39 protein-coding genes and 53 pseudogenes (1 of these 92 cut by a window edge) are annotated in these 56,085 nt (G+C 73.0%); 31 read left to right on the top strand and 61 right to left on the bottom strand.

The window, feature by feature from the left end; all coding sequences use genetic code 11:
• From UK94_RS56980 to UK94_RS74265, 14 genes and pseudogenes are all read right to left on the bottom strand, one after another.
• Positions 1-272: pseudogene (locus UK94_RS56980) on the bottom strand (transketolase) (its annotated part extends 880 nt beyond the left edge of the window); the annotation flags it as partial.
• A 1-nt stretch (position 273) separates the two neighbouring features.
• Positions 274-338 (bottom strand): annotated as a pseudogene (locus tag UK94_RS56975) (hypothetical protein); the annotation flags it as partial.
• Position 339: 1 nt separating this feature from the next.
• Positions 340-400 (bottom strand): annotated as a pseudogene (locus UK94_RS56970) (hypothetical protein); the annotation flags it as partial.
• A 1-nt stretch (position 401) separates the two neighbouring features.
• Positions 402-510, bottom strand: a 109-nt coding sequence (locus UK94_RS56965; protein WP_235488573.1) for a hypothetical protein, incomplete at its 3' end; no start/stop codon positions are given.
• A gap of 371 nt (positions 511-881) precedes the next feature.
• Positions 882-1,409: pseudogene (locus UK94_RS18325) on the bottom strand (YdcF family protein); the annotation flags it as partial.
• 1 nt (position 1,410) lies between these two features.
• Positions 1,411-1,568: pseudogene (locus tag UK94_RS56960) on the bottom strand (YdcF family protein); the annotation flags it as partial.
• A 160-nt stretch (positions 1,569-1,728) separates the two neighbouring features.
• Positions 1,729-3,077, bottom strand: a pseudogene (locus UK94_RS56955) (glycine--tRNA ligase subunit beta); the annotation flags it as partial.
• A gap of 1 nt (position 3,078) precedes the next feature.
• Positions 3,079-4,938 (bottom strand): glycine--tRNA ligase subunit alpha (locus UK94_RS56950; RefSeq protein WP_235488527.1); only part of this gene is annotated, 1,860 nt, incomplete at its 3' end.
• Between the two features lie 336 nt (positions 4,939-5,274).
• Positions 5,275-5,898, bottom strand: coding sequence for an antibiotic biosynthesis monooxygenase (locus tag UK94_RS18315; RefSeq protein WP_055750800.1), 624 nt, complete (start codon positions 5,896-5,898; stop codon positions 5,275-5,277).
• A pseudogene (gene uppS, locus UK94_RS18310) lies at positions 5,891-6,433 on the bottom strand (polyprenyl diphosphate synthase); the annotation flags it as partial. The pseudogene uppS and the gene UK94_RS18315, both read right to left, overlap by 8 nt.
• 1 nt (position 6,434) lies before the next feature.
• Positions 6,435-6,538, bottom strand: a pseudogene (locus UK94_RS56945) (undecaprenyl diphosphate synthase family protein); the annotation flags it as partial.
• Position 6,539: 1 nt separating this feature from the next.
• Positions 6,540-6,688 (bottom strand): annotated as a pseudogene (locus tag UK94_RS56940) (isoprenyl transferase); the annotation flags it as partial.
• 352 nt (positions 6,689-7,040) lie between these two features.
• Positions 7,041-7,694 (bottom strand): annotated as a pseudogene (gene recO, locus UK94_RS18305) (DNA repair protein RecO); the annotation flags it as partial.
• Position 7,695: 1 nt separating this feature from the next.
• Positions 7,696-7,820, bottom strand: a pseudogene (locus UK94_RS74265) (recombination protein O N-terminal domain-containing protein); the annotation flags it as partial.
• A gap of 98 nt (positions 7,821-7,918) precedes the next feature.
• Here UK94_RS74265 and UK94_RS56935 point away from each other — a divergent pair.
• A pseudogene (locus UK94_RS56935) lies at positions 7,919-8,219 on the top strand (NUDIX hydrolase); the annotation flags it as partial.
• Positions 8,220-9,379: 1,160 nt separating this feature from the next.
• Here the strand turns inward: UK94_RS56935 and era are convergent.
• The 17 genes and pseudogenes from era to UK94_RS56875 form a co-directional block, all read right to left on the bottom strand.
• Positions 9,380-10,324 (bottom strand): GTPase Era, encoded by a 945-nt coding sequence (gene era / locus UK94_RS18295; protein WP_011603185.1) that lies wholly within the window; start codon positions 10,322-10,324, stop codon positions 9,380-9,382.
• A gap of 1 nt (position 10,325) precedes the next feature.
• Entirely contained in the window at positions 10,326-10,730 is a 405-nt protein-coding gene (locus UK94_RS18290; protein WP_011603184.1) for a cytidine deaminase, read from the bottom strand.
• Positions 10,731-10,793: 63 nt separating this feature from the next.
• Positions 10,794-11,302, bottom strand: a pseudogene (locus UK94_RS56930) (transporter associated domain-containing protein); the annotation flags it as partial.
• Position 11,303: 1 nt separating this feature from the next.
• A partial coding sequence (locus UK94_RS56925; RefSeq protein ID WP_235488525.1) for a CNNM domain-containing protein occupies positions 11,304-12,088 on the bottom strand: 785 nt, incomplete at its 3' end.
• Between the two features lie 19 nt (positions 12,089-12,107).
• The gene (ybeY, locus tag UK94_RS18280) at positions 12,108-12,653 is read right to left on the bottom strand and encodes an rRNA maturation RNase YbeY (protein ID WP_011603182.1); all 546 of its coding nucleotides are present in this window, start codon (positions 12,651-12,653) and stop codon (positions 12,108-12,110) included.
• Between the two features lie 28 nt (positions 12,654-12,681).
• Positions 12,682-13,731 (bottom strand): PhoH family protein, encoded by a 1,050-nt coding sequence (locus UK94_RS18275; RefSeq protein ID WP_011603181.1) that lies wholly within the window; start codon positions 13,729-13,731, stop codon positions 12,682-12,684.
• Between the two features lie 148 nt (positions 13,732-13,879).
• On the bottom strand, positions 13,880-14,647 hold the full coding sequence (locus UK94_RS18270; RefSeq protein ID WP_011603180.1) for a 16S rRNA (uracil(1498)-N(3))-methyltransferase: 768 nt from the start codon (positions 14,645-14,647) through the stop codon (positions 13,880-13,882).
• A 101-nt stretch (positions 14,648-14,748) separates the two neighbouring features.
• A pseudogene (locus tag UK94_RS56920) lies at positions 14,749-14,949 on the bottom strand (molecular chaperone DnaJ); the annotation flags it as partial.
• Between the two features lie 39 nt (positions 14,950-14,988).
• Positions 14,989-15,388: pseudogene (locus UK94_RS56910) on the bottom strand (DnaJ C-terminal domain-containing protein); the annotation flags it as partial.
• Between the two features lies 1 nt (position 15,389).
• A pseudogene (locus UK94_RS56905) lies at positions 15,390-15,444 on the bottom strand (hypothetical protein); the annotation flags it as partial.
• A 1-nt stretch (position 15,445) separates the two neighbouring features.
• On the bottom strand, positions 15,446-15,894 hold a 449-nt coding region (locus UK94_RS56900), incomplete at its 3' end, for a DnaJ domain-containing protein (RefSeq protein WP_235488523.1).
• Positions 15,894-16,030 (bottom strand): annotated as a pseudogene (locus UK94_RS56895) (heat-inducible transcriptional repressor HrcA); the annotation flags it as partial. The pseudogene UK94_RS56895 and the gene UK94_RS56900, both read right to left, overlap by 1 nt.
• Position 16,031: 1 nt before the next feature.
• Positions 16,032-16,408 (bottom strand): annotated as a pseudogene (locus tag UK94_RS56890) (HrcA family transcriptional regulator); the annotation flags it as partial.
• Position 16,409: 1 nt separating this feature from the next.
• A pseudogene (locus tag UK94_RS56885) lies at positions 16,410-16,818 on the bottom strand (DeoR family transcriptional regulator); the annotation flags it as partial.
• A 1-nt stretch (position 16,819) separates the two neighbouring features.
• On the bottom strand, positions 16,820-16,913 hold a 94-nt coding region (locus UK94_RS56880), incomplete at its 3' end, for a hypothetical protein (protein WP_235488572.1).
• A 309-nt stretch (positions 16,914-17,222) separates the two neighbouring features.
• Positions 17,223-18,101: pseudogene (locus UK94_RS18255) on the bottom strand (coproporphyrinogen-III oxidase family protein); the annotation flags it as partial.
• A 1-nt stretch (position 18,102) separates the two neighbouring features.
• Positions 18,103-18,449 (bottom strand): annotated as a pseudogene (locus UK94_RS56875) (coproporphyrinogen III oxidase); the annotation flags it as partial.
• 229 nt (positions 18,450-18,678) lie between these two features.
• Here UK94_RS56875 and UK94_RS34725 point away from each other — a divergent pair.
• Positions 18,679-18,843, top strand: coding sequence for a hypothetical protein (locus UK94_RS34725; protein ID WP_173402681.1), 165 nt, complete (start codon positions 18,679-18,681; stop codon positions 18,841-18,843).
• Positions 18,844-18,927: 84 nt separating this feature from the next.
• Here UK94_RS34725 and UK94_RS56870 read toward each other — a convergent pair.
• The 5 genes and pseudogenes from UK94_RS56870 to UK94_RS56850 all read right to left on the bottom strand — a co-directional run.
• A pseudogene (locus UK94_RS56870) lies at positions 18,928-19,357 on the bottom strand (elongation factor 4); the annotation flags it as partial.
• A gap of 1 nt (position 19,358) precedes the next feature.
• Positions 19,359-19,744 (bottom strand): annotated as a pseudogene (locus UK94_RS56865) (elongation factor 4); the annotation flags it as partial.
• Position 19,745: 1 nt separating this feature from the next.
• A pseudogene (locus UK94_RS56860) lies at positions 19,746-20,426 on the bottom strand (GTP-binding protein); the annotation flags it as partial.
• 1 nt (position 20,427) lies between these two features.
• Positions 20,428-20,545, bottom strand: a pseudogene (locus tag UK94_RS56855) (GTP-binding protein); the annotation flags it as partial.
• Position 20,546: 1 nt separating this feature from the next.
• The coding region (locus UK94_RS56850) for a GTP-binding protein (RefSeq protein WP_313949542.1) at positions 20,547-20,775 on the bottom strand (229 nt) is incomplete at its 3' end.
• A gap of 292 nt (positions 20,776-21,067) precedes the next feature.
• Between UK94_RS56850 and UK94_RS56845 the strand changes: the two are divergent.
• Together UK94_RS56845 and rpsT are read left to right on the top strand one after the other, a co-directional pair.
• Positions 21,068-21,151 (top strand): annotated as a pseudogene (locus UK94_RS56845) (30S ribosomal protein S20); the annotation flags it as partial.
• Between the two features lies 1 nt (position 21,152).
• Positions 21,153-21,340 (top strand): annotated as a pseudogene (gene rpsT / locus UK94_RS18240) (30S ribosomal protein S20); the annotation flags it as partial.
• A 214-nt stretch (positions 21,341-21,554) separates the two neighbouring features.
• On the opposite strand, the gene UK94_RS18235 reads toward rpsT, so the two are convergent.
• The 6 genes and pseudogenes from UK94_RS18235 to UK94_RS56830 form a co-directional block, all read right to left on the bottom strand.
• A complete protein-coding gene (locus UK94_RS18235; protein ID WP_041939038.1) occupies positions 21,555-21,932 on the bottom strand; it encodes a hypothetical protein in 378 nt (125 codons plus the stop codon).
• Positions 21,929-22,078, bottom strand: a pseudogene (locus UK94_RS56840) (DNA polymerase III subunit delta); the annotation flags it as partial. The pseudogene UK94_RS56840 and the gene UK94_RS18235, both read right to left, overlap by 4 nt.
• Position 22,079: 1 nt before the next feature.
• Positions 22,080-22,262: pseudogene (locus UK94_RS56835) on the bottom strand (DNA polymerase III subunit delta); the annotation flags it as partial.
• A gap of 1 nt (position 22,263) precedes the next feature.
• Positions 22,264-22,939, bottom strand: a 676-nt coding sequence (locus UK94_RS18230; protein WP_235488521.1) for a DNA polymerase III subunit delta, incomplete at its 3' end; no start/stop codon positions are given.
• A 447-nt stretch (positions 22,940-23,386) separates the two neighbouring features.
• A partial coding sequence (locus UK94_RS18225) for a ComEC/Rec2 family competence protein (protein ID WP_235488569.1) occupies positions 23,387-25,328 on the bottom strand: 1,942 nt, incomplete at its 3' end.
• A gap of 268 nt (positions 25,329-25,596) precedes the next feature.
• Positions 25,597-26,046 (bottom strand): ComEA family DNA-binding protein, encoded by a 450-nt coding sequence (locus UK94_RS56830; protein ID WP_268761438.1) that lies wholly within the window; start codon positions 26,044-26,046, stop codon positions 25,597-25,599.
• A gap of 1,045 nt (positions 26,047-27,091) precedes the next feature.
• Between UK94_RS56830 and UK94_RS18215 the strand changes: the two genes are divergently transcribed.
• From UK94_RS18215 to UK94_RS18205, 4 genes and pseudogenes are all read left to right on the top strand, one after another.
• Positions 27,092-27,644, top strand: a 553-nt coding sequence (locus tag UK94_RS18215) for a YceI family protein (protein WP_235488519.1), incomplete at its 5' end; no start/stop codon positions are given.
• A 125-nt stretch (positions 27,645-27,769) separates the two neighbouring features.
• A complete protein-coding gene (locus tag UK94_RS18210; RefSeq protein ID WP_041939036.1) occupies positions 27,770-27,964 on the top strand; it encodes a ferredoxin in 195 nt (64 codons plus the stop codon).
• Between the two features lie 197 nt (positions 27,965-28,161).
• A pseudogene (locus tag UK94_RS74260) lies at positions 28,162-28,210 on the top strand (hypothetical protein); the annotation flags it as partial.
• Between the two features lies 1 nt (position 28,211).
• Positions 28,212-28,650: DUF308 domain-containing protein (locus tag UK94_RS18205; RefSeq protein ID WP_235488516.1), on the top strand; the 439-nt coding region annotated here is incomplete at its 5' end.
• A 128-nt stretch (positions 28,651-28,778) separates the two neighbouring features.
• On the opposite strand, the pseudogene UK94_RS18200 reads toward UK94_RS18205, so the two are convergent.
• The 6 genes and pseudogenes from UK94_RS18200 to UK94_RS56810 all read right to left on the bottom strand — a co-directional run.
• Positions 28,779-29,357: pseudogene (locus UK94_RS18200) on the bottom strand (tyrosine-protein phosphatase); the annotation flags it as partial.
• 1 nt (position 29,358) lies between these two features.
• Positions 29,359-29,573 (bottom strand): tyrosine-protein phosphatase (locus UK94_RS74255; RefSeq protein WP_268761425.1); only part of this gene is annotated, 215 nt, incomplete at its 3' end.
• A gap of 228 nt (positions 29,574-29,801) precedes the next feature.
• Positions 29,802-30,743 carry an SOS response-associated peptidase gene (locus UK94_RS18195; RefSeq protein WP_055750791.1) on the bottom strand — a complete coding sequence of 314 codons (942 nt, stop codon included), beginning with the start codon at positions 30,741-30,743 and terminating at the stop codon, positions 29,802-29,804.
• Positions 30,744-30,839: 96 nt separating this feature from the next.
• Positions 30,840-31,197: pseudogene (locus UK94_RS56820) on the bottom strand (M50 family metallopeptidase); the annotation flags it as partial.
• Position 31,198: 1 nt separating this feature from the next.
• Positions 31,199-31,382: pseudogene (locus UK94_RS56815) on the bottom strand (M50 family metallopeptidase); the annotation flags it as partial.
• A gap of 1 nt (position 31,383) precedes the next feature.
• Positions 31,384-31,532 (bottom strand): annotated as a pseudogene (locus UK94_RS56810) (M50 family peptidase); the annotation flags it as partial.
• Between the two features lie 276 nt (positions 31,533-31,808).
• Here UK94_RS56810 and UK94_RS18185 point away from each other — a divergent pair.
• From UK94_RS18185 to UK94_RS18175, 4 genes and pseudogenes are all read left to right on the top strand, one after another.
• Positions 31,809-32,307, top strand: a pseudogene (locus tag UK94_RS18185) (lysophospholipid acyltransferase family protein); the annotation flags it as partial.
• A 123-nt stretch (positions 32,308-32,430) separates the two neighbouring features.
• A pseudogene (locus tag UK94_RS56800) lies at positions 32,431-32,540 on the top strand (1-acyl-sn-glycerol-3-phosphate acyltransferase); the annotation flags it as partial.
• Between the two features lie 692 nt (positions 32,541-33,232).
• Entirely contained in the window at positions 33,233-33,919 is a 687-nt protein-coding gene (locus UK94_RS18180) for a hypothetical protein (protein ID WP_055750788.1), read from the top strand.
• A gap of 126 nt (positions 33,920-34,045) precedes the next feature.
• A complete protein-coding gene (locus tag UK94_RS18175) occupies positions 34,046-34,594 on the top strand; it encodes a hypothetical protein (RefSeq protein WP_011603160.1) in 549 nt (182 codons plus the stop codon).
• Here the strand turns inward: UK94_RS18175 and UK94_RS18170 are convergent.
• Complete coding sequence (locus UK94_RS18170) at positions 34,591-35,754, bottom strand: alkane 1-monooxygenase (protein ID WP_041940318.1); 1,164 nt, start codon at positions 35,752-35,754, stop codon at positions 34,591-34,593. The two genes, UK94_RS18175 and UK94_RS18170, sit on opposite strands and share 4 nt — an antisense overlap.
• 218 nt (positions 35,755-35,972) lie before the next feature.
• Between UK94_RS18170 and UK94_RS18165 the strand changes: the two genes are divergently transcribed.
• From UK94_RS18165 to UK94_RS56785, 5 genes and pseudogenes are all read left to right on the top strand, one after another.
• Complete coding sequence (locus UK94_RS18165; protein WP_011603158.1) at positions 35,973-36,197, top strand: hypothetical protein; 225 nt, start codon at positions 35,973-35,975, stop codon at positions 36,195-36,197.
• A gap of 548 nt (positions 36,198-36,745) precedes the next feature.
• Positions 36,746-37,204 (top strand): AEC family transporter (locus tag UK94_RS56790; protein WP_235488514.1); only part of this gene is annotated, 459 nt, incomplete at its 5' end.
• A 316-nt stretch (positions 37,205-37,520) separates the two neighbouring features.
• Positions 37,521-38,423, top strand: coding sequence for a 3-hydroxybutyryl-CoA dehydrogenase (locus UK94_RS18155; protein ID WP_055750829.1), 903 nt, complete (start codon positions 37,521-37,523; stop codon positions 38,421-38,423).
• A 40-nt stretch (positions 38,424-38,463) separates the two neighbouring features.
• Positions 38,464-39,336: pseudogene (locus UK94_RS18150) on the top strand (acyl-CoA dehydrogenase family protein); the annotation flags it as partial.
• A 1-nt stretch (position 39,337) separates the two neighbouring features.
• Positions 39,338-39,627, top strand: a 290-nt coding sequence (locus UK94_RS56785) for an acyl-CoA dehydrogenase family protein (RefSeq protein ID WP_268761424.1), incomplete at its 5' end; no start/stop codon positions are given.
• A gap of 144 nt (positions 39,628-39,771) precedes the next feature.
• Here UK94_RS56785 and UK94_RS18145 read toward each other — a convergent pair.
• The gene (locus UK94_RS18145; protein ID WP_055750786.1) at positions 39,772-41,385 is read right to left on the bottom strand and encodes an LCP family protein; all 1,614 of its coding nucleotides are present in this window, start codon (positions 41,383-41,385) and stop codon (positions 39,772-39,774) included.
• 542 nt (positions 41,386-41,927) lie between these two features.
• On the opposite strand from UK94_RS18145, the gene UK94_RS18140 reads away from it, so the two are divergent.
• On the top strand, positions 41,928-42,839 hold the full coding sequence (locus UK94_RS18140) for a 2-hydroxyacid dehydrogenase (RefSeq protein WP_055750785.1): 912 nt from the start codon (positions 41,928-41,930) through the stop codon (positions 42,837-42,839).
• Positions 42,840-43,126: 287 nt separating this feature from the next.
• Here UK94_RS18140 and UK94_RS18135 read toward each other — a convergent pair.
• Positions 43,127-43,914 (bottom strand): NAD(P)H-binding protein (locus UK94_RS18135; protein ID WP_268761423.1); only part of this gene is annotated, 788 nt, incomplete at its 3' end.
• 1,582 nt (positions 43,915-45,496) lie between these two features.
• Between UK94_RS18135 and UK94_RS56780 the strand changes: the two are divergent.
• The 3 pseudogenes from UK94_RS56780 to UK94_RS56770 all read left to right on the top strand — a co-directional run.
• Positions 45,497-45,838 (top strand): annotated as a pseudogene (locus tag UK94_RS56780) (PAC2 family protein); the annotation flags it as partial.
• Position 45,839: 1 nt separating this feature from the next.
• Positions 45,840-46,165: pseudogene (locus UK94_RS56775) on the top strand (PAC2 family protein); the annotation flags it as partial.
• Between the two features lies 1 nt (position 46,166).
• Positions 46,167-46,435: pseudogene (locus UK94_RS56770) on the top strand (PAC2 family protein); the annotation flags it as partial.
• Positions 46,436-46,725: 290 nt separating this feature from the next.
• Here the strand turns inward: UK94_RS56770 and UK94_RS18120 are convergent.
• Complete coding sequence (locus tag UK94_RS18120) at positions 46,726-47,139, bottom strand: hypothetical protein (protein WP_041939031.1); 414 nt, start codon at positions 47,137-47,139, stop codon at positions 46,726-46,728.
• A 324-nt stretch (positions 47,140-47,463) separates the two neighbouring features.
• On the opposite strand from UK94_RS18120, the pseudogene UK94_RS74250 reads away from it, so the two are divergent.
• The 3 pseudogenes from UK94_RS74250 to UK94_RS56760 all read left to right on the top strand — a co-directional run.
• Positions 47,464-47,513, top strand: a pseudogene (locus UK94_RS74250) (hypothetical protein); the annotation flags it as partial.
• 1 nt (position 47,514) lies between these two features.
• A pseudogene (locus tag UK94_RS56765) lies at positions 47,515-47,997 on the top strand (sensor domain-containing protein); the annotation flags it as partial.
• Position 47,998: 1 nt separating this feature from the next.
• Positions 47,999-48,291, top strand: a pseudogene (locus UK94_RS56760) (histidine kinase dimerization/phosphoacceptor domain-containing protein); the annotation flags it as partial.
• 323 nt (positions 48,292-48,614) lie between these two features.
• Here UK94_RS56760 and UK94_RS56745 read toward each other — a convergent pair.
• The 3 genes and pseudogenes from UK94_RS56745 to UK94_RS56735 all read right to left on the bottom strand — a co-directional run.
• Positions 48,615-49,603: pseudogene (locus UK94_RS56745) on the bottom strand (MFS transporter); the annotation flags it as partial.
• A 1-nt stretch (position 49,604) separates the two neighbouring features.
• On the bottom strand, positions 49,605-49,793 hold a 189-nt coding region (locus UK94_RS56740; RefSeq protein ID WP_235488512.1), incomplete at its 3' end, for an MFS transporter.
• 1 nt (position 49,794) lies between these two features.
• On the bottom strand, positions 49,795-50,195 hold a 401-nt coding region (locus UK94_RS56735; RefSeq protein WP_235488510.1), incomplete at its 3' end, for an MFS transporter.
• A gap of 455 nt (positions 50,196-50,650) precedes the next feature.
• Here UK94_RS56735 and UK94_RS76210 point away from each other — a divergent pair.
• The 3 pseudogenes from UK94_RS76210 to UK94_RS74245 all read left to right on the top strand — a co-directional run.
• A pseudogene (locus UK94_RS76210) lies at positions 50,651-50,734 on the top strand (TetR/AcrR family transcriptional regulator); the annotation flags it as partial.
• A gap of 1 nt (position 50,735) precedes the next feature.
• A pseudogene (locus UK94_RS18105) lies at positions 50,736-51,249 on the top strand (TetR/AcrR family transcriptional regulator C-terminal domain-containing protein); the annotation flags it as partial.
• A gap of 1 nt (position 51,250) precedes the next feature.
• Positions 51,251-51,337, top strand: a pseudogene (locus UK94_RS74245) (TetR/AcrR family transcriptional regulator); the annotation flags it as partial.
• A 101-nt stretch (positions 51,338-51,438) separates the two neighbouring features.
• Here the strand turns inward: UK94_RS74245 and UK94_RS18100 are convergent.
• On the bottom strand, positions 51,439-51,858 hold the full coding sequence (locus UK94_RS18100) for a pyridoxamine 5'-phosphate oxidase family protein (RefSeq protein WP_011603144.1): 420 nt from the start codon (positions 51,856-51,858) through the stop codon (positions 51,439-51,441).
• Between the two features lie 226 nt (positions 51,859-52,084).
• Here UK94_RS18100 and UK94_RS56730 point away from each other — a divergent pair.
• From UK94_RS56730 to UK94_RS56720, 3 pseudogenes are all read left to right on the top strand, one after another.
• A pseudogene (locus UK94_RS56730) lies at positions 52,085-52,751 on the top strand (ammonium transporter); the annotation flags it as partial.
• A gap of 1 nt (position 52,752) precedes the next feature.
• A pseudogene (locus tag UK94_RS56725) lies at positions 52,753-52,958 on the top strand (ammonium transporter); the annotation flags it as partial.
• 1 nt (position 52,959) lies between these two features.
• A pseudogene (locus UK94_RS56720) lies at positions 52,960-53,332 on the top strand (ammonium transporter); the annotation flags it as partial.
• Here the strand turns inward: UK94_RS56720 and UK94_RS18090 are convergent.
• The 5 genes and pseudogenes from UK94_RS18090 to UK94_RS56700 form a co-directional block, all read right to left on the bottom strand.
• Positions 53,317-53,914 (bottom strand): annotated as a pseudogene (locus UK94_RS18090) (nitrilase-related carbon-nitrogen hydrolase); the annotation flags it as partial. The pseudogenes UK94_RS56720 and UK94_RS18090 sit on opposite strands and share 16 nt — an antisense overlap.
• Before the next feature lies 1 nt (position 53,915).
• A partial coding sequence (locus UK94_RS56715; protein WP_313949541.1) for a nitrilase-related carbon-nitrogen hydrolase occupies positions 53,916-54,180 on the bottom strand: 265 nt, incomplete at its 3' end.
• A 25-nt stretch (positions 54,181-54,205) separates the two neighbouring features.
• A pseudogene (locus UK94_RS56710) lies at positions 54,206-54,383 on the bottom strand (MBL fold metallo-hydrolase); the annotation flags it as partial.
• Between the two features lies 1 nt (position 54,384).
• Positions 54,385-54,487 (bottom strand): annotated as a pseudogene (locus tag UK94_RS56705) (MBL fold metallo-hydrolase); the annotation flags it as partial.
• 1 nt (position 54,488) lies between these two features.
• A partial coding sequence (locus UK94_RS56700) for an MBL fold metallo-hydrolase (RefSeq protein WP_235488495.1) occupies positions 54,489-54,919 on the bottom strand: 431 nt, incomplete at its 3' end.
• A 67-nt stretch (positions 54,920-54,986) separates the two neighbouring features.
• Here UK94_RS56700 and UK94_RS18080 point away from each other — a divergent pair.
• Positions 54,987-55,553, top strand: a 567-nt coding sequence (locus UK94_RS18080; RefSeq protein ID WP_157734320.1) for a hypothetical protein, incomplete at its 5' end; no start/stop codon positions are given.
• Positions 55,554-56,085 lie beyond the last annotated feature (532 nt).

Here is a 56,085-nt window from a genome sequence, read left to right as displayed (position 1 = left end):
CGCCTCCCAGACCGACCCCTCCGCCATCTCGCTGTCACCGCAGATCACCCAGACGCGGTAGGGCACCTTGTCCAGGTACTTCCCGGCGAGCGCCACCCCCACACCGTCGGGCAGGCCCTGCCCGAGCGACCCGGTGGCGACGTCGACCCAGGGCAGGATCGGGGTGGGGTGGCCCTGCAACCGCTCGCCGAAGCGGCGGTAGCCGTTGATGAGCTCGGTGTCGCTGACGACCCCGACCGCCTTGAAGATCGAGTAGATCAGCGGCGAGGCGTNCCCCTTGGAGAAGATCAGGTGGTCGTTCGCCGGGTCCTCGGGGTTGTCCCAGTCGTAGCGCAGGTNCCGGGCCACGAGGGTGGCCAGCACGTCCGCGGCGGACATGGAAGAGGTGGGGTGCCCGGAGNCGGCCGAGGTGCTGCTGCGCACCGAGTCGACCCGCAACTGCTGCGCGAGTTCCCGGACTGTCTCCAGATCGGCCGTCCCGACCGCACTCTCGGATACGGGAGTTGCCACACCAGTCTCCTTAGGAAGTCGTTACACTCGCGGAAGNTGATTTCCGGGGTGTTGTCGCACGCGTCGGGTGGCCGCTTCCGCCGCCTTGCGTCACTNCCGCTTGTCGCACTACCCTCTCACCCGGCGATCCGAACCGTACCAGCGCGGGTGACCACCGAAGAGGGTCGAACAAGCTGCGGGTAGGTCACATCGTCCGAAACACTTGATGTCGCCCGGCCGGCCGTCGCGTGACCTCCGCCGCCCCGCCGCTGCCCACCGCCGCCCGCCCGCGCGTGGCCGGCCCGGCGGGCGGCCACCCACAGGCCGGAAGGTGCCGAGCCGGTCGGTGCCGGCGGCGGGCCTGTCCGGTACCCGGTGTCTGTGGCCCGAGCTCAGACCGCCCGCGTGGTCGCCGAGGGCGGCGAGGCCCGGTGGAAGAGCTGGTACCAGCGGTAGCCGATGCCCTCGCGAATGATGTAGCGGACCTTGGTGTCGAAGCCGTGGACGGCCGGGCCGCGGGTCACCGGCGACGTGGTCGCGTCCAGCCCGAGGTCGCGTGCCATCGTCCGGGACCGCAGGCTGTGCGGGGGATCGGTGACCAGGACGGTCGACCGCCAGTGCCGGGTGTTCATGACCCCCGCGACGGCGGTCAGCGAACCGAGGGTGTCCGAACCCTCCGGGACGACGATCACCCGATCGGCCGGAACGCCCCGGCGGCGCAGGTAGGCGGCGCCTGCCTCGGCCTCGGTGTAGCGGTCGCCGGGCTGCTTGCCGCCGATCGTGATCACGTTGGGTGCGACGCCCTGCCGGTAGAGCTCCAGGGCGTGGTCGAGCCGGGCCGCGAAGACCGCCGAGGGACGCCCGTCGTACTGCGAGGCCCCGAGGACGACCAGGGTGTCGGAGGTGGGCCGGTGATCCTCNCGGCCCACCCACCACACCTGAACGAACGTCACCACAGTGAGGATCACGATGGCGGCGACGACCGCGGCCACAGCCCGGATCGCCCACCGCCACCAGGGCACCTGGTACCAGGTCGCGCGAAACGGATGGACAGCGAGGCTAGGACGGGACAGACCCACGCGATGGAACAGTAGCCCCCCGTCGCGGGCTATCCGACACAGCGCGGCCTATGCGCCCGTTTGTCCTGGTTCTTTCGCGGGTGACCGTACGGCGGGGCGGCCTGCGCCCACCGCATCGGTGCCCGCCGGATCTGTGCCCGCCGTTTCACTCCCTGCCGTATCAGTGCCCCGAGGCGGGCAGCGAGCCGAGTGCCTCCCAGTCCAGGGTTCCCGCCGTGAGGTCCCGGATCCTGGCGAGCAGTCCGAGCCGGGCGGCCCGGAGCGCCGGATCGGGATCCATCACCATCAGCGCGTCGAAAAAGCCGTCGATCGCGGCCGGCAGCTCCCCCGCCGCGGCGACGAGCTCACCGAGCGGGACGAACGCCGGGTTCGCCGACGCCCCCGAGCCGGCCGCGACGTCCCCCACCACCGGAGCGTCCCCGACGACCGGACTGTCCGCCACGACCGGAGCGGGTGAACCTGCTCGTGCACCCAGGCGCTCCGCCAACGCGGTGACGACGGCCAGGAGCCGGGCGGCGGCCGGCTCGGTGAGCCGCTCGCCGTCGAGGATCGCGGGGGCATCCGCCGGAACGATGCGGCGCACCCGCTGCAGCGCCGCCGCCAGGGCGGCGAACGCGACCTGATCACCCGTCGTCGAGGGCGTCGAGGGCGTCGAGGGCGTCGAGGGCGTCGAGGGCGTCGAGGGCGTCGCCGAGGATGCCTCACCCGCGGATGTCGCCGCGGCGGGCACCGCGATCAGCCCGCGCAGCGTCGCCAGGGTGGCTGCCGCGCGCGCCGGAGTGCCCGTGAGCGGACCGACCGCGCCGACCAGGCGGTGGTCGACCCCGCTGTCGAGGAGTTGCTGGGTGTAGCGACCGCGGAGGAACGCCTCGGCCGCGGCGAGCGCCTGCTCGGACACCGGCACCGGGGTGAGCCGGGCGGCCCGGGCGAGGACGTCGGCGACGGCGAGGCCGGCGAGCTCGGGCCGGCTGCCGAGGATCGCGGCGGCGCCGAGCGCCGCCCGGCGCAGCCCGAACGGGTCGGAGCTGCCGGTCGGCGCGGCGTCCAGGGCGAACAGCCCGACGAGCAGGTCGAGCCGGTCGGCGAGGGCGAGCAGCGACCCGGCGACGGTGGCGGGCAGGTCGTCGCCGGCCCGGCGCGGCAGTTCCATCTCGTAGAGCGCTGTGGCGACGGCCTCGGGCTCGCCGGCCCGGCGGGCGTACTCCCGGGCCATCGTGCCGGCGAGGCTGGACAGCTCGACCACCATCTGGGTGGCCAGGTCGAACTTCGCGAGCGTGGCCGCCCGGTCGAGGGTCGCCCGGTCGTCGGCACCGAGGCCGATCTCGTCGCCGAGCGCGCGGGCCAGCGCCCCGATCCGGTCCGCCCGGTCGGCGACCGAACCGAGCCGCTGTTCGAAGGTGAGCTTCGCGAGCTCGGCGCGGAAGGTCTCCGGCGCCACCTTGACGTCGGCGTCGTAGAAGAAGGCGGCATCGGTGAACCGGGCCCGGATAACGTCCTCGTTGCCGGCGCNCACGAGGGCGTCGTCGACCTGCCCGTCGGCGACGGCGACGAAGGCCGGCAGCAGCCGCCCCGCGGCGTCGCGCACGGGCAGGTACCGCTGGTGCTTGCGCATGACGGTGGTGAGGATCTCCGCGGGCAGTTCCAGGAACCGCGCCTCGAAGGCACCCAGCAGCGGCCGCGGGAACTCGACGAGGTTCGTCACCTCGGCGAGGGTGTCGGCGTCGGCGTCCGGATCGATGTGGCCGCCGGTGTCCGCGGTGAGCTTGGCGGCCTGTTCCAGGACGAGGTCGCGACGCACCGCCGGGTCGAGCAGGATCGAGCGCGTGGCGAGCAGCTCCGGGTAGCCGTCGGCGCTGGCCACCTCGATCGGCGGTGATCCCGCCCGGCGGTGGCCCACGGTGGTCCGGCCGGCGGCGAGGGAGGACACCGCGACCGGCACCACCGTCTCCCCGAGCAGGGCGACCAGCCAGCGCACCGGGCGGCTGAAGGACAGCTCCGGGTCGTTCCAGCGCATGTTGCGCTCCGCGCGCAGCCCGGCGACAAGCTCGCCGAGGACCTCGGCCAGCACGTCGGTGGCGTCCCGGCCGGCTTCGGTGCGGACCAGGGCGACGTGCTCGACGTCGCGGTGGGTGACGACCTGGAGATCCGCCGGATCCGCACCCTGCCCGCGGGCGAAGCCCACCGCGGCCTTCGTCGGCGCACCGGCGGCGTCGTAGGCGGCCGCGACCCGTGGGCCGCGCACCACCCGCTCGACGTCCGGCTCGCGCGGGGCCACGTCGTCGACGATTGCCACGATGCGGCGGGGGGTGCCCTGCACGCGCACGTCGCCGTGGGTGAGGCGGGTGGCGGCCAGCCGGTCGAGCAGGCCGGCGCGCACCGCCGCCGCCGTGCGGGTCACCTCGGCCGCAGGCAGCTCCTCCGTGCCGATCTCGAACAGCAGGGTCGCCGGCGCGCGCACCGCGGTGGTCATGGCGACCGGCACGGCCGCCGGGGGCGGGCTCGCCACGCCGAGCGGGTGGCCGAGCTCCTCCCGACGATCCCGCCACAGGGCGGCGACCTCGCGGGACAGCCCGCGCATCTGGGCGAAGGAGGTCGCCCGCTCGGTGGTCGACACGGCTCCGCGCGAGTCGAGGATGTTGAACGCGTGCGAGCACTTCAGCACGTAGGAGTGCGCCGGGACCGGCAGGCGGGCATCGACGAGCCGGCGGGCCTCGGCGGCGTAGTCGGCGTAGAGGCGGCGCACGGTGTCGATGTCGGCGTCGTCGAGGTAGTACCGCGACATCTCGTACTCGGCCTGGCCGAACACCTCGCCGTAGGAGATGCCCGGGGCGTAGGCGAGCTCGCTGAAGTGGCGGACCCCCTGCAGCGCCATGAGGATGCGTTCCATGCCGTAGGTGATCTCGACACTGATGGTGTCGAGAGTCTGGCCGCCGGCCTGCTGGAAGTAGGTGAACTGGGTGATCTCCAGGCCGTCGAGCCACACCTCCCAGCCGAGCCCCCAGGCGCCGAGCGCGGGCGAGGCCCAGTTGTCCTCGACGAAGCGCACGTCGTGGGCGGCGGTGTCGACCCCGATCGCCGCCAGGCTGCCGAGATAGAGCTCCTGGGCGTTGCCCGGATCGGGCTTGAGGATCACCTGGAACTGGGTGTGCGTCTGCAGGCGGTTGGGGTTCTGCCCGTAGCGGGAGTCGTCGGGGCGGACCGACGGCTCCACGTAGGCCACCCGCCACGGCTCCGGACCGAGCACCCGCAGCACCGTCGCCGGGTTGAGCGTACCGGCGCCGACCTCGGTGTTGAACGGCTGCATGATCATGCAACCGCGGTCGGTCCAGTAGCGGGTCAGCGCCAGCAACGCGTCCTGCATGGTCAACATCGGGTGAGCCTCGGCTTTTCGCTGTCACGGTCACGAGCGGGGCGGGGCGCCCCACCCACGGTCCGGCACCGGGCCGCGCGCGGCGACCTCCCGAGGACAGGCCCTCCAACGATCATGGATGGGAGTCCCGAAGATCTGGCCCGCCCGGTCGCCCTGGGTCCGGTCCCCGAGATCCGACATCGCGAGGCGTCGGAGCCCGGATATCCATGGGTCCTTGATGCTGAGTCGAGGCTACCGGTCGGCACCGACAATCCGGCGCCAGGCCGGACGCGGCCGGATTCGCNCCGACGGGCGTCGGCCGGCGGGCATCACGGGACGCCGAACGGTCGAGGCCGGTCAGGACGAGCCGGGCGCGGCGGTGTCCGCGTCCGCAGCGCGGTCCGAACGGTAGGTCCGAGCGAGGCGACCGACGTCCCCGCCGGCCGTCTCGACAGGATCGACGGGATCGACGCCGAGCCGGTCGCCGCCGGCATCCCGAGCCCCGGGCGGATCGAGGGCGGCGAGCACCTCGAAGGCGCCGGGCACGTCGACGGCGTGGACGAGCAGCGGCGTGAGGGCGTACCGCACCTCGAACGCGGACAGGGCCCGACGCCACGGGCCGGGGCCGTCCCACTCGCTGGTCAGCAGCCAGGACGCCGGCTCGTCGAGCGCCCGGGCGAGCCGGCCGGACCGGAAACCGGCGGCCCGGGCAAGTGCGTCGAGCGCGGCCCGCGCCGCCGCGGGGAAGCCGGCTGCGGCCGTCGCCGGCACCGTGAAGCGGATCTCGGCGACCACCGGCGCGCCGGAACCCGCCTTCGCCCAGCCGGCGCCGGCGCCGGGCCACCCGGACCCGGGCTCGCCAGCCACCGCCGGGCCGGACGGCGCCGCGTCCGACGACGCGCGCGCGTCGGCGTCGGCGTCGGCGTCGGCGTCGGCGTCGGCGTCGGCGTCGGCGTCGGCGTCGGCGGGATGGTCAGGCACGATGGGCGACGATCCCGCCGTAGCGGCGGTCCCGGCGGGCGTACTCCTCGCAGGCCTGCCACAGGTTGCGGCGGTCGAAGTCGGGCCAGAGCGTCTCGACGAACGAGAACTCGGCGTACGCCGCCTGCCAGAGCAAGAAGTTGCTCAGCCGCTGTTCGCCGGACGTCCGGATGACCAGGTCGAGGTCGGGCATGTCGGGCTCGTCGAGGTAGCGACTCACCGTGGCCTCGTCGATCCGGTCGGCCCGCAGCCGCCCCTCACGCACGTCCCGGGCGATCGCCGCCGCGGCGTCCGCGATCTCGGCCCGGCCGCCGTAGTTCACGCACATCACCAGCGTGAGCCGGTCGTTGTCGCGGGTGCGCTCCTCCGAGGACTCCAGGCGCCGGATCACGTTCCCCCAGAGTCGGGGACGACGCCCCGCCCACCGCACCCGCACCCCGAGCGCGTCCATGTCCGCGATCCGTCGGCCGAACACTCCGTCGGTGAAGCGCATCAGGAACGCCACCTCGTCCGGCGAGCGCTTCCAGTTCTCCGTNGAGAAGGCGTACACCGACAGCCAGCGCACGCCGAGTTCGATCGCCCCCTCGACGCAGTCGAACAGCGCATCCTCCCCGGCCTCGTGCCCCTTCGTCCGGGCGAGNCCGCGCCGCTTGGCCCAGCGGCCGTTGCCGTCCATGACGATGCCCACGTGCCGCGGAACCAGGCTGCGCGGCAGCGCCGGGGGCCGCGCCCCCGAGGGATGGGGGTGCGGATCACGGAACCGCGTCCCCACGTCATTGCGCAAAGTCACTGCCTACCTCCCCAGAACCGGCCGGGGCAGCGCCGAGCCGTCATCCGTCGTACCGATATCTGCCATCGCCGCACCGTCCCCCTGCCGACGCCGGATCGCGCCGGGAGCCCCCACCGCCGCTATCCACCTCACCATGTCCGTCCTCATCCCCTCCCAGCGCATCCCACCGACCAGCGCATCCCACCGACCAGCGCATCCCACCGACCAGCGCATCCCACCCGACCAGCGCGTCGTCCCCCGACCAGTGCGCCCCCCGACCAACGCGTCCAGCGACCCGCGGATCGATCGACGCGACGCCGCCGCGGCGTGGTCATCGAACGGCGCGGTCCGGTGCCCGCCAGGCCCCGGCCACTCATGCCCGTTCCAGATGCGGCAGCGCGCGCAGCCCCCGTTCGAGATGCCACTGGAGATAGGCGGCCACGATGCCGCCGGCCTCCCGCCGGGCGCGCGCCTCGCTGGCCAGCGCGCCGTCCCAGTCGCCGCGCAACAGGTCGGTGAGGAGTCGCACCGCACCCGCCGAGACCGACGCCGCGCCGTGCGGACGACATTGCGGGCACACTACGCCGCCGCCGGCAACGGACAGCGACAGGTGCTGGCCCGGCTCCCCGCACCGGGCACAGTCGTCCAGGGCCATGCCGTAGCCGGACACCGCCAGCGATCGGAGCAGGTACGCGTCGAGCACGAGCGGAGCCGGTCGCTGCCCCGCGGCGAGCGTGCGCAGACCACCGACGAGCAGCAGGAACAACCGCAGCGCGGGCTGACGCTCCTCGCTGGTCAGCCGCTCGGCGGTCTCGAGCATCACGGCCGCGGCGGTGTGCCGGGCGTAGTCGAGCGCGATCGTCGTGCCGTAGGGAGAGATGATGTCGGCCTGGGTGACGGTGTCCAGTGACCGGCCGGAGTGCAGCATCAGGTCGACGTAGGTGCCCGGCTCCAGCCGGGAGCCGAACCGCGAGGATGTCTTGCGCACACCCTTGGCAACAGCCCGGACCCGGCCGCCACGCCGGGTNAGCACGGTGATGATGCGGTCAGCCTCGGCGAGAGGGGTCGTTCGCAGGACGACCCCTTCGTCGCGATACACCGGCACCCGCCCATGGTTGCACGACCCGGGGTCGGCGCGGTAAGGCGAGGTCATCCGGCAGATGGCCACGACGAACCGGCCCCGTTTCGCAACCTCTCGTATACGAGAGAACACAAGTGGCTACGAGAGAACACAAATGGTCACCTTTGCCGATGGAAGCCGGACTCCCTCCGCGGGGGAACCCGCAGGTTGCGGATGATGGCTTGGTGCGGGTGGTACGGCGGGCGGCGCGAGCGATCCTCATCGACGGCAACGGCCGGCTGGTGGTCTTCCGGCGAACACTGCCGAAGCGCAAGCCCTACTGGTCCACCCCCGGCGGCGGGGTGGACCGCGAGGACGGCTCGGTGGAGGCGGCCCTGCACCGCGAACTCGCCGAGGAGCTCGGCGCGACCGTCGACCGCGTCCAGCAGGTGTTCCTCACCAGCCCGCCACGCGGCGACGGGATCGCGGTGTNGCACTTCTTCGTCTGCCGCCTGGTCTCCATGGACCTGAGCAAGCGCACCGGCGAGGAGTTCACGAACCCCGCCAAGGGCCGCTACGACGTCGAACGGATAGACCTGCNCGGCAAGAAGCTCAGCCGCTACGCCCTGCAGCCCCCGGAGNCCAAGGCCTTCATCCTCGCCAACCGCCAGGCGCTGCTGAACGCCGCGCTCACCGACGACGCACCACCGCTGACCCTCGCTGACGACCCGGCCGCCGCCATCCCCGTCCCACCCGCGCGAGCCGCGGCGGCACCCGGCTCCGCCGTGACACCGGCCGCCGACGAGAGCTCCGCAGCCGACGGGAGCTCCGCAGCCGACGAGACCTCTGCAGCCGGCCCACCCTCGGCAGCCGGCCGGCCCGCGGCACCTGACGATGCCGGCGCAGCCGAGCCGGCCCCGTCATCCGACCGATCCTCGGCCTCCCTCGGGACGTCCGGCGAGCCCCCGGAGTCCGCCGAAGACACCCACCCCGACCAGGTCACGCCCACCGACAAGGCCACCCCCACCGACCCGACCACCACGCCCGACCAGACCTCCACGCCCGACGAGGTCCTCACGGCCGACCAGACCCTCGCGGCCGACCCGAGCACCAGGGCCGACGAGACCGTGATCACCGACCCGGTCAGGAAGCGCATGCAGGCCGAGTCCGAGCAGGTCACCGCCAGGGAACCGGACGAGGCGGCCGGTGACGCCCCGGTGTCCCGGCGCACCGGTTCCGGTGATGCCGGGACACCGAACGACGGATCCCCCGCCCCCACCCCCGGCCCCTCCCCCGCGACCGCGGACGCCGCCGCGGCGGCGCAGCGGCGACCGCGGCGGGCCATGCCACCTATCCTGGAGATCGTCGACGGCGCGGTCGTCAACGACGGGTCCGACCCTCCGACCCGGGCGCTTCCCCGCCGACATCGGTGGCCACGGTGGCCGTTCGGCCGCTGATCGGCACCGGCACCCTGCGGCTGCGGTGCGTTCCGTACGCTTCAGCCCCCGAAACCGTGCCCGTCGCACCGCGACTTGCCGCACGCACCGCAACTCGCCGCACGCACCGCAACTTGCCGTGCGCACCGCACCGCGCGTGACCGCACCCCCGCGGACCGTGCGCGCGGGTCGGCGGCGGGCGGCCCCGGCCGCGGGCTAGAAGCCCAGGCGGCGTAGCTGGCGGGGGTCGCGCTGCCAGTCCTTCGCGACCTTGACGTGCAGGTCCAGAAAGACCGGCGTGCCGAGCAGCGCCTCGATCTGCCCGCGGGCCCGGGTGCCGACCGTCTTGAGTCGGGAGCCGCCGGAGCCGATGACGATCGCCTTCTGGCTGGGTCGCTCGACGAAGACGTTCACCCGCACGTCCAGCAGCGGGTTCTGGGGCGATCGACCCTCCCGAGGGATCATCTCCTCGACGACCACCGCCAGCGAATGCGGCAGCTCGTCGCGGACTCCCTCCAGCGCCGCCTCCCGGACCAGCTCGGCGACCATGACCTGCTCGGGCTCGTCGGTCAGCTCGCCGCCGGGGTAGAGTGCCGGGCCCGTCGGCAGCCGGGCGGCCAGCACGTCGGCGAGCACGTCCACCTGGTAGGAGCGGATGGCGCTGACCGGGACGATGTCACTGAAGTCGCCGAGGCCGGCCACGTCGAGCAGCCGCGCGCCGATCCTGTCGGCGTCGCCGACCTTGTCGGTCTTGGTCAGGATGGCCACCACCGGAGTCCGTTTCGGCAGTCGGGACAGCTCCTCGGCGATGAAGCGGTCACCCCGGCCCACGGGTTCGTCGGCGGGCATGCAGAAGCCGACGACGTCGACCTCGGACAGGGTGGCGCGCACGACGTCGTTGAGACGCTGGCCGAGCAGCGTGCGCGGCCGGTGCAGCCCGGGCGTGTCGACGAGGACGAGCTGGGCGTCGGTGCGGTGCACGATGCCCCGGATGGCGTGCCGGGTCGTCTGCGGCCGGCCGCTGGTGATGGCGACCTTGGTGCCGACCAGCGCGTTCGTCAGCGTCGACTTGCCGGCGTTGGGCCGGCCGACGAGGCAGGCGAACCCGGACCTGAACTCCGCCGGGGTCGTGCCGCCGGGGGCGTGACTCGGAGTCGGCACGCTAGCTGTTCGTCCTGCTGCGAGCCACGCCGTCGGTGCCGCCGAGGAAGACGGGGACGCCGGCGCCGAACTCGGCGAGGGTGGCAACATCGTCGCCCGCGACCTCATCACTTTCCGTGACGACGGCCGCGGCCTCGAAGCGGCGCGCCCCGCTGGAGACCGCCGCGGCCACGGCCGCCCGCAACGCCGAGATCGCCAACTCCGGCCGGCTCAGCCCGACGGTGGCGGCGGCGTAGGTGCGGCCGTCGGTGTCACGCAGGGCCGCACCTTCGGCGGGCCTGCCGTCGGGCACGTAGGCGCGCAGCCGCGCCGAGCGGGCCAGGACGAGCAGTTTCGCGTCCTCCGCGGCCAGGTCGAGGGCCGCCCCGGCGGGCGCCGTCGCCTGCGGGGTCGGGTCAGCGGTCACGAGATTACCTTTCCGTCCTGGGGTGAGCGCCCGGCCGGCTCACCGCCGTCTGCTCCGCCCGGNGCCGGGTCGTCGGCGTCGCCCGGCGGGCGCGGCGGGCGGCTGACGACGATCGTGCCGATCTGGTTGCGCCGGCCGGCCGCCCGTTCCGCGGACAGCCGCAGGCCGCCGACCGTCACGGTGGCGCCCGGGATGGGAACCCGACCCAGGGCCGTGGCGAGCAGGCCGCCGACGGTCACCGAGTCGTCCGCGCCGGGCAGTTCGTCGACGTCGAAGTCGAAGAGTTTGACGAGATCGTCCACGTCGAGCCGGGCGGTGACCCGAGCCGTGTCGGGATCGAGCCACTCCACCGGTGCCACCTCGCTGTCGTACTCGTCGGTGATCTCGCCGACGATCTCCTCGAGAATGTCCTCGATGGTCACGAGCCCGGCGGTCCCACCGTACTCGTCGATGACGATCGCCATGTGGGTCCGCGAGGCCTGCATCTCCCGCAGCAGGTCGTCGGCGGGCTTGCTCTCCGGCACGAGCACGGGCGCGCGCATGATCTCGGCGACGGGACCGTCCTCGTCGCCNTCGCGCTCGCGGCGGACCATGTCCTTGAGAAAGGCGATGCCCACGACGTCGTCGACGCTCTCGCCGATCACCGGGACGCGGGAGAAACCGCTGCGCAGGGCAAGCGAGAGAGCCTGGCGCACGGTCTTGGACGACTCGATGAACACCATGTCCGGTCGTGGCACCATCACCTCCCGGACGAGGGTGTCACCCAGCTCGAACACCGACGCGATCATGTCGCGTTCCTCGCGCTCGATGACCTCGTTCTCCTCGGCGAGGTCGACCAGGTCGCGCAGCTCCGCCTCGGAGGCGAAGGGCCCGTCCCGGAATCCGGGCCCCGGGGTGACGGCGTTGCCCAACGCGATGAGCAGCCGAGGCAGCGGCCCGAAGATCCGGGCGAGGCGAACGGTCAGCCCCGCGGTGGCGAGCGCGACCGCCGGGGCGTGCTGGCGGCCGAGGGTCCGGAACATCACCCCGACGAGGATGTAGGCGATCAGGGTCGCCACCAGGGTGCCGAGCCCCACGGCGGCGAAGCCCGTCCCGTAGGCGTGCGCGAACAGGATCGTCAGGCAGGCTGCGGCGAGCATCTCGCCGACCACCCGCAGGAGCAGCAGCAACGCGAGGAAGCGGCCGGGGTCGGCGACGACGGTCGCGAGGTTCGCCGCACCGGCACGCCCCTGGCGCGCGAAGGTGTCCACCGACACCCGCGACACCCGGGTCAGGGCCGCGTCCACGCAGCCGAAACCCGCGGCGGCGAGGGACGCGACCACCGCGATGAAGACAAGCAGAAGATCGCCGGAGCTCATCGGCTCCCCCCGACCGGGGTCAGCGCGCGGCGGTGGGGCCGGGCTCTCCAGCTCCGTCCGCACCGTCCGCACCGCCGGCGGGACGCTTCCCGCCGGCGGCCTTCACCGCGGTGTCCCAGGACGCCAACAGTTTGTTCTGGATCTTCCACATCTCGCGTTCCTCGTCCGGCTCGGCATGGTCGTACCCGAGCAGGTGCAGGATGCCGTGGGTGCACAGCAGGTGCAGTTCGCGCTCGTGGGAGTGCCCCGCCTGCTCCGCCTGGCGGCGCGCGACGTCGGGGCAGAGGACCACATCTCCGAGCAGCGTCGTGGGATCGTCGTCGACCGACTCCGACCAGGAGGCGTCGAACGCGTCGTCCTGCGCGAAGGAGAGCACGTCGGTCGGGCCCTCCTCGCCCATGTACCGCACGTGCAGGTCGGCCATGGCCTTCTCCTCGACCAGCATCACCGACAGCTCCGCCAGCGGGTTCACCTTCATCGCGTCGAGCACGAAGCGGGCGAGGGCCGTGAGCCGGACCTCGTCCACGTCGTTCGCGCCCGACTCGTTGGCGACGAACACGGCCATCAGCAGTCCTCTCCGAGCCCCGACACGGTCACCGTCGCTCGCGGCGGCCGGGGCGGGCGGGCGCCGCAGCCGCGGCACCGGCATGGTCCGCGGCGGCGTCCCAGCGGGCGTACGCGTCGACGATCTCGCTCACCAGCCGGTGGCGGACGACGTCGGAGCTGGTCAGGGACGCGAAGTGCACGTCCTCGACGCCGTCGAGGATCTCCCGGACGACCCGCAGCCCGCTGCGGGTACCGCTGGGCAGGTCGACCTGGGTGACGTCACCCGTCACCACGATCTTGGCTCCGAAGCCGAGCCGGGTGAGGAACATCTTCATCTGCTCGGGCGAGGTGTTCTGCGCCTCGTCGAGGATGATGAAGGCGTCGTTCAGGGTCCGGCCGCGCATGTAGGCCAGCGGGGCGACCTCGATCGTCCCGGCCTGCATCAGCCGCGGGATCGAGTCCGGGTCGATCATGTCGTGCAGCGCGTCGTAGAGCGGGCGCAGGTAGGGATCGATCTTCTCGTACAGGGTGCCCGGCAGGAAGCCGAGCCGCTCCCCCGCCTCGACCGCCGGCCGGGTCAGGATGATCCGGTTGACCTTCTTGGCCTGCAGCGCCTGAACCGCCTTCGCCATCGCCAGGTACGTCTTGCCGGTACCGGCGGGCCCGATCCCGAACACGATCGTGTGCTGGTCGATCGCGTCGACGTAACGCTTCTGATTGAGCGTCTTGGGGCGGATCGTCCGGCCCCGGTTCGACAGGATGTTGAGGGTGAGGACCTCGGCGGGCCGCTCCTGCGAACCGCTGCGCAGCATCGCCAGCGAGTGGTCGACGTGCTGCGGGCTGAGCTCGGTGCCCGCGTCGAGCAGGGCGATGAGCTCCGCGAACAGCTGCGCGGCCAGTTCGTTCTCCGCCGGCGGGCCGGTGATGGTGATCTCGTTGCCGCGCACGTGGATGTCCGAGGAGAAGGCCCGCTCGACGGTACGCAGCAGTTCGTCCTGCTGGCCCAGCAGGCTCACCATGCTGTGCGGGCCGGGGACGACGATGCGCGTCGTGGCCGCAGCGGCCGGCGCGACGGGTGGCGTGACGGATTCGGGCATAGAGAGCGGCCAGCTACGGCCGCGGCACCTCTCAGGATCGATGACCGTGGTGGGTGGTGCGACGCGTGGAGGACGGGCACTCGGGTCAGCACCCTGCCGGGGCAGGAACCACCCACCAAACGCCAGTCGCAGGCGCTACCCCGCCAGTCTATCCATCAACACGTCGAGCGTCCCAGCGGCCGAGATCCGCAAGAACGACCGAGGACGCCACCACGCCGGCGGTGGAGGTGCGCAGCACCGTCGGACCCAGGCGCGCCACCACGGCGCCGGCCTGATGCAGCGCGTCCACCTCGGCGTCGGCGATGCCCCCCTCGGGGCCGACGACGAGCAGGATCTCCGCCGCCGGGTTCGGTTGAGCCGCGGATGCCACCGATGCCACCGCCGTCACCCCGTCGAGGGCCGCGGCGCTGCGGCGGGCCAGGCCCACCAGCGGGTCGCCGGCCTGCTCGTGCAGCACCACGGCGAGGGCCGCCGACGCCACACGCCGGGTCAGCTCCGCCGTCCCGACGAGGTCGCCGACCACCGGCCAGTGCAGGCGGTGGGACTGCTTCGACGCCTCCGCCGCGGCCCGAACCCAGCGTTCCCGGGCCCGCCCGCCCCGCTCGCCGTCCCAACGGACCACCGAGCGCGCCGCCGACCACGGCACGATCTCGTCGACACCGACCTCGGTCAGCATTTCCACCGCCCGCTCGCCGCGGTCGCCCTTGGCCAGCGCCTGCACGACGACGAGGCGGGGATGTGGCACCGCCGCGTCGACCCGTCGGCGCACCGCACAGTCGATCTCGTCGCGCCGGACGGCGACGACGGCGCACTCCAACGCCGCCCCGCGACCGTCGGTGACGTCCACCGGCTCGCCGGGGCGCAGCCGGCGCACCGTCGCCGCATGACGCCCCTCCGGTCCGGACAGGGTGAACACGTCCGCGGTGGGCAGCGGGGACAGCCGAAACAGCGCGCTGGTCAGTGGGGATCCTCTCGGCGGAGTACGGACCGGAGACCGGGACCGGCCGCGCCGACGGGCTAGCGCCCGCGCCGCGACCCGCGCCGGCGGAACAGCCCGCTCGCGCTGCCACCGGTGGAACCGCCCACGACCGCGGGCGCCTCCTCGTCCCGGATCTTCGCCAGCTCCCGGAGCAACCGCTCCTGCTCCGCGTCCAGCTTCGTCGGCGTCTCCACGTTGATGTGGATGTGCAGGTGCCCCCGCCCGGCGGCCCGCAGGTGNGGGACGCCGCGCCCGGCAAGCTTGATGACCTCGCCTGNCTGGGTGCCCGGCTTCACCGCGATCGTCTCGGTGCCGTCGAGGGTCTCCAGGGTGGCGGAGGTGCCCAGCGCCGCCGAGGTCATCGGCAGCGGCAGCTCGCAGTGCAGGTCGTCGCCCTCACGGGTGAACACCGGATGCTGGCGTTCGGAGACCTCGACGTACAGGTCGCCCGGCGGCCCGCCACCGGGGCCGACCTCGCCCTCCCCGGACAGCCGGATGCGCATCCCGTCCTCAACCCCGGAGGGGATCTTCACCGTCAGGGTGCGACGCTTGCGGACCCGGCCGTCCCCCCCGCAGTCGCGGCAGGGATGCTCGATCACCGTGCCGGTACCCGAGCAGCGCGGGCACGGACGAGAGGTGACCATCTGCCCCAGGAAGGAGCGGGTCACCTGCTGGACCNCCCCACGACCGCCGCAGGTGCCGCAGGTCGCCGGATGGGTGCCGGGAGCCGCCCCNGCGCCGGTGCAGGTCGAGCACACGGCCGCGGTGTCCACGGTGATCTCCCGGGTGGCACCGAAGGCGGTCTCGGCCAGGTCCAGCTCGATCCGCAGCAGCGCGTCGTTGCCGCGCCGGACCCGGGAGCGGGGCCCGCGGGCCGTCCCGCCGCCGAAGAAGGCGTCCATGATGTCGCCGAGCCCGCCGAAGCCGGCGCCGAACGGCGAGCCGGCACCCCCACCACCGCCACCGGGCGCGAGCGGGTCGCCGCCCAGGTCGACGATCTGGCGCTTCTCCGGGTCCGAGAGCACCTCGTAGGCCGCGGTCACCCCGCGGAAACGCTGCTGCGCCTCCGGGTCGGGGTTGACATCAGGGTGCAGCTCCCGTGCGAGCTTGCGGTAGGCCCGTTTGATCTCGTCGTTCGACGCGTCTCGGCGCACGCCGAGAACTGCGTAGTAGTCCACGGCCATCAGTCGGCACCCAAGAGTTCACCCACGTATTTGGCGACGGCCCGGACGGCCGCCATCGTCCACGGATAGTCCATGCGCATCGGACCGACCACTCCCATTCCGCCCAGGGCGAAAGGACCGCGGCCATAGCCGGTGGNCACCACTGCGGTCGACCGCAGGGCGTCCACGTCCGTCTCTCGACCGATGCGTACCGTTACAGTACCGGTCTCGCGGGCCGAGCCGATGAGCTTCATCAACACGACCTGCTCCTCGAGCGCCTCCAGTATCGACCGCAACGAGTCGGCGAAGTCGACCGAGGCCCTGGTGAGGTTCGCCGTACCGGCCATGGCGAGACGCTCCTCCGGGCGCTCCACCAGGGACTCCAGCACCGCCCCGGTCATCGTCGCCAGGCACGGCCGCAGCTCCGGGCGGGCCTGGTCGGGCAGGGTGGCGACGACCTCGGGGGCGTCGACCAGCCGCTGGCCGGCCAGCGCGCAGTTGAGGGTCGCCCGCAGCTCGCCCGCGATCTCCTCGTNCACCGGCGTGAGACTGTCGATGATCCGCTGCTCCACCCGACCGGTATCGGTGATCATCACCATGAGCATCCGCCGCGGGCCGAGGGTCACCACCTCGATGTGCCGGACGCTGCTGCTCGACAGCGACGGGTACTGCACCACCGCAACCTGGCGGGTGAGCTGAGCGAGCAGGCGAACCGAGCGGCGGACGACGTCGTCGAGGTCGACAGCGCCTTCCAGAAAGCTCTGGATGGCCCGGCGCTCGGCCCGGGACAGCGGCTTGACCCCGGACAATCGGTCGACGAACAACCGGTAGCCCTTGTCCGTCGGAATCCGCCCGGCGCTGGTGTGGGGCTGCGTGATGTAGCCCTCTTCCTCCAACGCGGACATGTCGTTGCGGACAGTAGCCGGCGAGACCCCGAGATTATGANGCTCCGCCAGCGCCTTGGAGCCCACCGGCTCGTTGCTCAGGACGAAGTCCTCCACGATCGCCCGCAGGACCTCGAGCCGCCGTTCCTCTAGCACGCGGTCGCACCCCCTTCACCAAGCGGGACGTGGCCGGGCCACGGTGCGTGCACCAGCACCGACGACACCANGCCTGGCACTCGGCCGCAGTGAGTGCCAAGTGTAGCCGTCAGCCAAGNATGAAGCACACAACATGAGCCGCTCCACGAATGGCCGGTGAGGAGTCGGCGACATCCTTCCAACAGAACGACCATCGGGGCACCCGGGTTCCGCACCATGGCGGCCCGCCCGATCGAGCGTGAGCCGACCCGTCGGCCAGGGATCAGCCGGTCGGCCAAGGATCAGCCGGTCGGCCATGGATCAGTCTGNCAGCAGAGCCCGGACCACCGTGTCGGTGAGCAGGCGACCGCGGCGGGTCAGGCGCACCCGGCCGGACTCGAGCGCGCCCGGTTCGACCAGGCCCGAGCGAGCGAGATCCGCGCACGCCGCCAGCCCGGCCTCGTCGAGCTCGGCCACGCCGAGCCCCTCGGCGAGCCGTACCCCCAGCATCACCCGCTCGACCCGTCGGGTGGACGCGTCGAGTTCCTCGCGCGCCGAGGCCGGACTGCGCTGCGCGCCGAGGCGGGCGGCGTACTCGGCCGGATGGCGCACGTTCCACCACCGCACACCGCCGACGTGGCTGTGGGCGCCCGGGCCGAAGCCCCACCAGTGGTCGCCCCGCCAGTAGCCCAGATTGTGGCGGCAACGGGCGGCCGGACCGCGCGACCAGTTGCTGACCTCGTAGTTGGTCAGTCCGGCGGCGGTGAGGATCTCGTCGGCGAGCAGGTACCGGTCGGCGAGCAGGTCGTCGTCGGGCTCGAGCAGCTCGCCGCGGCGCACCCGACGCGACAGCTTGGTGCCCTCCTCGACGGTCAGCGCGTAGGCGCTGACGTGGTCCGGGCCCAACTGCACCGCGGCCCGCAGGCTCGCCGCCCAGTCGGCCTCGGATTCGCCCGGCGCCCCGTAGATCAGATCGAGGCTCACCTGCTCGAACCCGGCTTTGCGCGCCCAGCGCATCACCTCGGAGACCCGCCCGGGGGTGTGCCGGCGGTCCAGCGCCGCCAGCACGTGCGGCCGGTCGCTCTGCATGCCGAACGAGACCCTGGTGTAGCCGGCCGCCCGCAACTGCTCGAGCTGGGCCGGGTCGACCGACTCCGGGTTCGCCTCGGTGGTGACCTCCGCGTCGGCGGCGAGCCCGAACTCGGCGTCNAGGGCGTGCAGCAGGCGGGCGAGGTCACCCGCGGAGAGCAGGGTCGGCGTCCCGCCGCCGATGAACACGGTGGAGATCGGCAGGTCGGCGTCGCCCAGCACCGCCCGGGCCAGCCGGATCTCCTTCGTGGCGATGTCGACGAAGGTCGTCAGGCCCACCGAGGAGACCAGGGCACCGCCCAGATCCGCCGCCGTGTAGGTGTTGAAGTCACAGTAGCCGCAGCGTGCCGCGCAGTAGGGCACGTGCACGTACGCCCCGAGCGCGCGCTCGGTCAGCTCGGCCAGAGCGGCCGGCGGGAGAGCGCCGTCGTCGGGCGGAGGTGACCCGTCGGGAGGCTTTTGTGGCATGCCCCCAGTGTGCCCCCAACGGATGGGGTTACAGCAACGCCACGTTTGTCAAGTGCACGAGCGGGCCGAAGATGGCCACAACAGGACCACGGCGGGATAAGCACCGGAAACGGGGGTCCCCCTCGGCACCGGCGAGACGTCGGGCACGTTTTGCCCCCGTTGTTGACGAAAGATCAGATATGGGCGGACCATCGTCGACCGGTCGAGCCCGGTGCGAAAAGATCCGGACATGGACGATGACGTCAGGGCCGTTCTCGAGGAGATCTCCGAACTGCTCCCGCCCCGAACCACCGTGTATCGTTCCAGCGCCGCCGCGCCCGCCGGTGATCTCTCCCTCGCCGAACCGGTGACCGAGCCGATCCGCCTGCCCGCGAGCCCGCTGCCGACGAGCTGACGACGCGCCGACCTCCCGGGGGGTGGCCGTGATCGGCGGTCTCCCCCGGGTCGACCCGCCCGATCTCCCCCGCCCGGGGGTGGATCACTTGCTCGTCGCGGACTTCCCGGTGTCGGTGGACAGCGCGGCGATGAACGCCTCCTGCGGGACCTCGACGCGCCCGATGGTCTTCATCCGCTTCTTGCCCTCCTTCTGCTTCTCCAGCAGCTTGCGCTTGCGGGTGATGTCACCGCCATAGCACTTGGCCAGCACGTCCTTGCGGATCGCCCGGATGTTCTACCGGGCGATGATCCGGCTGCCGATCGCCGCCTGGATCGGCACCTCGAACTGCTGGCGTGGGATCAGCTCGCGCAGCTTGGTCGTCATCGCCACGCCGTAGGAGTAGGCCTTCTCCTTGTGCACGATCGCCGAGAAGGCGTCGACCGTCTCGCCCTGTAGCAGGATGTCGACCTTGACCAGGTCGGCGAGCTGCTCACCGGCCGGCTCGTAGTCGAGGCTCGCGTACCCCCGGGTCNGGGACTTCAACGCGTCGAAGAAGTCGAAGATGATCTCACCGAGCGGCAGGGTGTACTTGAGCTCGACCCGGTCGGTGGACAGGTAGTCCATCCCCTTGAGCACGCCGCGCCGGCCCTGGCAGAGCTCCATGACCGCGCCGACGAAGTCGGTGGGCAGCAGCAGCATCGCGTCGACGACCGGTTCGTACACTTCGGCGATCTTCCCGCCGGGCCAGTCGCTCGGGTTGGTCACGGTGATCTCGGAGAGGTCCTCCATCACCACCCGGTAGACGACGTTCGGCGCGGTGGAGATCAGCGTCAGGTTGAACTCGCGCTCGAGGCGCTCCCGGACGATCTCCAGGTGCAGCAGGCCGAGGAAGCCGCAGCGGAAGCCGAAGCCGAGCGCCNCCGACGTCTCCGGCTCGTAGGTCAGGGCGGCGTCGTTGAGCTGGAGCTTGTCGAGCGCCTCGCGCAACGCCGGGTACTCGCTGCCGTCGATCGGATACAGCCCCGAATACACCATGGGCAGCGGGTCGCGGTAGCCGCCGAGCATCTCCGTGGCCGGATTGCGGGTGGTGGTGACGGTGTCGCCCACGCGGGCCTGGCGGACGTCCTTGACCCCGGGGATGACATAGCCGACCTCACCGACCGACAGCGAGCCCGTCGGATGCGGGTCCGGCGAGATCACCCCCACCTCGAGGGTCTCGTGGCTGGCGCCCGTCGACATCATCAGGCAGCGGTCCCTGGTGGTGAGGGTGCCATCGATGACCCGGACGTAGGTGATGACGCCGCGGTAGATGTCGTAGACGCTGTCGAAGATCATGGCGCGGGCGGGTCCGGCGGGGTTGCCGACCGGCGCGGGCACCTGCCGAACGATCTCGTTGAGCAGCTCCGGCACGCCCTGGCCGGTCTTGCCCGACACGCGCAGTACGTCACCCGGGTCGCAGCCGATGATCGCCGCGATCTCCTCGGCGTACTTCTCCGGCTGGGCGGCCGGCAGGTCGATCTTGTTCAGGACGGGGACGATGGTCAGGTCGTTCACGATCGCGAGGTAGAGGTTCGCCAACGTCTGGGCCTCGATCCCCTGTGNGGCGTCGACCAGCAGCACCGCGCCCTCGCAGGCGGCCAGCGACCGGCTCACCTCGTAGCTGAAGTCGACATGGCCGGGCGTGTCGATGAGATGCAGGATGTAGTCCTGCCCGTCCTGCNCCCGCCAGGGCAACCGCACGTTCTGGGCCTTGATCGTGATCCCACGCTCGCGCTCGATGTCCATCCGGTCGAGGTACTGGGCGCGCATGTTGCGCGCCTCCACCACTCCGGTCACACCGAGCATCCGGTCGGCAAGGGTCGACTTGCCGTGGTCGATGTGGGCGATGATGCAGAAGTTGCGGATCATCGCGGGGTCGGCGCCGGGCGCCAGGTGCGGGGCTGCGGACACGCGGAGAGTTCTCGTTTCGCTCGCGGTGGTCACGGGAGCCGTCCCGTGNCGGGATCTGGGTCGACCTCCCTTCATCGTGCCAGGAGGCGGCGCGGTGGTTGCGCCGGTGCACCGGCCGGCAGCGGTTTGATATTCTGGGCGCCGCCTTGGTGGGCCGCGTCGTCGTCCCGAGCGGTCCGGCCGTCTCCGACTCCGCGTCACACCGATTTCGGTGCAGGTGGCCGGCCGGCCTCCGAGGCGTCGGTACGCCGGGCCGCCGCGCGCGGCCGGNGTCCGTATGATGACGTGTCCNCACCATCCCGACTCGACAACCAGAGGTTCCTCCGCGTGGCCAACATCAAGTCGCAGATCAAGCGCAACCTCACCAACGAGAAGCNGCGGCTGCGCAACAAGGCTGTCAAGTCCGAGCTCAAGACCCACGTGCGCCGGTTCCGCGACGCGGTCGAGGCGGGCGACGCCGAGCGCGCCGGCGAGACCCTACGGGTCGCCTCCCGCAAGCTGGACAAGGCTGTCAGCAAGGGTGTCATCCACCCGAACCAGGCCGCCAACAAGAAGTCGGCGCTGGNCCGCGCGCACGCGAGCCTGACGGCCAGCTGACACCGCGCGGCGGAGCCGGGGCACCAGGGGTGCTCCGGCTTTTCTGCGTGTCCGCGCCCCTGGCCGGCCCTGCGCGATCGCCAGCCCGTGGATTGCCCTGCCCGCGAGCCACACCCTCTCGCCGCCGCGGGCGCGGGTAGCAGTCGGCAGTCGGCAGTCGGCAGTCGGCAGTCGGAGCGGTCCTAGCGGACTGCCTGATCGCCCGGCGGGTTCTGCGCACTCGCCGGACCGCCGACCAGCGTCTCGTTGCCCGCCGGATGGATCAGCCGTTCGAGCACCTCGTGGTAGGCGACCATCGCGCCGACGGTCACCGGCAGGACGCCGACCACCCAGGCGCTCGCGAGGTCTCCCAGCGCGACGACCACCGTGACCAGCCCCGTGACGGTCGTGAGCAGCCCGCGCATCCAGCCGGCGGGCAGGACTCGCAGCCCGAACCAGCCTCCCGGTGGCGGCGCGTCGGTCTCGCCGGGATCCACGGCGTCGTGCCCCATGGCCGGCCCCGGCCGCGCGCCCGGGCCGCCCGTCGCGGACGATCCCTCCGGCCGCGGCGCCCCGGTCATCGACGCCCGCCGCGGTGGGCCCGATCCCGGGGAAACGACCGCGCTGCGGCCACCTCGCGCAGGAGCTTCTCCAGCGCATAGCCCGCGTCCACGGACGCCCCCTTCACGCCGGCATCCGCCGTCGCCGACGCGCGCAGCGCGAGCGCNAGGCCCGGATCGGACCAGGCACGCGCCGAACGCTGCGCCTTCTCGACCTTCCAGTCGGGCATGCCGAGGGCGCGGGCGAGATCCCACTTCGTCCCCGGGCCCGCCGAGGACACCCGGGCGAGATCCCGCAGCCCGCCGGCGACGGCACTAGTGATCAACACGGCCGCGGTCCCCCCTTCGACCNCCTGGCGCAGCAGCGTCAGCGCCTGCGGCAGGTCACCTCCGATGATCGCGTCGGCGACGGCGAACCCGGTGGCCTCGGCGCGTCCCCGATGGAACCGGGCCACCGCGGCCTCGTCCAACATGCCGCCCTCGGTGTCGGCGACGAGCTGGTCACACACCGCTGCGAGCTCGCGCAGATCGCCCCCGACGGCATCGAGCAGGGCCCGCACCGCGCCGTCGCTGACACGCCCGCCGAGGCGACGGACCTCGGCGACCACGAAGTCGTGCCGCTCCCGGGGCTTGGTGATCTTCGCGGCGGGCACGACGCGGGCGCCCGCCGCCTTCATGGCGTCGGCCAGCTTGCGGTTCTTCACCGCTCCGCTGTGCACGAGCACGAGCACGACGTCGTCGAGGGGATGGCTGATGTAGGCCAGCAGCGCGTCGCGCAGTTCCTCCCCGAGGTCCTGCACCCCCCGGACGACGACCGCCCGGCCACCGCCGAACATCGACGTGGCGCCGAGGTCCACCATGTCCGCCTCGGTGAACTCGGCGGCCGCCCGGTCGACGACCTCCACCTCGGGGTCGCGGGCCCGGGCCGCGTCGAGGACCTCGCGGACGGCTCGCCCGACGAGCAGGTCCTCGTCACCGGAGACGAGAACGAGCGGGGGCGCTGGAGAAGCTGGCACGCGGGTGAGCATGTCACGATCCCTCCCCTGCTCGGCGACGCACCACCGAGATCTCGTCACGGTCCGACACCGAGAGCCGGGCCGAGGGATCCACCCCGGGCCGGGGACACCCCTCGCCGGACTGACCGGACTCGCCGGACTCGCCGGGCCGACCGGGCTGCCCGGACTCGCCGGGCCGGCCCGCCCCGGCGGGCGACCTCGGCGCGACGACGGCGAGTGCCCCGTCGCGGTCGGTCCGGGCGACGGCCATCCCCGCCCGGCGCAGCGCGCGCAGCGTCGATGCTGCCGGGTGACCGTAGTCGTTGCCCGTCCCGACGCTGATCAACGCGAAGCGGGCCCCGCTCGCGGCGAGGAATCCGGGGTCCTGGTTGGCGGACCCGTGGTGCGGAACCTTGAGGACGTCCGCCCGCAGCCCGGCCCGATCCTGCGGACGGCCGAGTGACAGCCGTTGGGCGGTCNCCTCCACGTCCCCCGTGAGCAGGATGGTCACGGGGCCGACCCGGGCGGACAGCACGACGCTGTCGTTGTTGGGATCGCTGTCGGTGCCATGCAGGATGATCTGTGGCGCCAGCACCGTCCAACAGACCGCTCCCACCTGACCCCGGGAACCGGCGGTGATGGTGCGCAGCGGCACGCGCGCCCGGTCTGCCCACCGACGGACTGATCGCCACTGACCCGCCGGCTCCCGCAGCGGACCGACCAGCACCTCCCCCACCGGCAGCCGGCCGAGCACACCGGGGAGCCCGTCGACGTGATCCGCGTGCAGGTGACTCAGGACGATCACGGGTAGGCGCCGCACGCCGAGCTCGTCGAGGCAGCGGGCCAGCAGGTCCGGATCGGGTCCCGCGTCGACCAGCACCGCACTGCCGGGCCCGGCCGACAGCACCAGCGCATCCCCCTGCCCGACGTCGCAGGCCACCAGCCGCCAGCCGGCAGGCGGCCAGGAGGCGAACCGCTCGACGACGGCGCAGCGCGCCAGAAGCAGGCCGACGACGGCCGCGGCGGCCACCCGGCGCCCCCACCGCCGGCGCAGTACCGCCACCGCGACGAGGGCGGCGAAGGCTGCCGCGCCGGCTCCCAGGACCCCGGCGGGCCAGCCGACCGTGGCCGCCGGAAGGTGCGCGCAGCGGTGCGCGACCGTCACCAGCCACCAGCAGGGCAGGTCCGCAACGTGCGCCAGCATCCGGGCCAGCGGGGGCGACACGGCGGCGACGACCAGGACCAGGACGCCCAGCACGGTCGCCACGGGCACCGCCACCACGGCGAGGACGTTCGCGCCGATCGCGACCAGGCTCAGGCCCCCGCCGATCCACGCCAGCAGCGGCGTGCAGGCCAGCTGGGCGGCCGCCGCCACCGCGAGCACCTCGGCGAGCCGATCGGGCAGCCGCCGCGCGAGGGCGGTGTGCCAGGCCGGCGCAAAGACGATCATCCCGGCGGTGGCCTGCACGGACAGGGCGAAGCCGACGGAGACCGCGAGGGCGGGCCGCGCGAGGACGAGCACGGTGACGCTCGCCGCCAGGGCTGGCAGGACCGCGCGAGGTCGGCCGGCGGCGAACGCGGCCAGCCCGATGAGCCCCATCACCGCGGCACGCAGGACGCTGGCGGAGGGTCGGGCGAGGACGACGAACCCGACCAGGGCGGCCACACCAACCACCGCCCGCCCACGCAGACCACGCCGCGCCCGTGCCGCCACGACCAGAGCAGCCGCGGTCACGATGGCGACGTTGCCGCCGGAGACCGCGGTCAGATGCGACATCCCGGCCCGGCGGAAGTCGGCGCGGAGGTCCCCGTCGAGTCCGGAGACGTCCCCGACGACGAGCGCCGGCAGCAGACCACGCCGCGGCTCGGGCAGGCCTGCGGCGGCTTCGCGCAGGCCGACCCGCAGCCGCCCGGCGAAGCGCTGCACCGCATCAGGATCGCCCCGCAGGCGCGGCGCTCTGATGGCCAGCACGACCGCGGCGACGGTGTCGCCTGCCCGAGGGGCGGCGAGCCGGCCCGCGACGTCGAGATGCTGGCTGGGTAGCAGACCACTCCAGCCGACCCCCCGTCCGAGCAGGATGGCCGAGGCACGCAGCCGCACCACGACGGACCCGGCGGTGACGCGCTCCAATCGGACGGGTACGACGAACGTCGTGGCGGTGGCCGTTGGCGGACCGACTCGGGGCGTGGCCGTGGCGGCCGGCCGCGGATCGTCCGTGACGACGGCCCGAGCGCTCACCGACACCCCTCGCCGCACCAGATCGGCAAGCGGGCCCCGGTTGCCGGGACGCGCCGCCAGCCCGCCGGCGAGGACTCCGGCGGCGAGGAACACCACGGCCGTCAGGGCCACCCGGGCAGCCGCGGGCAGAAAGCCGTCGTGATCGCCATAGCCATGGCTATCGCCGTCGCCGCCGTCGTCCATCGAAGACGGCGCCGCGACACTCCCGCTGCCGGGAGCGCGCCGGTGCCGGCGGCGGGCCCGGGTCAGCAGGCCCGCCGGCACCGTCAGGACTGCCGCGGCGGCGAGGACGAGTGCGGCGTCCGGCAGCGACCAGCGGACCGCGACCGCCGCGCCGACCCAGGCCGCCAGCGCGGGCGTGACCAGCCGGGCGTCGGCCGGCGCAACTGCGGCCGACGGTCCCTGGGGCAGCGCGAGGCCGGTCTCCATGCCCACGGCGACCATCGCCGCATCACACCTTCACCAGCGGCAGCAGGTCCGCCAGCCGCTTGTCGCCCATGCCGGTGACCTCCCCAAGCTGTTCCGGGGAGCGGAAGGGCCCGTGCTCGGTGCGCCACTGAACGATGCGCCCGGCGAGCACCGGGCCGACCCCGGGCAGGCCGTCAAGCTGCTCGGAGCTGGCGCTGTTGAGATCGATCGGACCGCTCTGCGCGCCACCACCACCACCGGCGGGGGAGGACCCGGCCGTGCCGGGCGCCGGGGCGGCCACGACCGGCGGCGGCCCCGGGCGGCCGTCTACGAGGATCTGCTCGCCGTCGACCAGCACCCGGGCCAGGCCGACGCCCGTCGTGTCGGTGCCGGCAAGCACGCCACCGACCCGGTCGATCGCGTCGACCACCCGAGAACCGGCAGGCAGCCGGACCACACCGGGCCGCGTCACCCGGCCGGCGACGTCGACCACCACCTCACTGGCGGCGCCGGCGCGGGCCGGCGTGGCCGCCACGCCGACGGCCGCGGCCGCCGTGACGGACTGGCCGGCGTCCGTCCCGACGGCGTCGACGAAACCGCCGTCCGCCGTCGTCCTCGACGGGGCGACCACCGCCGAGGGCCGGCCCACCGGCGCGGCGACCGCCACCGGCCGGTGCTGCCAGGCGAACCAGGTCGCCAGGAGCGCGGCGGCGAGCGCGACCAGGGCCAGGACCAGCGTCGCGCTCGCGGCCGGCGCCGTCACCACACCGCGCAGGCTGGCCGGCAACCGCCGGCTCAGTCGCGCGCGAACCNCCCGCCGGCCACCCTCCGTGGGCGCCCCGCGCTCCGCCCAACCGGCCACGTCGTCCACGACCGGAACCGTGGACGGACGGGCGGCCGATCTGTCCAGGGAGTGCGAAGAGCCNCCGTGTCCGGCTCCCGGACGGGCATCAAGGTCCGCATCTGCGGCGATGCCGTAACCGTCAGTGTCAGGCAGACCGGGGCTCCGGTCGGCATCGCCGTCGCGGCGGTCGCCCCAGTCTGGGACGGCCGCGCCGACGGTGGCGCCGAGCCAGTCCTCGTCATCGGCGAAGACGCCCTCGCGCACCCCGCCGGGTGGACGCGGCTCGCCGGTGAACACCGGTGGGGGCGGATCGGGCGGGAGTGGCTCCGGGAGCCGAGCCGCGCGCTGGGGGGATGGGGGCGGGCACCCGGGACCGGGGGTGGTTGTGACCATGACCGGACCGTAGATCGATGTTCGGTCCGTTCGCCGAGCCAGATGGCGATCTGTGGACAACGGGTGGTTGTCCACAGATCGGTCGGCGGCCCTGGGCGCAGGACCGAAGTCTCGTTACGGTCGTCACAGATCAGCGGACGGCTCGCGGAATACGTCCCCGGCCGGGACGTTGACCCGAGCTGTAAGTTGCGCATGCAACGACCTGGCGACGGACCCTGCCGCCTGGTCGGGCCCGCCACACCNCTCCGTCGCCGGGCGACCGACGTATCCGGCGGCTCCCTCTGGAGGACCCAATGACCANGACCACCGCCCTGACCGACCTGACCGGCACCTGGACGATCGACCCCGCCCACTCGCGGATCGGCTTCGCCGCGCGGCACGCCATGGTCACGACCGTGCGGGGGCAGTTCACCGCCGTCGAGGGCGCCCTGAACCTGGACGGTGCCGAGCCGACGGCGTCCACCGCCACCGTAACGATCAAGACCGCCTCGTTCGACACCGGCGTGCCGGACCGCGACGGCCACGTGAAGTCCGCCGACCTGCTCGACGTCGCGACCTACCCGACGATCACCTTCGTCAGCACCGGCGCGGTCGCCGGCAAGGGCGACGACGAGTACGTGCTCACCGGCGATCTGACGATCCGCGGCGTCACCCACCCGGTCGACCTCGACATCGCCTTCGAGGGCAGCTCCAAGGACCCGTTCGGCAACGTCCGGGCCGGCTTCACCGGCACCACGACCCTCAACCGCAAGGACTTCGGCCTGACCTTCAACGCGGTGCTGGAGACCGGCGGCGTCCTCATCAGCGACAAGGTCAAGGTCGAGCTCGACATCTCCGCGATCAAGGCGTCCTGACGNCTCTCCGGGAACGGCGCCTTGCCACTGTGGCCCGCGGAGGTGACCCTTCTGTTCCTCCGCCGGGCCCAGCGGTAAGGTCCACGCGACGCCGACATTCTGGGAGCACCACGGGAGGTGCGCCGATGCACGTGACCGTCAACTTCGACCGTTGCGCCAGCAGCGGCACGTGTGTTCAGCTCGTTCCGGACGTCTTCGAGATCCGGGACGACGGTTACCTCTATCTACTGAGCGAGGAGCCGGACGACACGCGGTGGGACGACCTTCAGGAGGCAGCCGACGCCTGCCCGACGGAGGCGATCAGCATCAGCGACGGCTGACGGGGCGCCGACGGACCGCGGGACGGTCGAGGGCCGCCGAGCGGTGCGGTCCGACCGACACCGGGTAGGAACTCGGGTGTGGATCCGCACAGGTGGTGCGGATCCACTCAGGGGGTGCCTCGATGGCGACGATCTATCGGCAGCAGCGACACCAGCAGACGCCCAGCGCCCTGTGGTCGGCGCTNCTCGTCGTCGGGCTGGCCGTCACGGTGTTGGGACTTCTGCTGATCCTCAATCCGTTCGCGANGGCCGGCACTCTGGCCGTGCTTGCCGGGGTGGCTCTGGTCCTGTCCGGGATCGGTGAGACGCTGGCCGCCGCCAGGGCTGAGAACTCCGCCAGCACCGCCTTCTTCGGGGTCCTGCTCATCCTCGGCGGCGTCGTCGTGCTCCTGTGGCCGGGAGTGACGTTGCGGGTGCTGGCGCTGCTCGTCGGCGCCATCCTGATCGTCACCGGCGTCGCGCGGGCACTGGTGACCCGGGCGTTGCGATCGCCCGAGACCGGTGCCCGCGGCGTGGTGCCCAGCTACGCGGTGGCGGCGCTCAGCGTGGTGCTGGGCGTGCTCGCCCTGGCCTGGCCGGACGCGACGATCGTGGCGCTTGCGGTGATCTTCGGGATCCAGCTCATCGTCACCGGAGTCGCCGAGATCGCGCTGGGGCTGTCGCTGCGGCCGCGTACGCCTGCCTGACGCGGGGTTCTGGCGGCCTGGCGCCGACGGTCCGCCGCCCTGGGCACCGGCCGCCCGCCGCCCGCCCGCCACGCAGGCAGGCGACCCCCTCCCGGGACCTCCGTACCCTGCCGTCGTCACGGGCTCGCTCAGGCGAGGATGCGGTCGCGCCAGCGGCGGATCGACTCCTCGTCGGCACCGTGGTCCCGAACCCAGCCGGCCACCCCGCCGGGATGGGCGTCGGTCGTCGCGATGACCGCCTCCGCGGCGGCGAGCGACGTCTTGACCAGCTCACGCCCCCGCTCCGGGTCGCTCACACCCGGCAGCAGGGCGTGCCCCTTGAGCCGCTTGACCACGCCACGCATGTTCTGCTCGGTGGCCGCGTAGTCGGCAAGGACGTCTCCCTCGACGACGCCGGCGAGGCGCAGCAGCACGGCGATCGTGACTCCGGTGCGATCCTTGCCGGCGGCGCAGTGCACGAGCACCGGACCCGGCGCCTCCCCCACGACCTTGACGATCGCGGCGAGCTGGGGGGCAGCGTGCTCGACCATCGCCACGTAGAGCGCCTGCAGGCCGCCCTCCATCGCACCCGAGGCGGCGGTGTGGCGGCCCGGTGCCGCCTCGTCGCCGAGCAGCGGAAACACCCTGATCTCGGCGCCGAGGGCGGCGAGCGGATGCGGATCGGGCCCGCGCTCGACGGCCGAGCGCAGGTCGATCACCGTACGCGGNGGCCAGGTCACCGACTCCGGCGGCGGGCGGTCCCCCGCCTTCGGCATCTCGCTGCGGTAGAGCACGCCGGGGCGGGTGCGACGGCCGTCCGCGGTCGTCATGCCCCCGACGTCGCGGAGGTTGACCAGCCCGGCGATGTCCGCCGGGGCCGGCGCCTCCAGCGGTGGGGCGGAACCTGTGCCCGCCGCGTCGGTCGGATCGGTGATTGACGTCATCGGGTTCTCCTCCGGCCGTGCGTGCCTGGTTACGGTCAGCGCCGATCGGCGCCGGTCGGGCCGGACCGCGGCCGGTCCGAGTCGGCTAGGACCCGGACGGCGGGCCCGTCCGCCCCTGACGCCGCCGCCGGCGGCGACCCCCATCCTCGCGGATTTCCGCTGGATGAACCCGCAATCACACGATGCGTCCGGCCACTTACCGCCCGCCGCGGGCGATGACGTCGCCGCTCACTGCTCGGTTGGATCGAGTTCGAACAGCGACAGGTCCACAGCAGCCCCCGCCGGGCGCGCCCTGGCGGACCCTGCTCTGCGGTGCGCGACATCACCGCCGGCGACCAGATCCGCAGCCGCCACCGCAGGGCCGCCCGCCAGTTCCACCGCGTCCGCCACCGTCGGATCGAGGTCGACCGGGTCGGTCAGCCGGGGATCCTTGTTGCGGACGTTGCCCACCGCCGCGCCCACCGGATGGGCGGCGAGCACCCCGACCGGCGCCGGCCGCAGCAGCGGGGCGAGCGCGGCGGGATCGGCCGCCGGGTCGATCCACCGGTCCCAGGCCGCCGCGGGAAGGATCACCGGCGATCGGTCGTGCAGGAACGCCAGGCCCTCGGCCGCCCCGGTGGTCAGGATCGTGAAGGTCACCAACGGTACGTCCCCCTTGCGCCACACCTCGTAGAGGCCGGCGAAGGCAAGGACCCCCTCGCCCGCCGGGTGCCCCGCCGGGTAGATGTAGAACGGCTGGCCGCGCCGGGAGCCGCCGCCCGGATGGAACCACTCGTAGAAGCCGGTGGCGGGCACGAGGCAGCGCCGGGCCGCGAAGGCCGCGCGGAACGCCGGCTTGGTCGCCACCGTCTCCGCCCGGGCATTGATCATCTTGGCGCCGATGGCGCGGTCCTTGGCCCAGGACGGCACCAGCCCCCAGGTGGCCAGCCGCAGGACCCGGCCGGCTGGCTCCCGCCCCGACAGATCGTCACCCGACGGGCCGCCCGCATCGCCGCCGGCGGCGCCACCCGGTCCGCCGCCGGCCTCGGGCGGCTCGGCGACGACGATCGGCATCGTCGAGGTGGGGGCGACGTTGTAGCTCTCCGCAACCCCGCCGCCGGTCTCGTCGCGCGCGGACATGGCGGCGACCAGATCGTCCGCCTTCAGCTTCTGCGTGTAACGACCGCACATGGCGACCAGTCTGGCAGCCGAGTCCGACAATTCCCGGTCGCTGCCGGCAGGCGCCCGGCGGGGGACCCGCGGCAGCGGCTCGGCGAAGCCCGATGCTCAGCCGAACAGCAGACCGCCCCCGCCGGCGAGGCAGGCGAGCCCCGTCAGGCCGAACAGACCCACCCAGAAGCCCGGGGGCAGCCCGGTCAGCCGGGCGAGCTGATCTGGATCCGAGTCCCTCCCCCGGCGCCGGCGCCGCTGCCGCTGCACCTCGACCACCGGCCGCAGCCCTCCCAGCAGCAGGAAGCAGGCGACGTAGGCGGCGAACCCGGCGCGCGCGGTGGGCGGCGCGAACCAGGAGACCGCGAGGATTGCCGCGGTGCTGACCACCAGCGACATCACCCCGAAGCCGTTGCGGATCACCACCAGCATCGCGAGCAGCATCGCCACACAGAGCTGGAGCACCAGGCTCGTGNGGCCGGTGGCCAGCAGGGCGGCGGCGCCGAGTCCGATCAGCGAGGGCGTGGGGTAGCCGGCGGCGACCGTGGCGATCACACCGGGGCCCGTCGGTCGTCCGGAGGAGACGGTGACCCCGGAGGTGTCCGAATGCAGGCGGACGCCGGCCAGACGCCGGCCGCTCGCGACCGCGGCCAGGGCGTGNCCGCCCTCGTGCGCAATCGTGATCACGTGTCGGGCGACGGGCCACAGTCGGTCGCTGAGCACCGTCACGGCCGCCAGGACGGCGGCGACGACGAAGACCCACTGCGGCGGCGCCGCCTGCGCCTCGATGCTGCGCCGCAGGATCTCCACCCGGCCGCTCCCCTCCGACAACTGCGCGTATGTACGCGTCGCCCGCTACGGCGCCGTCTCTCCCGATACGCGGCCGTCGGCCCGACACCGGCGACGGCGTCCGTTCGGACATCATCGATCCTCGGGCCAGGGGAGCGCGAAGGTGCCGGCGGGGGTCCTCGAAAGGGCGTGCGCTCCCCTGTCGGGCGCCCCCGTGGTCGGGGGGCGGCGGTAGGGTCGGGAACGCGTTTGGGTGCCCGGGGGAGACCGCGAGGACAAGCTGAGGAGTGGCCCGTCGTGGCGGAATACGTCTACCGGCCGGTTATCACTGTGGCGAGGGGGCTGTTCGGCGCGCTGCGCCTGCGGCTCGACGTGCGGGGTGCGGAGAACATCCCCGCCTCCGGGGGCGGCATAGTACTGATCAACCACGTCTCCTATCTCGACTTCGCGCTCGCCGGCCTGCCGTTCTGGACCGCCCGGCGGCGGCTCGTCCGTTTCATGGCCAAGAAGGAGGTCTTCGACCATCGGATCTCCGGTCCGCTGATGCGCGGGATGCACCACATCCCGGTCGACCGGCAGGCGGGGGCCGCGTCGCTGCGGGACGCGCTGAAGGCGCTGCGCGCCGGCGAGTTCGTCGGGGTCTTCCCCGAGGCGACGATCAGCCCGAGTTTCTGCCTGGCCTCCTTCAAGTCCGGTGCGGCCCGGATGGCGGCGCACACGAACGTCCCGGTGATCCCGGTGATCCTCTGGGGCAGCCAGCGGGTTCTCACGAAGGGCCATCCGTTCCAGCTTCGGGNCGCCATCGGCACCCCGATCTCCATCACGGTGGGCCGGCCGGTCCCCCCGGCCGAGCTCACCGACCGCCAGACCGGGACGGACGTCCTGCACAAGGTGATGACCGAGCTGCTCGACGAGGCGNAGCGACGCTATCCGCGTCCCGCGCCCGGCGAGGCCGACTGGTGGGTGCCCGCGCACCTCGGCGGGTCGGCCCCCCCGCCGCCCACCGAGCCGGACGACCCGGAGTCGTGAGCCGGCAGGTGGCGCCGCAGGTGTCGCGCCGAGAAATGCGGCTTGCCCTCGCCGAGCGGACGACGCCGCGGCGCGACGTCGACAGAGACCTTCCAGACCGGCGAGATGTTCCAGTCCGGCGCGAGATCTTCCCGTCCGGCGAGGTGTTTCCAGACCGGCGAGGTGTTTCCAGACCGGCGATGACGGAGTGTTCGCCGACGCGCTGACCGACGTTGATCTGCAGATCCGGCCGGAGCCCGCCGCCATGGGAAAGGCCACCGGCGACGAGGAGTGTTTCGCCTCCCCTGCTCATGGCACGGCCCTGCGCCTGGTCGATCAGCGGGTGCCCCTGTGCCNCAACCACCATCGTTGCTGGATCTACCTCCGTCGGGGGATTGCACCTGCGGCCTGTCCGCCGTCCTCGATCGCGGCCGGCGCGCGGCCGGGGACGGTGGAACTCGCGCTGGTTCTCGGCCGCGAAGCCGTTCATCCGGATCGGGACCGGCCTCGGCGCCGGGTGTACCGCCGCACGCCGAAACAGCCCTGGCCTGGAACGCGGCGAGGCGGAACGAGGCACGTCGCCACTCGCCGCCGGCACTATCGGGGCCCTGGGATGCCCGGTTCCGCTTTCCCCGCGTTTACCGTGAANGCACCTGGGTACCCGACCGGGCGGATCATGATGCGAAAGAGGGACGTCAGGCGGAGGTTTTCCCGTGCTCACCGTAGGCTGGATTTTACTGGTGATCTGCGCCGTCGCCGTCCTCGCCAGCGTCATGCTCCTTGGGCAGCGTGACAGCCGACGGGCGGGGCTGCAGCGGCGATTTGGTCCCGAGTACGACCGCGTGCTCGCCGAGCACTCGGACCGGCGATCGGCGGAGCGCCAGCTCCGCCAGATTGCCGACCGGCGCGACGCGCTTACCATCACACCGCTGACCCAGGCCGAACGGGAGACCTACACGGCCCGCTGGGAGACGCTGCAGACCCGTTTCGTGGACGATCCCGCCGAGGCGACCAGCCTGGCGGACGCCCTCGTCGGTGAGGTGATGCGGGCCCGGGGATACCCGGCCGGCAGTTTCACCGAACGCACCGAACTGCTGTCCGCCGACCATCCGCGCGTCGTCGCCGGCTACCGGGAGGCGCATCAGCGGACCACGGCCAAGCCGGACGGGAAGGGCGCCGCGGGCCGGCGGGACACCGAGAGCCTGCGCTCGGCCTTCGTGCGCTACCGCGAGGTGTTCAACCAACTGGTCGGCGTGACCGCCGGCGCCAGCAGCCACGCCGTCGCCGGCGCCGGCGCCGCCGCCAGCGCCAGCGCCAGCGACGACCAGGCAGCCAAGCCGGACCGGCAGGACCGGCCTGCCGCCGGCCTCGCCGCCACCCCCGGTCAGCGGGAGGCGTGAACCCGCGCGCTGACAACCGTCCACCAGAACCCTTCTCTCGGCGGGGTGACCTCCGCGGTCACCGCGCCGACGGCACCCATGCCGCCCTGTGGCCGGCCCCCTCGTAGCACGACAGGAAGGACCGTCATGAGCCTCGACGGCATCAGGCACGACCGCCGCCCCGCGGCGAACTCCCGGCCCGGCCAGGGGCGCGACGCCGACCGGTGGCGGGAGATCCTGCTCGGCTTCGTCGACGATCCTCGGGCCGCCGTCGAGCAGGCCGACCGCCTGGTCGACGAGGCGGTACGCGCCCTGCAGGACCGGATCGAGGCGCAGCGCGGCGACCTGCGCGAGGCATGGCGCTCCCGCGGCGAGGCGTCGACGGAGGACCTGCGGATGGCGCTGCGCGGCTACCGCGATCTCTGCCAGGATCTGCTCGCCTACGACCGCGGGGAGTCCCGCAGCTTCGCCCCGACGGGGTCGGCGTCGCTGGTGGCGCGGGACGCGGGCCGGGCCGCCGCCGGGACGAGCGGTGCCGCCGATCCCGCCGCGAGGCCCTCCACCGACGTCCGACCGTCCGCCGCCGCCCCGGCCCGGCCGGCCTCGGACGAGGAGCGGCCCCGGACGCCCATCCCGATGGAACCGTCCCGGTCGCGGATCGCGCCGGCCAATGCGATGTGGGACGGGATCCGCTAGGCCCGGTAGCGGGCTGCCAGAGCACGCCGCCGCGGCGGATGGACGTTCGCCCGGCTCAGGTCGCCGCCGTAGTGGGCGAGGACGCGGTCGTCCATCAGCCGGAACCACACCGGGGGCAGGTACGCGGCGAGCAGCAGCGTGGCGTATCCCGCCGGCAGTTGGGGCGACTCCTCGAACGACCGCAGGACCTGGTAGCGCCGGGTGGGATGGGCGTGATGATCGCTGTGCCGTTGGAGCTGGTAGAGCGCCAGATTGCTGGTCACCGCGTCGCTGTTCCAGCTGTGTCGCGGGGTGACGGGCTCGTGGCGCCCGTCGGCGGTGCGGGCCCGGGCCAACCCGTAGTGCTCGATGTAGTTGACGCCTTCGAGCAGGGTGAATCCGAACACCGCCTGAGCGACGAGGAAGACAAGCACCGACGGCCCGAAGGCGACGGCCAGCGAGCCGAACAGGACGGCGGTGAGCAGCCACCCGAGCATCACCTCGTTGCGCAGCGAGATCACCCGCGCTCCGCGCAGCCGCAGCCGACGGCTCTCCAACGACCAGGCCGACCGCAGGCTGCCCACCACGGTGCGCGGCCAGAAGCGCCAGAAGCCCTCCCCCAGGCGGGCGCTGGCCGGGTCGGCCGGCGTCGCGACCCGCACGTGATGACCCCGGTTGTGTTCGACGTAGAAGTGCCCGTAGCAGGTGGGCGCGAGCATCAGCCGCGCCAGCCACCGTTCGCGCCGAGCCCGCTTGTGGCCCAGTTCGTGGGCCGTCGTGATCCCCACCCCGGTCACCGTGCCGACCGAGATCACCGCGCCGACGCGGGCGGCCGGCGACAGGTCACCGCCTGCCCAGGCCGCGGCGCCGAGGACCAGACCGATGCCGGCCAGCGGCAGATAGAGGTAGGTGCAACGGCGATAGAACGGATCCGCTTCCAGAGCGGCCCGGATCTCCTCGGGAGGATTCACCGAATCCGCCGGCGTCGATATGTCCAGCAGCGGGACACCGACGAAGACGAACAACGGCGTGATCCACCAGTGCACCCCGAGACCTGTGCGGTGCCACAATCCATAGCTCACGATGGCGAGCAGTGGAACGATGACGGCGGTCAGCCACATGTACCGCTTACCGTCACGCCAGGCAATCCCGCCGGGCGCGGTGAGCACGGGAGCCGCCACCGGCACCTCCGATCCGCCGGGCCGACCGGCAGGTCACCGAGCGGGCCGGTAGCGGCACGAATCGGGCATCCGACGGTTCGGCAGAACTGACCCGCCAATCTGCCATCCGTTCCTCCACCATGACAACAGGATGTCCGCCACAACGACCCGTGAGGAGTAACCCGGCAGTGGCGATGGACGGTGCGCGGCTGCGGCCGGAGGGCCGGCGGTCGCGTTCGATGAGCGACTCGCCGCCCTGGATCGGCGGGGTGATGGTGGGCACGCTGCTGCTGGCGGCCCTCGTCCTGATCACCTACACGCTGCTGCCCCTGCCCGGTCAGGAACGGCTCGGCGAGGGCAACTACCTGCTCGCGGCGGCGCTGTTCGCCGCGAACATCGCGTTCCCCCGGCTGCTGCGGCGGGTGCGGCGGGCGCGGCGACGCCGCACGGAGCGCCGCCGCTGATCGGTCGAGCTGCGCGGGCCGGCCGTTGAGCTGCGCGGGGCCGGCCGACGTGGGGTGTCCCACGTGTGGCCCTGCGCGGTGGCGTCGGCTGCCACGATGGCCGGATGTCCGCCCTGGTCGTCCTGCTCGTCGGCCTGGTCGCGGGCATCGTGGTCCGGCGGCGGCAGCGACTGCCCGCCCAGGCCGCCGCGGTCGTCAACACCTGGCTGCTCGACATCGCGCTGCCGGCGCTCGTCCTGCGCGCCATGCACACCGTGACCTTCCCGGGCAACCTCGCGCTCGTGGTGGCCGCGCCCTACCTGCTGTTCGCCCTGTCCACGGCGCTGTACCTGCTCGCGGCGCGGCCGATGGGGCTGTCCCGCCAGACGGTGACGGCCCTGGTCGCCGCGACGGCGGTGGCCAACACCAGCTTTGTCGGCTTCCCGATGGTCACGGTCTTCTTCGGGGCGTCGTCGGTGCCCATCNCCGTCCTCGTCGACCAGCTCGGTTCGTTCCTGCTGCTCAACACCGTGGTGCTCGGCGCCGTCACGATCATCGCCGGGTCGTCNCTGCCGCGTGCGGAGCTGGCTCGCCGCGTCCTGACCGCCCCGGCACTGTGCGCCCTGGTGGCCGCGCTGGTGCTGCGGCCGTTGACCTTCCCCGGCTGGCTGGACTCGGCGCTTGCCTCGCTCGGCGCGACCCTCACGCCGCTCGCCCTGTTCTCCATCGGCCTGCAGCTGGAGGTGCGGGCCGTCCGGCAGTGGTGGCGCGAGCTGGCGCTCGGCCTCGGCGTGAAGCTGGTCGTCGCCCCCGCGTTGGTGGTGGGGATCTACGCGCTGACCGGAACGCTCGGCGACCACGACGTGACGATCGCGCTGTTCGAGGCGGCGATGCCACCGATGGTCGCGGGCGCGCTCATCGCCGCCCGGCACGACCTCGCCACCCCGCTGCCCAGTCTGCTGGTGGGGGTCGGGGTGCCGCTGTCGTTCGCCACGCTGCCGGTCTGGTCGTTGCTGTTGAAGTCCTGACCTGGACCGACGTCTGATCTGATGAGCGGAACAGGCGCACGGTCTAGGCTGGAGTGCGGATATGGAAGTGGTGTCCGGAGCCGTCGCCCCAGCCGCCCGACGCCTCGTGGAAGCGGGCCGAGATCCGTCGCGCGCCGCCTGCGGTTGACGTGCCGCGCCCGCGTGGCCGATCGTCGTGGCTGCCGCGGCTCCGGCACCGTCGATGCCCCCAGGCAGATCCGGGACCAGGCGAGCACGAGGAGTGACTTCGGTGGATGCGGTGCAGACAGCGGACCCCGTCGCCCAGGCGACCGCCGCCGAGGTGACGGCCGCCCAGGTGGCCGCCGCCGAGGCTGCCGCCGCCGAGGCCGGCTCGGGTTCACCGTTCGCCCGCCTGGGCGTGATCGGGTGCGGGCTGATGGGCTCCGGGATCGCCGAGGTCGCCGCCCGCGCGGGCCTGGACGTCGCCGTCCGCGAGATCGACGAGCCGGCCCTGAGCGCGGGTCGCAAGCGGCTGACGTCCTCGCTGGACCGCGGGGTCCGCGGCGGCAAGCTGACCGAGGCGGACCGGGACGCGGTGCTCGCGCGGCTGACCTTCACCACCGATCTCGGCGACTTCGCCGACCGCGACGTCGTGATCGAGGCGGTCGCCGAGAACGAGCAGCTCAAGGCGGACATCTTCGGGGCGCTCGACAAGGTTGTGACGCGCCCGGACGCGATCTTCGCCTCCAACACCTCGTCCATCCCGATCATGAAGCTGGGCATGGCGACGTCCAGGCCGGAGCAGGTCGTCGGCATCCACTTCTTCAACCCGGTGCCCGTCCAGAAGCTTGTCGAGATCGTCCCGTCGCTGCTGACGGCGCCGGCGACCGAGACCGCCGCCGAGGGCTTCGTCACCGGCCGGCTCGGCAAGGAGGTCATCCGCTCGAAGGACCGGGCCGGCTTCGTGGTGAACTCGCTGCTCGTCCCCTACCTGCTGGCCGCGGTGCGGATGCTGGAGTCCGGCTTCGCCGTCGCGGACGACATCGATCGCGGCATGGTGCTCGGCTGCGCCCACCCGATGGGCCCGCTGCGCCTGTGCGACCTCATCGGCCTCGACACGATCAAGGCGGTGGCCGAGTCGATGTACGAGGAGTTCAAGGAGCCCCTGTACTCCCCGCCCCCGCTGCTGATGCGCATGGTCGACGCCGGACTGCTCGGCAAGAAGACCGGCCGCGGCTTCCACAACTACTCGGCCTGACCCCCGCCCTTCGCGGACCCGACGACCAAGGNGGCCCGTTGTGAACCCGAGCTTCGACCTCTACCAGCTCGCCGAGGAGCACACCGCGCTGCGGGAGGCGGTCCGCACCCTCGCCGAGAAGGACATCGCGCCGTTCGCCGCCGACGTCGACGAGCACGAACGGTTCCCGGACCAGGCACGCGAGGCGCTCGACCGGGCCGGCTTCGCCGCGGTGCACGTCCCGGAGAGCTACGGCGGGCAGGGCGCGGACTCGGTGGCCACCTGCATCGTCATCGAGGAGGTCGCCCGCGTCTGCGCGTCGAGCTCGTTGATCCCCGCGGTGAACAAGCTCGGCAGCATGCCGATCATCCTCGCCGGATCCGAGGAGCTCAAGCGCCTCGTGCTGCCCTCCCTGGCCAGCGGCGAGGCGATGATCTCCTACGCGCTCTCCGAGCGGGAGGCGGGTTCCGACACCGCCTCGATGCGCACCCGTGCCCGCCTCGACGGCGACCACTGGGTCCTCGACGGCACCAAGACCTGGATCACCAACGCCGGCGTGTCGACCTGGTACACCGTGATGGCCGTGACCGACCCGCACGCGACGAAGAAGGCCGACGGCATCTCCGCCTTCGTCGTGCACCGCGACGACCCCGGCTTCGAGGTCGGCTCGAAGGAACGCAAGCTCGGCATCAAGGGCTCCCCCACCCGGGAGATCCACCTCACCGGCTGCACGATCCCCGCCGACCGCATCATCGGCGAGCCGGGCACCGGCCTGCGCACGGCACTCGCCACCCTCGACCACACCCGGCCGACGATCGGCGCGCAGGCCGTGGGCATCGCCCAGGGGGCGCTCGACGCCGCCCTCGCCTACGTCAAGCAGCGCCGCCAGTTCGGCCGGGCGATCGCCGACAACCAGGCCGTCCAGTTCATGCTCNCCGACATGGGCATGAAGATCGAGGCGGCCCGCCACCTCGTCTACGTCTCGGCCGCGCGGGCCGAACGCGGCGAACCGAACCTCGGCTTCGTCTCCGCCGCCGCCAAGTGCTTCGCCTCGGACGTGGCGATGGAGGTCACCACCGACGCGGTGCAGCTGTTCGGCGGGGCAGGCTACACCCGCGACTTCCCGGTCGAGCGGATGATGCGCGACGCCAAGATCACCCAAATCTACGAGGGCACCAACCAGGTCCAACGCGTCGTCATGTCCCGCGCCCTGCTCAAGGGCTAGATCCCTCGGCCCGACCTGGAGCACTGGGCCCCGACCTGGAGCATTCGGCCCGACCTGGGAACCGCTGGTGCGCCGGGGCGCCGGCGCCCCGCGGGCAGGAGCGGGCCGCCCGGCGTCATGGGGACCTTGGGGGGGCGGGCAGCGTCACTGGATGCAGGAGGCCACGGCCGTCGTGGTCGGCACGGCCGTCGGGCTGGCGGTCGCGGTCGTGCCTTCCGGCTCGACGGCGCTGGCGCTCGGAATGGAGCCCGGCGTCGTGATCTGGGGAGTGATGGCGGCGCCCGGCAGGGACGGCCCGGCGACGATCAGGCCGGAGCGCGCGAGGCTGACCCGGCCGGAGGCGCGTGAGGCTCCAGCCGTTGCCGACACCGATGCCGATGCCGACGCCGGCCCCTGCGGGGAGGCGGTGGCGGTCGGCGCGGCCACGTCCCGCCCGTCGGCCCGGGCGGTGGCCGAGGCGCTCGGCCCGGGCTGGCGAGTGACGCCGGGCGAGGCGAGGGGGTCGGTGCCCGGTGAGGCGGTGGGATCCGCGGTGGCCGGCGCGCTGTGGCCGTCGCCCATCGTGCGGGCGAAGAAGGCGCGCACGGCGTCGGGATCGTAGAGGAAGTAGAACGCCGGATGGGCGACCTGCCCGGTGACGGGGATCGTCGCGAAGGTCACCGCCCCGCTGTCCATGCCGTGCAGCCGGGTGGCGAGCCGGCGCAGGTCGGCGAGGTCGGTGGCGTCGTCGAGGACGGTGGACCGGGTGACGGCCCCCAGGAACGCGGCGAGTTTGGCGGGGCGCAGCAGCACGTCACCGGAGGACACCTTGCGGAACACCGCGGCCAGGAACGCCTGCTGGCGGTGGATGCGCGACAGGTCGCCGTCGATGAATCCGTGCCGCTGGCGGACGAAGGCGAGGGCCTGCGCGCCGACGAGGTGGTTGGTGCCCGGCTGCCCGGCGAAGCCGGAGCTGGGATCGTTGAGGTTGGTCGCGTGAACCAGCCGGCCGTTGTCGAGGATCACCGTCTCGACGTAGGGCGAGGCGGTCAGGCAGACGTCGACGCCGCCGATGGCGGTCGTCATCTGCTGGAACCCGCCGAAGTCGATCTCGGCGTAGTGGTCGATGCGCACGCCGGTGAGCTGCTCCAGCGTGGCGACCAGCAGGGCCGGGCCGCCGCTGTTGAAGGCGCTGTTCACTCGGTCCCGGCGCGCCCGGTGGGTGCCGCCGTCGCCGTCGGTGTAGGCGGGGATCGGCAGGTAGAGGTCACGCGGAATGGAGACGATCTGGGTCGTGCCGTCCGACGACAGGTGCGCGATCATCATCGTGTCCGAGCGGGCCCCGCCGACCTTCGCGGCGTCCGTGCCGGTCCGCACGTCTGAGCCGACGAGCAGCCAGTTCTCCGTCCCCGCCGGCACCGCCGGGGGCCGGGAGACGTCGACGTGCGGCAGGGCGATGCTCGCACGTGCGATCTTGCGGTCGTAGACGGTGAGGACCACCCAGCCCGACACCGTCGCGGCGAGGACGGCGACGCTCAGCACGGCCGCGAGGACGAGCGTGATCCGGGACCCCAGGCCGCGCCGGCGACCGGGACCCCGCGCGGCCGGCTCGGACCCGGATCCGCCGTCCGGGTCCCCCGAACCGTCCACCGGACTGCCGGGCCCGCCGGCGACCGGCCCGCCCGGGACGGCGGACAGTGGCGACGCGACGGCCCGCGTGGACGTGGCCGACGGTCCGCGGTAGATCGGCGCCGTGGCGTCGCCGGTGCCGACCGCCACGCCGGTGGCCGGCGGTCCCGGGTCGGCGGCGGTCCGAGGACCGTCCCCCCCTTCGGGGCCGGGTTCGGCATTGCCGCGACCAGCGGGCGGACTGGACCGACCTTCGGCAGGCGGAACGTCCCGGGAGGCGGAGGTGGGCACCGGTCGCTTCACGTCGGCGCCCCTCCCCCGCGATGATGCCGGCGAATTGACCGGATAGACCTACCACAATAGGCGGTATTTCCCGGCCATCGCTGCCCCGGACGGGGCTATGTGACGACGACCGCCCTTACCAGGACGGATCTGCACCGGCCGCACCATGTCGGCCACGCAGGCGGATCCCCCCGGGGCCGCCGGTGTGGACATCGGCGTTCAACTCCGTCCACCCGCCCCCTCTGCCATCCCCTCCGTGTCCGTTTTGTCCAGCAAGGCGGTGCGACTTTCCTGGGGCGAAAAAGGCGAGCCGGTACGTACGCACTCGTAACGCGCGGCCACGGGTACGGGTCCGGCCAGCGGCTCTGGTACGACAGAAGGGTCAAAACGACGCAGTACAGGGAGGCTTCTTGTCCAGACCCGTCCTCGTCCTCGTCCCGACCGACGGCGGCGTCACGGCACTGTCGGCGGTCCCCGGGATCGAGCCGCTGCGGTACGACCCGGACGCCCCCCTGCCGGCGGCGGCCCGCGAGGCCGAGGTGCTGGTCGTGGCGGGGCTCGCGGTGCAGCGCCAGCTCGACGCGATGCGGGAGCTGCCGAAGCTGCGCCTGGTGCAGACCATCAGCGCCGGCACCGACCAGTGGCACGGCAGGTTGCCGGCGGGGGTGGCTCTGTCGAACGCCCGGGGCGCGCACGGCGGTTCCACCGCCGAATGGGCAGTGGGCGCGCTGCTGGCCCTCTACCGCGAGATTCCGCAGTTCCTCACCGACGCCGCCGCCGGCCGCTGGGAACAGCGTCAGACCGGGACGCTCGCCGGCCGGCGGGTGCTCATCCTCGGCGCGGGCGATCTCGGCACCGCGCTGCGCCGGCGGCTCGAACCGTTCGAGACCGAGGTCAGCATGGTCGCCCGGCGGGCGCGGCCCGGCGTGCACACCCTCGACGAGGTGGCGGACCTGCTGCCCCACCACGATGCCGTGGTGGTGATGCTGCCGCTCACCGACGAGCTGCGCGGTCTGGTCGACGCCGTCTTCCTCGCCCGCATGCCCGACGGCGCGATCCTGGTCAACGCCGCCCGGGGGCCCCATGTCGTGACGTCGGCGCTGCTGGCGGAGCTCGAGTCCGGGCGGCTGCGGGCGGCACTGGACGTCACCGATCCGGAGCCGCTGCCGCCCGGCCATCCGCTGTGGCGGGCCCCGGGCCTGCTGCTCACTCCGCACGTGGGCGGCATGACCACCGGCGTGTCGCAGCGGATCTGGAGCGTGATCGCCCGCCAGCTCGACCAGTACGTCCGCGACGGTCGACCGGAGAACCTCGTCGGCTGAACCCGAGAACCTCGCCGCCAGGCCGGGAGACCTCGCCGGTGGGCCGGGAGAACCCGCCGGTGGGCCGGGAGAACCCGTCGGCCGGCCACCGTGGGCACGGGCCCGGTCAGGCGCGGTCGAGCTCCGCGAGGGTGCGGCGCAGGCCCTCGGCCAGCGGGGTCGGTTCCCAGCCGAGCTCGGTCCGGGCCCGAGTGGCGTCCGGGATGGCGTTCCACCGCAGGTAGTGGAGCTGGCCGCGGGCGAGCGGCGGCGGGCGGCGGGTCAGCCGGGCCACCGCCTCGCCGCCNGCGGCGAGCACCGAGGCCGCCACGGCCGGGATGGTGACGACCGGCGGGCGACCCCGCCCCCCGGCGACGACGACCGCCGCGGTCAGCTCCCGCAGCCCGACATGAGCGTCGGACAGGATGTACCGCGCGCCGGGACGGCCCGCGTGGGCGGCCGCGAGGTGACCGCGGGCCAGTCCCTCGGTGAAGACCAGGCCGAAACCGCCGGGGGGGACGGCGGGCAGCAGTCCGCGCAGCGCCGGGCGGAACATCCGGCTTTCCATCGAGGTCGGCCCGTAGGGCGGGAAGCCGTAGACGGTGGCCGGGTTGACGATGACCACCTGCATGCCACCGGCGGCGGCGAGCACCGCCCGTTCCGCGCGCTGCTTGGATCGCTCGTACGGGGTTCCCTTCGGGGCGGCGGCGAGGGCGGTCTCGTCGAAGCGGCCGCCCGGTGGGGCGTCGAACACGTCGATCGTGCTGGTGTGCACCAGCCGGCGCACGCCGGCCCGCGCGGCCGCCCGCGCGACGTTGTCCGAGCCGGCCACGTTGACCCGGTCGAACTCGGCGGCGTCGGGCAGCCACTGCTCGGGAACGCCCATGGCGTTGAACACGATCTCGGTTCCGGCCACGGCGGCCGGCAGCGTCGCCGGATCGGTGACGTCCCCCACGACGACCTCGACCGGCCGGGGCAGGCCGGGCACCCGGGCCGGGTCGCGGACCAGAACCCGCACCTGGTGGCCGGCCTCGAGCGCGGCCCGCACGACCGCCCCGCCGACCTTGCCGGTCGCGCCGGTGACCAGGACCCTCACCGGCGCGAGCCTACGTCGGGTCAGCTCCCGGGCCGGGCCACGACCCGCTGCCCCGCTGCTCCGCTGCTCCAGCCGCCTCGCTGCTCCAGCCGCCTCGGCCGCTCCGGCCGCCTCGGGACCCGTCGGCCGGATCCCGCCGGCCCCGGCCGAGCAGCCGGGAACGCCCGGCGGCGCCGCGCCTGGCCTCGACCATCGCGCGCGCCACGTCCCAGCCGGTGCGGTACCAGCCGGTGCGGTACCAGCCGGTGCGGTACCAGCCGGAGCGCACCACGGCGTCGTCGTCGATGCCGGGTCGGCCCTGCGCGGTGCGCGGCCGGGGCAGGCCGAGCAGCAGGTCCGCGCCCGCCGGCGGGATGGTCGTGTGGGTGCTGGCGATCGCCGCGTAGTCGCCGAAGAACTTCACTTCGAGTCGTTCTCGGCGGATCTTGCCCGCCCCGTCCGGGACGAGGCGCAGAAAGTACAGCACGCTGGTCCCGCCGGCGGCGGCGCGGTCGTGCGGGTTGTAACCGCCGCCGTCCCAGTGGAACTCCGCACGGGTCCGCAGCACCCAGCGCAACCCCTCGATGATGATCGGGTTCGGCTCGGGCAGGCGCATCGCGAAGTGCCGTTCCAGCTCGAAGGCGCGCTCCTGCTCGACGAGGCCGGGCGGCAGCTCGGGGGTGCGCCGCACCATGAAGATCTCGACCGTGCGGCCGGCGCCGGTGTCGGAGCGCAGCGACGCGTGGGTGAGGCGCACGTCGAGCAGGTCCGGCCGCACGCCGTAGCGTTCGCCCAGCCGGGCCCGCACGATGACGCTCGGGACCAGCGGGCTGGGCTCGAGCCCGAGCGAGGCCAGCGCGGCCAGGGCGGCGTCGAAGTCGTTGACGGCGATCAGCAGCGCCNCGTGGTCGAGCACGCAGTACGTAGCGACGAGCGCGACCAGCTCGGCGGCACCGTCGATCCCGTCGAACAGGCCGGCAAGCAGCCCCTCGGTGTTCAACGACCGCAACGGCGCGCAGACGGCCTCGATGCGGCGGACGTCGACCTCGTCGATGGCCGCGACTGCATCGATGTCCGCGACAGCGTCGACGGCAGTGACGTCCTTGATCGCCGTGACGGTGCTTCGCCCGGCGACGGCGTCCTCCCGAGGGTCTCGCAGTGGCCCCCGTAGTGGCCCGGTTCCCGTCGGCGTGTCCGTCATTGCGTGCCGCCTCTCGCCACGCGGCGCGGGCCCGATCGGGCGCGCCGGTCCCGGTCCCGGACCGGTCCCGGACCGGGACTCGGCGGGGCGGCCACGGTCCTGGTCCACAGGGCCGGGCCGCCACACCGAGCCGGCTGGCTGGCTAAAGGCATCCGGGGTGGGCGCCGAAACTTTTCCGGGAGCCTAGCGGCCGCGTGTAACGGCTTCGTTGTCAGCCCACTCCCGGAGGCGGGTAGCGGGTAAAATTGCGGATGAGACCCGGGCGGCGTCAAGTCGGTGCGCGGCCGAGGCGGGCGACGCCCGTCGTCCGGTGGTCCCCGGCCCCGGTGGAATGCCGGCGGCGCCTGCCGCGCTTCTTTTCAGGTGACGGAAGCGACCGGTGGTGTAAGGAGGACCTCGATCGTGCTTGATCCGCAGGAGCTTTACAGTCTCACCGAGGACGCGTCCGACGACCCCATCGACGCTCATCGCCCGATCATGCTGGAGGCGCTGACCGGCGTCGTCGACGCCGGTAACGCGGTCAGCCTCGCCGGCGAGCACCTGCTGACCGCGCTCGACCATCGCATCGTCGCGACGTTCGACGTCGATCAGTTGCTGGACTACCGGTCCCGCCGGCCAACCATGATCTTCTCCGAGGACCACTGGGAGAGCTACACGGATCCCGTACTCGCGCTCTACCAGCTTCGCGACGAGTCGGACACGCCGTTCCTCCTGCTCACCGGCCCCGAGCCGGACCTGCAGTGGNAGCGCTTCACGGCCGCCGTTCGCGGGCTGGTGGCCCGGCTCGGCGTCCGCCTCACCGTCGGGCTCAACGCCGTGCCGATGGCGGTTCCGCACACCCGTCCCGCGACGATCACGGCCCACGGGAGCAGCAAGGAGCTGGTCGTCGGCTACGAGCCGTGGCTGCGCCGCCTCCAGGTTCCCGGCAGCGCCGGGCATCTGCTGGAGTACGAGCTGGGCCGCGACGGTCGGGATGCGATGGGCTTCGCCGTCCACGTTCCGCACTACCTGGCCCAGACGACCTACCCTGCGGCCACCGAGGTGCTGTTGACGTCCGTGTCGAAGGCGACCNGCCTCATGCTTCCGCTGGACGGGCTGCGCTCCGCGGCGGTCGCCGTTCAGGACGAGGTCAACAGCCAGATCGCCCAGGGCGGGGAGGCCGCGGCGCTCGTCCACGCGTTGGAGGAGCAGTACGACGCCTACCAGCGGGGGCGGCGCGGCCCCAGCCTGCCCACGATCGACGCCGAGCAGAAGCTGCCGACCGCCGACGAGCTCGGGGAAGCACTCGAGCGTTTCCTCGCCGAGCAGTCCGAGCCGGGCGGTCCGAACCCGCTGTCCTGAATCCGACACCCGGACCCAATCACCGGGAACCGACAACGCGGAACTGGCCACTCGAAACCGATCGGCCCGGTGTCGACCAGCTGTCCGCGCGTCACCCAAGGCGCAGGAACTCTCCCCATCCGTGAGTGCACACGGCCTTGGCCTGCTGTTTCCTGGCGCCGGCCCAGAATGCCGCCACTGGCGATTCGCCACCGGCAGGAGTCGCCCGATCGCCGGTATGTCACAAGCACGGTGTGTGTGGGTCTCCCGCCGCCACGACGGCGGGAGACCCCAACCCGATCCAGGCAGGTTCAGCGACGGCCGGGCACGCGGCCGATGCTGGCGTCCGACAGCGCCCGGACCGACAGTCCGTCGACGAACCGCTCGACGATCGCCCCCACAGGCCAGCGTTCGACCTCCGTGAGCAGGCGCGATGCCTCCGCGTCGGCGTGGCGGGCGTCCCAGCCCTGCGCGTCCAGACTGTTACGCAACGCCTCCAGGTACTCCGTTTCCGTAATTCCAGGAAGGTCTCGGACCATCGCCGTCGTCGTTCCGTAGAAAGAACCCAGGCCGACGAAGACCCGGCCACATTCACACCGACCGTGCGGCCGGTCCAGGTGCATGTCACAGAATGCACGCAGGGTTACGAGCTCACCTTCCACCGCCCAGTGGAAATCGTCGACACGCAGGCCCTGCGCGTACGCGGTGGCCGTGAGAAGTTTCATGACTCCCAAGCTCCTCGTGGTCGCCCGACCGCTTCCGGGTGGGAAGCGGATGCCCTCCGGATCTACGAGAAGACAACCATCCCCCACCGACAAAAGTCTCGGCTTAGCCATGATCGGGGTACTCTCGACGCACGTCCCGGACCGGCCGCGGGGACCGGCCCGAGACGATTCCGGTGGGAAGATCCAGTGGGAGGACGGCAGCCGGTGACTGCGCCTGTCGCCGCCACGGCCGACTCCACCNCGGCCCCCGAAGGTGCCGGATCCGCCGAGGNCGCCGAGCCCCGCAGGCAACGGCTCGCCGCGGGCGCCGCAACCTGGCGGGGTGTGCTGTTCCTGCTGCTGAACCTCCCTTTGGGCATTATCGGCTTCGTCTGNGTGACGACGGCGCTGGCCCTCGGTGCCGGCCTGGTGGTCACGGTGATCGGGATACCCGTGCTCGCGTTCGGCCTGCAGTTGTGCCGCGTGTTGGGCACCATCGAGCGGGTCCGGGCGCGGTGGCTGCTCGGCCTGCGCATCGACGCGCCGTCGCGGCGACCGCGCCGCCGGGCCGGCGGGCTCGGCTCGATGTTCGCCGCGCTGGCCGATCCGGTGTCCTGGCGCACCGCGTTGTATCTGTTCATCCGCCTGCCCTGGAGCATCATCAGCTTTGTGGCGGCGGTGCTGCTGCTCACCGTGGGCTGGGTGGTGCTGCCCTCGGCCACCCGCGGGCTCGTCGCGGTCGATCGAGCGATGATCCGCGGACTGCTCTCCCCGTCGGAGGAGGTGGAGCGGCGCATCCGGGAACTGGAGGCGGACCGGGGCACGCTCGCCGACTCCGCCGCCGCCGACCTGCGGCGGATCGAACGCGACCTGCACGACNGCGCGCAGGCCCGGCTCGTCGCGCTGGCCATGGGCTTGGGGCTGGCGAAGGAGAAGCTCGCCGACGATCCTGACGCCGCCGCCCTCATGGTCGCCGAGGCGCACGGCGAGGCGAAACTCGCCCTGCAGGAACTGCGCGACCTGGCCCGCGGCATCCATCCCGCGATCCTCACCGACCGCGGGCTGCCCGCCGCTCTGGCCTCGCTGGCCGCCCGGTGCACCGTGCCCACCCGGGCCGCCGTCGAGCTGAGCAGCCGGCCGGCCGCCTCCCTGGAGGGCATCGTCTACTTCACCNCATCGGAGCTGCTCACCAACATCAGCAAGCACAGTCGGGCCAGCGCCGCCACGATCGAGCTGCGCCGCCCCGACGGAGCCAGCCTGCTGCTGCGGGTCAGCGACGACGGCGTCGGCGGCGCGGANCCCCGCCGCGGTACGGGTCTGGCCGGTCTGACCGGACGCCTGGACGCCATCGACGGCACCCTGGTCGTCGACAGCCCGCCCGGCGGCCCGACACTGGTCACCGTCGCGCTGCCCTGGCGGAATGGCACCGACAACCCCGACTCCGGACGCTGATCTTCGGTGCCGCCGGTCGCCGCGGCACCCCTCGGGCGGGACCGTCAGACCGGCCGCGCCACCGGTCCCGGCTCGGCGGGTGCGACACCCGGCGTGCCCGGGTCGGATCCGGCAGCCGTCTCCGCTGCGACCAGTCGGTCCGGTGGCGCCGCGGACCGCGGGCTGCCCGCCGCTCGACCCGGCAACAGCAGGGCCAACGGAACGGCGAGCAGGGAGAGTCCGAGCGTCCACCAGAACGCCACCGCGTACGCGTGCGCCTGCGTGCCGAGGTCCGCCACGGCGCCGCCCGGGGTCGTCCCACGTAGCTGATGGGCCAGGACCACCGCGAGCACGGCGGTGCCGAGGGAGCCGCCGATCTGCTGGAAGATGCGCACCGCCGAGGTGGCGCGGGGAATGTCGGCGGGGCGTAGTCCGTGGTAGGCCGCCGACATGACGGGAATCGACGCGGCCGCGAGGCCCATTCCCCGCAGAACCAGGGAACCACCGAGGAGGACCTCGCTCGTGTCCACGCCGACCTGGGTGTAGGCCACCGAGCCCAGCAGGCTCAGCCCGAGCCCGATCAGGACGAGCAGCCGCGGGCTGGTCCGATCGACCAGCCGGCCGACCACGATCATCGCGAGCATCATTCCCAGTCCCTGCGGCGCGAGCAGCAGCCCGGCCTCGATGGCGCTGCGCCCCCGCACCTGCTGCTCGTAGAGCGGAAGCAACAACATCGCGCCATACAGCGAGAGCCCGAACAGGAACATCATCCCCGCGGAGCCGCAGAACGACGCGAAGCGGAACAGGCGCAGGTCGATCAACGGGACGATCCTGGTCCGCAGCGCGTGCCAGGCAAACACGGCGATCATCGCGAGACCGACGATCATGGGAACCAGTGCCCTCGGGTCGGCGAAGTCGCCACGCCGACCCGCCTCGGACAGGCCGTAGATCGCCACGGCGAGCCCCGGGGAGAGCAGGGCGAACCCGACCCCGTCGAACGGGTGGCGCTGCGCCACCCGCATCTCGGGCATCAGGCGCCAGGCCAGGGCGATGGNGACGGCACAGACCGGCACGTTGACGAGGAAGATCCAGCGCCAGCCGAGATCATCGATGAGCACACCGCCGACGACGGGGCCGAGCACGGGGGTGAGCAGGGCCGGGACGGCCACCGTCGCCATGAGCCGACCCAGGCGCGCGGGACCGGCAGCCTGGGCGAGGATCGTCTGCATCAGCGGCAGCAGCAGNCCGCCCCCCGCGCCCTGGACGACCCGGAAGGCGATCAGACTGCCCGCGGACCAGGCGATCCCGCAGAGCACGGAGCCCACCAGAAACAGCGTCAGCGACGCCAGCCACATGCGCTTGCCCCCGAAGCGCTCGACCGACCAGCCGGTGAGCGGGATCACCACCGCGAGGGCCAGCAGGTAGCCGGTGCTGACCCACTGGATCGTCGACACGCCGACGTCGAACGACCGCGCGAGCGTGTCGAGCGCGACCGACACGATCGTCGCGTCGAGCTGCACCACGACCGCTCCGACGAGAACGACCAGCGCCAGGCGGACGAGCGCGGGCTCCAACCGGTCGCCACCGCCACCGCCACCCCCACCGCCGGTGCTCTCCACCGTCGACGCCTTGGCCTGAACAGCCATGGGCCCACACCTCCGAAACGGTTCAGGGGATCTCGTGGCGGCGCCACCAGCGCGGTGGGATGAGCGGCTCTCGCCACCGCACGACCGAACGATACACCGTCTCGGTTCCGCTACGGCGCATCGTTGACCGTACGCCGTAACGTCTGCGTCGGACCACGTAACCTCGAGGTATGGGTGACCACACCCGCGCGGAGAGACTCCCGGCGGTACCGACGGCCTTCGCCCCCCCGGCACCCGCACGCCGCCCGGCCGCACCCGCGGGCCCGACGCCCACGGACCTCACCTCCACGAACCCCACGGACCGCACCCCCACGAACCTGACGCCCGCAGGCCTGACCTCCACAGGCCCGGATCAGGCAGGCCCGGATCAGACAGGCCCGGATCGCGCGAGCCCGACGCTCGCCGAGGTGCCCGGCGCTGCGGACCGCCCGCCGCCGGCGGGGGGGNCGTCCGCCATCGTCTGGGCCCGGACGGCCGAACGCCGCCGGCCGCGGCTGACCCGCGAGGCGATCGTCGACGCGGCCGTCGCGATGGCCGACNCCGAGGGGCTCGAGGCGGTCTCGATCCGCCGGGTCGCCGCGGCGCTCGACGCCCGGCCGATGAGCCTGTACTCCCACTTCGACCGCAAGGACGACCTGCTCGCGCTCATGAACGACCAGGTGGCGGCCGAGGTGATCGTCCCCGAGCCGTTGCCGACGGACTGGCGCGACGCCCTGCGTGCCATCGCCCACCGCACCCGGGACAGCAGCCTGCGCCACCCCTGGGTCCTGCAGACGCTCGCCTGCCATCCTCGCCTCGGCCCGAACGGGCTGCGCCACGCCGAGCAGTCCGCGGCGGCGGTGGCCGCCCTGCCGCTACCGCCCCGTCGGCGGGCCGCGATGCTGCGCGCGGTCGACACGTACACCCTCGGCCATGTCACCGCCGAGCTGCGGGAGCGCCAGGGCTACCTCGGTGGGGCCGACCGGGCGGAGGTGCAGCGCTACCTGACCGGCGTGCTCGACGGCGGCCAGTACCCGCACCTGGCCCAGTTCCACAGCCAGGACCTCGTCCTGGTNGGCGAGAACGCCCGGGACAGCTTCGCGGAGGGCCTGGAGTGGCTGCTGGCCGGGATCGCGGCCGCCATCGGCGCGGCACCATCCTGACCGGGCACGTCCTGACCGGGCACCATCCTGACCGGGCACCATCCTGACCGGGCACGTCCTGACCGGGCACCGGCCAGCCCGCCCACCGGCGCCCACGGCGGTCAGACGCTGCCCAGCACCCGGGTGATCCGCACCTCCAGGACGACCCGCAGCGGATTGGCCCGCGGCTCGCGATAACGCTGCGCGTAGCGCCGCTCCGCCTCCGCGACGCTCGCCGGATCGTCGCGCACCACGGCCAGCCCCTCCAGCGTCGACCATCGGCGCCCGTCGATCTGGCAAACCGCGACGGCGGTTCCCGTGGTGGGCCCCCCGGCGATCAGCCGCGCCTTGCGGGACCGGCCGGAGGTGATCACGCGGGCGATCCCGGCCGCCGGGTCGAGGGTCGCGCCGACGGCGACCACGTGCGCGCTGCCGTCGGCGCGCACCGTGGTCAGGCTGCACAGGTGCCGCTCCCGCCAGAAGTCGAGGAACTCCCCGCCACGACCGGTCAGGTCGGGCGGCCGGGCGGACTGGTTCGACATGCCGTCAGCCTGCCATGCGGCGGACGGGGCCGTCCGGCGGCCACCCAGCCGGAGAACCTCGCCACGATATGCACCCAAAACAGGGGCTTTACCAACCCGATACGCGCATGACACGAGTCGGAAAGCACCGCTGCCGAGCCTGTCGCACGACGCGCATCTTCGCCGGCCCGACACCCGCCCACTGATCGCGGGACACGCACAACGGCGGCGCAGGGACAGGAGCGACATGCCGTTCGACTTCGGGACGATCGACACAGGGGACACGGCCTGGGTGCTGGCCAGCGCCGCCCTCGTCCTGCTCATGACGCCGGGCCTGGCGTTCTTCTACGGCGGGATGGTCCGGGTCGAGAACGTCCTGAGCATGATCATGCAGAACTTCTTCTGCATGGGCATCGTCAGCGTGCTGTGGGTCCTGGTGACCTACAGCCTGGCCTTCGGGGGGGCCAACGGGTTCGTCGGCGGCTTCGACCACGTCGGGCTCGCCCACATGGACGTCCAGGTCGCCGGGTACACGGGCGCGGCGGGGCAGACCATCCCGCCGGTCGTGTTCGTCTGCTTCCAGCTCATGTTCGCGGTCATCACGCCGGCGCTCATCACGGGGGCCAGCGCGGACCGATTCCGGTTCAGCGCCTTCGCGCTGTTCATCGCGCTGTGGTCGGTGCTGGTCTACGGCCCGGTCGCGCACTGGGTCTTCTCCCCCGCCGGCTGGCTCTACGAGCACGGCGCCGAGGACTTCGCCGGGGGAACCGTCGTCCACGCCAACGCCGGCGCCGCCGCCCTCGCGGTGGCGATCGTGCTGGGTCCCCGCCGCGGCTGGCCCAGCGGCGACTTCCGCCCGCACAACGTCCCGTTCGTCCTGCTCGGCGCGGGCCTGCTGTGGTTCGGCTGGTTCGNCTTCAACGCCGGCTCCGCGCTGCACGCCAACGAGCTGGCCGGCAGCGCGTTCGTGAACACCAACACCGCGGCCGCCTGCGCCATGCTGGGCTGGATTCTCGTGGAGCGCCTGCGTGACGGGATGGCCTCCACGCTCGGCGCCGCCTCCGGCGCCGTCGCCGGCCTGGTGGCGATCACCCCCGCGGCCGGGTACGTCACCCCGGTCGNCTCGATCGTCATCGGCCTGCTCGCCGGCGGCGTGTGCGCCCTGGCCACCGCCATCAAGGGCAAGGTCGGCATCGACGACGCCCTGGACGTCGGCGCCGTGCACCTCGTCGGCGGCGCGCTGGGCGCCCTGCTCATCGGCCTGCTGGGCAGCAGCGACATCGGCGGCCGGGACGGGCTGTTCTACGGCGGCGGCAGCAGCCTGCTGCGCGAGCAGATCGTCGCCGTGGCGGCGGTGGTGGCCTACTCGTTCGTCGTCTCAATGATCATCGCCGGGGCGGTGCGGCTGGTCCACCGGCTGCGGGTGACGCCGGACGAGGAGGCCAAGGGTCTCGACATCACCCAGCACGGCGAGGTCGCCTACCGGCTCTGGTGACCTCCGGACGGCGGCAGCCGGCGGTGGGTGAGCACCGGGAACTCGGCACGGACGGCGGCCGGGAGGGCCGGGTCGAGCTCGGCGCGGACCCGAGCGGGGCCCTGGCCGCCCTCGGCCAGCACCACCCCCCACGGGTCGACGACGACGCTCGCCCCGGCCAGGTCGCGGCCCGCGTGCCGGCCCGCGACGTTGCAGGCGACGAGGTGGACCTGGTTCTCGATCGCGCGGGCCCGGGTGAGCACGCGCCAGTGCTCCAGCCGGGCCGCGGGCCACGCCGACACGACCGCGACGAGGTCGGCACCCGCGTCGCCGAGCAGCCGGAACAACTCGGGGAAGCGGAGGTCGTAGCAGGTGGCCAGGCCGATGCAGCCGAGCTCGGTGCGCACGGCGTCGACGGTCGTTCCCGGCGTGAGCAGCCGGGCCTCGTCGGAGCCGTAACCGAACAGGTGAATCTTCCGATAGGTATGCAGGATGTCGCCGCCGGGACCGATCAGGGCGGTCGTGTTGTGCAGCCGGCCGTCGTCGGCGCGCTCCACCAGGCTGCCCGCGACCAGGTGGAACCGGCGTTCCCGGGCCACCTCCNGCAACGCGGTCAGCGTCGGACCGGTCAGCGGCTCCGCCTGCGCCTGGTAGGCATCGAAACGGAAGTAGCCGGTGGCCCACAGTTCGGGGAGCACGACGAGGTCGGCGTCGGTGCTGCGCAGGTCGGCCAGCACCCGGCGCACCCGGTCCGCCACGCTCTCACCGTCCGGGCAGTCGATCTGCAGGCACACCGTGCGGATCCGGCCGGGCGCCGGTGCGGTCGTCGGCGCCGAGGCCGGGGTCGGGGTCGGGGTCGTCGGGCTCATGCGCGGAACTCCAGGTCGTCGTCGATCAGCCGAGTCCGAGCATCGACTTCCACTGCTGGGCACTCGTCGGGCGGAAGACGTGGTTCATCCGCTTGACGACCGACAGGTCCTCGGACGACTGCGGGGAGTACTGGTGACCGGGGAAGACGGTGGTGGTGTCCGGCAGGGTGGCCAGTCGGCGCAGGCTGTCGTACATCAGCCCGNCATCGCCGCCGGGCAGGTCCATCCGGCCGCAGCCCTCCAGGAACAGGGTGTCGCCCGCGACGAGCCGGTTGTCGACGACGAAACACTGGCTGCCGGGCGTGTGNCCCGGGGTGTGCAGAAGCTGGATCGGGATCTCCCCGACGGTGACCACGTCGGCGTCGTCGTGCTCGACGAGGTCGGCGGCGGAGACCTCGGTGGCCCGGCGCACCCACTCGGCCTCGGCCCGGTTGACGTGGATGGGCACGTGCACGCGGGTGAGCAGCTCGCGGATGCCCTCGATCTCGATGCCGAACGCGGAGCCGCCCACGTGATCGGCATGGTAGTGGCTGACGAGCGCGCCGGTGAGCCGCATGCCGTCGGCGGCGACCAGGGCGAGCAGGTCGTCCACCTTGTAGGCGGGGTCGACGACCACCGCCTCGCCGGTCTCCCGGTCTCCGACGAGGTAGACGAAGTTGACCATCTGGGTGCCGACCGGGTCGCCGACGGCGAAGTCACGACCGGACAGAAGCTGGCGGAAGTACAGACGCTCGGTCATCCGTTCAGCGTACGAAGGTCCGCCCCGAGGTGCGGCGAGGCGGCCCCGTGGGGCTACATTCGGCGANATGACGGGGGACCAGCCCACGTCGCGACCACCCGCAGCCGGCCCCCCGCAGCCGCCCGACGCCCGGGTCACTCCCCGCCAGGTGGCGCGCTGGCGTCGTTCCGGTCTGGTCCGCGACGGCGGTCGTGACCTGGCTCAGCTCCGAATGATCGGGACGCTGCGGCGGGCCGGGATCAGCCTGGGCCGCATCCGCGCCGCCCTCGACCGCGCGGCCACGCGTACCGACGCCGCGACGCGCGGCTCCGGATACGACGTCCGGCGTTACGCCGTGTATGCGGACGAGCTGTACATCCAGCACGCCGACGGAAGCTGGGAGGGCGACCGCCGCCCGGGCCAGCTCGTCCTCGACGGGATGCTGCCCCTGCGCCCGATCGACGTCGCACTCGTGTCGGCGCCATCCGCCCGCTCGGCGCGCTCCACGGTCACCCGCTCGGCGCCTCCCGTCCGTTCGCTCGGCCGGATCGCTCCGGTGGACCCGATCGCTGCGGCGAAGCCGATCGTTCCGGCCGATGTCGAGGCGATCCGGCGCTTCCTCGCCATCCAGGACCACGTCGAGCGACCGCAGTGATCCCGGGCGGACCGGTCGTCAGGTCACCGTCCACAGCCGGGTCTGGTCGCCGCCGGCGCTGGCGACCCTGCGTCCGTCGGGACTGAAGGAGACCGAGAACACCGGCCCACCGTGCGCTGGGGANGCGCCAAGCGTACGAGGCAGGGCAGGATCCGACACGTCCCAGAACCCGACTGATCCCTCCGTCCCCCCCGTGGCNAGGGTGCGGTTGTCCGGACCGAAAGCCAGCGAGAGCAACTCCCCGGACCGGATGGCCAGTGGGGCACCGAGCGCCTGTGGATGCGCCGCGTCACCGACGTTCCAGAGCCGCAGGGTGTCCTCGGCGCCGCTGGCGAGTATTCGCCCGTCCGGGCTGAACGCGACCGAGGACACCGCACCGGCATGACCGGTCAGCGCCACGCCGACCTGACGAGGCCGCGCGGGCGTGGCGACATCCCACAGCCGCACGGTGTGGTCGGTGGAGCCGCTGGCGAGGGTCCGCCCGTCCGGGCTGAAGGCGACCGAGGACACCGCACCGGCATGACCGGTCAGC

The sequence above is a fragment of the Frankia sp. AvcI1 genome, from assembly GCF_001420875.1.
GTDB classification, from domain to species: domain Bacteria; phylum Actinomycetota; class Actinomycetes; order Frankiales; family Frankiaceae; genus Frankia; species Frankia alni.
The sequence above is the reverse complement of the archived record's forward strand: the minus strand, read 5'-3'. Positions and strand labels throughout refer to the sequence as shown.

Bases quoted from the DNA above. Each gene is read 5' to 3' on its own strand.
- UK94_RS18275 (WP_011603181.1), bottom strand. From the start codon at position 13,731: ATGCCCGAATCCGTCACGCCACCCGTCGCGCCGGCCGCTGCGGCCACG.
- UK94_RS18195 (WP_055750791.1), bottom strand. From the start codon at position 30,743: ATGTGCGGTCGTTACACGCAGAAGCTGAAGGCGGACGATCTGGTCGCC.
- UK94_RS18175 (WP_011603160.1), top strand. From the start codon at position 34,046: ATGAGCCTCGACGGCATCAGGCACGACCGCCGCCCCGCGGCGAACTCC.
- UK94_RS34725 (WP_173402681.1), top strand. From the start codon at position 18,679: ATGGACGATGACGTCAGGGCCGTTCTCGAGGAGATCTCCGAACTGCTC.
- UK94_RS18165 (WP_011603158.1), top strand. From the start codon at position 35,973: ATGAGCGACTCGCCGCCCTGGATCGGCGGGGTGATGGTGGGCACGCTG.
- UK94_RS18120 (WP_041939031.1), bottom strand. From the start codon at position 47,139: ATGAAACTTCTCACGGCCACCGCGTACGCGCAGGGCCTGCGTGTCGAC.
- UK94_RS18100 (WP_011603144.1), bottom strand. From the start codon at position 51,858: ATGTCGAACCAGTCCGCCCGGCCGCCCGACCTGACCGGTCGTGGCGGG.
- ybeY (WP_011603182.1), bottom strand. From the start codon at position 12,653: ATGGCCGTGTTCGTCGCCAACGAGTCGGGCGCGAACGACGTGGACGAG.
- UK94_RS18210 (WP_041939036.1), top strand. From the start codon at position 27,770: ATGCACGTGACCGTCAACTTCGACCGTTGCGCCAGCAGCGGCACGTGT.
- UK94_RS18235 (WP_041939038.1), bottom strand. From the start codon at position 21,932: ATGACCGGGGCGCCGCGGCCGGAGGGATCGTCCGCGACGGGCGGCCCG.